This is a genomic window from Pseudomonas sp. IT-196MI5 (assembly GCF_949767415.1).
Classification (GTDB): domain Bacteria; phylum Pseudomonadota; class Gammaproteobacteria; order Pseudomonadales; family Pseudomonadaceae; genus Aquipseudomonas.
Map to the genome: position 1 here is coordinate 115,344 of NZ_CATKPZ010000001.1, position 57,671 is coordinate 173,014.

At 59.5% G+C, this 57,671-nt stretch carries 46 protein-coding genes and 6 pseudogenes (1 of these 52 only partly in view); 26 read left to right on the forward strand and 26 right to left on the reverse strand.

Features of this window, described 5'->3' with window-relative positions; genetic code table 11:
* The 4 genes from ACM6IK_RS00420 to ACM6IK_RS00435 all read right to left on the reverse strand — a co-directional run.
* On the reverse strand, positions 1 to 2,110 hold the 5' portion of the coding sequence (locus ACM6IK_RS00420) for an Orn/Lys/Arg decarboxylase N-terminal domain-containing protein (protein WP_414872667.1). 146 nt of this gene lie to the left of the window's left edge; 2,110 of the gene's 2,256 nt are visible here — the first part of the coding sequence; it begins with the start codon at positions 2,108 to 2,110; its stop codon lies off the left edge, out of view.
* 290 nt (positions 2,111 to 2,400) lie between these two features.
* Positions 2,401 to 3,159 (reverse strand): DNA polymerase III subunit epsilon, encoded by a 759-nt coding sequence (gene dnaQ / locus ACM6IK_RS00425; RefSeq protein WP_046037200.1) that lies wholly within the window; start codon positions 3,157 to 3,159, stop codon positions 2,401 to 2,403.
* 228 nt (positions 3,160 to 3,387) lie between these two features.
* On the reverse strand, positions 3,388 to 3,840 hold the full coding sequence (gene rnhA / locus ACM6IK_RS00430) for a ribonuclease HI (protein ID WP_414872668.1): 453 nt from the start codon (positions 3,838 to 3,840) through the stop codon (positions 3,388 to 3,390).
* Between the two features lie 92 nt (positions 3,841 to 3,932).
* Positions 3,933 to 4,691: a class I SAM-dependent methyltransferase gene (locus ACM6IK_RS00435; protein WP_414872669.1), complete on the reverse strand. Its 759-nt coding sequence runs from the start codon at positions 4,689 to 4,691 to the stop codon at positions 3,933 to 3,935.
* 65 nt (positions 4,692 to 4,756) lie between these two features.
* Between ACM6IK_RS00435 and gloB the strand changes: the two genes are divergently transcribed.
* The 8 genes from gloB (at position 4,757) to fabI (ending at position 15,516) form a co-directional block, all read left to right on the forward strand.
* Positions 4,757 to 5,524: a hydroxyacylglutathione hydrolase gene (gene gloB / locus ACM6IK_RS00440; protein ID WP_414872670.1), complete on the forward strand. Its 768-nt coding sequence runs from the start codon at positions 4,757 to 4,759 to the stop codon at positions 5,522 to 5,524.
* A 99-nt stretch (positions 5,525 to 5,623) separates the two neighbouring features.
* Positions 5,624 to 7,054 carry a transglycosylase SLT domain-containing protein gene (locus tag ACM6IK_RS00445; RefSeq protein ID WP_414872671.1) on the forward strand — a complete coding sequence of 477 codons (1,431 nt, stop codon included), beginning with the start codon at positions 5,624 to 5,626 and terminating at the stop codon, positions 7,052 to 7,054.
* A 277-nt stretch (positions 7,055 to 7,331) separates the two neighbouring features.
* Positions 7,332 to 9,152 (forward strand): extracellular solute-binding protein, encoded by a 1,821-nt coding sequence (locus ACM6IK_RS00450; protein WP_414872725.1) that lies wholly within the window; start codon positions 7,332 to 7,334, stop codon positions 9,150 to 9,152.
* Entirely contained in the window at positions 9,149 to 10,990 is a 1,842-nt protein-coding gene (locus tag ACM6IK_RS00455; protein ID WP_414872672.1) for an extracellular solute-binding protein, read from the forward strand. Before ACM6IK_RS00450 ends, ACM6IK_RS00455 begins: the two co-directional genes overlap by 4 nt.
* Positions 10,991 to 10,994: 4 nt before the next feature.
* On the forward strand, positions 10,995 to 12,068 hold the full coding sequence (locus ACM6IK_RS00460) for a microcin C ABC transporter permease YejB (RefSeq protein ID WP_223547164.1): 1,074 nt from the start codon (positions 10,995 to 10,997) through the stop codon (positions 12,066 to 12,068).
* Between the two features lies 1 nt (position 12,069).
* Positions 12,070 to 13,089 carry an ABC transporter permease gene (locus ACM6IK_RS00465; RefSeq protein WP_414872673.1) on the forward strand — a complete coding sequence of 340 codons (1,020 nt, stop codon included), beginning with the start codon at positions 12,070 to 12,072 and terminating at the stop codon, positions 13,087 to 13,089.
* A gap of 1 nt (position 13,090) precedes the next feature.
* Positions 13,091 to 14,701 carry an ABC transporter ATP-binding protein gene (locus tag ACM6IK_RS00470; protein ID WP_414872674.1) on the forward strand — a complete coding sequence of 537 codons (1,611 nt, stop codon included), beginning with the start codon at positions 13,091 to 13,093 and terminating at the stop codon, positions 14,699 to 14,701.
* Positions 14,702 to 14,721: 20 nt separating this feature from the next.
* A complete protein-coding gene (fabI, locus tag ACM6IK_RS00475; RefSeq protein WP_150754704.1) occupies positions 14,722 to 15,516 on the forward strand; it encodes an enoyl-ACP reductase FabI in 795 nt (264 codons plus the stop codon).
* Positions 15,517 to 15,686: 170 nt separating this feature from the next.
* On the opposite strand, the gene ACM6IK_RS00480 is transcribed toward fabI, so the two are convergent.
* Positions 15,687 to 16,547, reverse strand: a complete 861-nt coding sequence (locus ACM6IK_RS00480; RefSeq protein ID WP_414872675.1) for a LysR family transcriptional regulator — start codon at positions 16,545 to 16,547, stop codon at positions 15,687 to 15,689.
* Between the two features lie 112 nt (positions 16,548 to 16,659).
* Here ACM6IK_RS00480 and ACM6IK_RS00485 point away from each other — a divergent pair, with 112 nt between their 5' ends.
* On the forward strand, positions 16,660 to 17,085 hold the full coding sequence (locus ACM6IK_RS00485; RefSeq protein WP_414872676.1) for a VOC family protein: 426 nt from the start codon (positions 16,660 to 16,662) through the stop codon (positions 17,083 to 17,085).
* Positions 17,086 to 17,203: 118 nt separating this feature from the next.
* Here the strand turns inward: ACM6IK_RS00485 and ACM6IK_RS00490 are convergent, their stop codons facing one another.
* The 5 genes from ACM6IK_RS00490 to ACM6IK_RS00510 all read right to left on the reverse strand — a co-directional run bounded on the left by ACM6IK_RS00490 (position 17,204) and on the right by ACM6IK_RS00510 (position 22,400).
* The gene (locus tag ACM6IK_RS00490) at positions 17,204 to 17,785 is read right to left on the reverse strand and encodes a GGDEF domain-containing protein (RefSeq protein ID WP_414872677.1); all 582 of its coding nucleotides are present in this window, start codon (positions 17,783 to 17,785) and stop codon (positions 17,204 to 17,206) included.
* 73 nt (positions 17,786 to 17,858) lie between these two features.
* Entirely contained in the window at positions 17,859 to 18,440 is a 582-nt protein-coding gene (locus ACM6IK_RS00495) for a hypothetical protein (RefSeq protein WP_414872678.1), read from the reverse strand.
* 1 nt (position 18,441) lies between these two features.
* On the reverse strand, positions 18,442 to 20,610 hold the full coding sequence (locus ACM6IK_RS00500) for a molybdopterin cofactor-binding domain-containing protein (RefSeq protein ID WP_414872679.1): 2,169 nt from the start codon (positions 20,608 to 20,610) through the stop codon (positions 18,442 to 18,444).
* Positions 20,611 to 20,617: 7 nt separating this feature from the next.
* Complete coding sequence (locus ACM6IK_RS00505; RefSeq protein ID WP_150754700.1) at positions 20,618 to 21,073, reverse strand: (2Fe-2S)-binding protein; 456 nt, start codon at positions 21,071 to 21,073, stop codon at positions 20,618 to 20,620.
* Between the two features lie 172 nt (positions 21,074 to 21,245).
* A complete protein-coding gene (locus ACM6IK_RS00510; protein WP_414872680.1) occupies positions 21,246 to 22,400 on the reverse strand; it encodes an NnrS family protein in 1,155 nt (384 codons plus the stop codon).
* Positions 22,401 to 22,740: 340 nt separating this feature from the next.
* Between ACM6IK_RS00510 and ACM6IK_RS00515 the strand changes: the two genes are divergently transcribed.
* The gene (locus tag ACM6IK_RS00515) at positions 22,741 to 23,244 is read left to right on the forward strand and encodes a VOC family protein (protein WP_218428627.1); all 504 of its coding nucleotides are present in this window, start codon (positions 22,741 to 22,743) and stop codon (positions 23,242 to 23,244) included.
* Between the two features lie 33 nt (positions 23,245 to 23,277).
* Positions 23,278 to 24,111, forward strand: a complete 834-nt coding sequence (locus ACM6IK_RS00520) for a helix-turn-helix domain-containing protein (RefSeq protein WP_414872681.1) — start codon at positions 23,278 to 23,280, stop codon at positions 24,109 to 24,111.
* Positions 24,112 to 24,361: 250 nt separating this feature from the next.
* Here ACM6IK_RS00520 and ACM6IK_RS00525 read toward each other — a convergent pair whose 3' ends face one another.
* Complete coding sequence (locus tag ACM6IK_RS00525) at positions 24,362 to 24,949, reverse strand: LysE family translocator (RefSeq protein ID WP_218428629.1); 588 nt, start codon at positions 24,947 to 24,949, stop codon at positions 24,362 to 24,364.
* Between the two features lie 102 nt (positions 24,950 to 25,051).
* Entirely contained in the window at positions 25,052 to 26,383 is a 1,332-nt protein-coding gene (locus ACM6IK_RS00530; RefSeq protein WP_414872682.1) for a PLP-dependent aminotransferase family protein, read from the reverse strand.
* 89 nt (positions 26,384 to 26,472) lie between these two features.
* Here ACM6IK_RS00530 and ACM6IK_RS00535 point away from each other — a divergent pair, with 89 nt between their 5' ends.
* Positions 26,473 to 27,369: a DMT family transporter gene (locus ACM6IK_RS00535; protein ID WP_414872683.1), complete on the forward strand. Its 897-nt coding sequence runs from the start codon at positions 26,473 to 26,475 to the stop codon at positions 27,367 to 27,369.
* 116 nt (positions 27,370 to 27,485) lie between these two features.
* Here the strand turns inward: ACM6IK_RS00535 and merR are convergent, their stop codons facing one another.
* Entirely contained in the window at positions 27,486 to 27,875 is a 390-nt protein-coding gene (gene merR / locus ACM6IK_RS00540; protein WP_371920728.1) for an Hg(II)-responsive transcriptional regulator, read from the reverse strand.
* Between the two features lie 149 nt (positions 27,876 to 28,024).
* Here merR and ACM6IK_RS00545 point away from each other — a divergent pair.
* The 5 genes and pseudogenes from ACM6IK_RS00545 to ACM6IK_RS00565 form a co-directional block, all read left to right on the forward strand.
* Positions 28,025 to 28,231, forward strand: a pseudogene (locus ACM6IK_RS00545) (GDCCVxC domain-containing (seleno)protein); the annotation flags it as partial.
* Positions 28,232 to 29,243: 1,012 nt separating this feature from the next.
* Positions 29,244 to 30,326: a bifunctional transcriptional activator/DNA repair enzyme AdaA gene (locus tag ACM6IK_RS00550; protein ID WP_414872684.1), complete on the forward strand. Its 1,083-nt coding sequence runs from the start codon at positions 29,244 to 29,246 to the stop codon at positions 30,324 to 30,326.
* Positions 30,327 to 30,360: 34 nt separating this feature from the next.
* Complete coding sequence (locus ACM6IK_RS00555) at positions 30,361 to 31,173, forward strand: isocitrate lyase/PEP mutase family protein (protein ID WP_414872685.1); 813 nt, start codon at positions 30,361 to 30,363, stop codon at positions 31,171 to 31,173.
* A 4-nt stretch (positions 31,174 to 31,177) separates the two neighbouring features.
* A complete protein-coding gene (locus ACM6IK_RS00560) occupies positions 31,178 to 31,795 on the forward strand; it encodes a DNA-3-methyladenine glycosylase family protein (RefSeq protein WP_414872686.1) in 618 nt (205 codons plus the stop codon).
* A gap of 156 nt (positions 31,796 to 31,951) precedes the next feature.
* Complete coding sequence (locus tag ACM6IK_RS00565) at positions 31,952 to 32,440, forward strand: GFA family protein (protein WP_414872687.1); 489 nt, start codon at positions 31,952 to 31,954, stop codon at positions 32,438 to 32,440.
* 17 nt (positions 32,441 to 32,457) lie between these two features.
* Here ACM6IK_RS00565 and ACM6IK_RS00570 read toward each other — a convergent pair whose 3' ends face one another.
* Both ACM6IK_RS00570 and ACM6IK_RS00575 read right to left on the reverse strand, forming a co-directional pair.
* On the reverse strand, positions 32,458 to 34,161 hold the full coding sequence (locus ACM6IK_RS00570) for an alpha/beta fold hydrolase (protein WP_414872688.1): 1,704 nt from the start codon (positions 34,159 to 34,161) through the stop codon (positions 32,458 to 32,460).
* 144 nt (positions 34,162 to 34,305) lie between these two features.
* On the reverse strand, positions 34,306 to 34,914 hold the full coding sequence (locus ACM6IK_RS00575; protein WP_414872689.1) for a tRNA-(ms[2]io[6]A)-hydroxylase: 609 nt from the start codon (positions 34,912 to 34,914) through the stop codon (positions 34,306 to 34,308).
* Positions 34,915 to 35,077: 163 nt separating this feature from the next.
* Between ACM6IK_RS00575 and ACM6IK_RS00580 the strand changes: the two genes are divergently transcribed.
* The gene (locus tag ACM6IK_RS00580) at positions 35,078 to 35,941 is read left to right on the forward strand and encodes a universal stress protein (RefSeq protein WP_414872690.1); all 864 of its coding nucleotides are present in this window, start codon (positions 35,078 to 35,080) and stop codon (positions 35,939 to 35,941) included.
* A gap of 25 nt (positions 35,942 to 35,966) precedes the next feature.
* Here ACM6IK_RS00580 and ACM6IK_RS00585 read toward each other — a convergent pair whose 3' ends face one another.
* Positions 35,967 to 36,437 (reverse strand): DUF1289 domain-containing protein, encoded by a 471-nt coding sequence (locus ACM6IK_RS00585; RefSeq protein ID WP_160389784.1) that lies wholly within the window; start codon positions 36,435 to 36,437, stop codon positions 35,967 to 35,969.
* 457 nt (positions 36,438 to 36,894) lie between these two features.
* Here ACM6IK_RS00585 and acnB point away from each other — a divergent pair, with 457 nt between their 5' ends.
* Positions 36,895 to 39,495 carry a bifunctional aconitate hydratase 2/2-methylisocitrate dehydratase gene (gene acnB, locus ACM6IK_RS00590; protein ID WP_414872726.1) on the forward strand — a complete coding sequence of 867 codons (2,601 nt, stop codon included), beginning with the start codon at positions 36,895 to 36,897 and terminating at the stop codon, positions 39,493 to 39,495.
* Positions 39,496 to 39,664: 169 nt separating this feature from the next.
* Here the strand turns inward: acnB and ACM6IK_RS00595 are convergent, their stop codons facing one another.
* The gene (locus ACM6IK_RS00595; RefSeq protein ID WP_414872691.1) at positions 39,665 to 41,317 is read right to left on the reverse strand and encodes a SulP family inorganic anion transporter; all 1,653 of its coding nucleotides are present in this window, start codon (positions 41,315 to 41,317) and stop codon (positions 39,665 to 39,667) included.
* A gap of 173 nt (positions 41,318 to 41,490) precedes the next feature.
* On the reverse strand, positions 41,491 to 42,771 hold the full coding sequence (locus ACM6IK_RS00600; protein ID WP_108215914.1) for a serine/threonine transporter: 1,281 nt from the start codon (positions 42,769 to 42,771) through the stop codon (positions 41,491 to 41,493).
* Positions 42,772 to 43,151: 380 nt separating this feature from the next.
* Between ACM6IK_RS00600 and ACM6IK_RS00605 the strand changes: the two genes are divergently transcribed.
* The 4 genes from ACM6IK_RS00605 (at position 43,152) to ACM6IK_RS00620 (ending at position 46,681) form a co-directional block, all read left to right on the forward strand.
* Positions 43,152 to 43,535: a tautomerase family protein gene (locus tag ACM6IK_RS00605; protein ID WP_414872692.1), complete on the forward strand. Its 384-nt coding sequence runs from the start codon at positions 43,152 to 43,154 to the stop codon at positions 43,533 to 43,535.
* Between the two features lie 29 nt (positions 43,536 to 43,564).
* Positions 43,565 to 44,530 (forward strand): 2-hydroxyacid dehydrogenase, encoded by a 966-nt coding sequence (locus tag ACM6IK_RS00610; RefSeq protein ID WP_414872693.1) that lies wholly within the window; start codon positions 43,565 to 43,567, stop codon positions 44,528 to 44,530.
* Between the two features lie 144 nt (positions 44,531 to 44,674).
* On the forward strand, positions 44,675 to 45,742 hold the full coding sequence (locus ACM6IK_RS00615; RefSeq protein ID WP_414872694.1) for a phosphotransferase family protein: 1,068 nt from the start codon (positions 44,675 to 44,677) through the stop codon (positions 45,740 to 45,742).
* A gap of 171 nt (positions 45,743 to 45,913) precedes the next feature.
* Positions 45,914 to 46,681: an SDR family oxidoreductase gene (locus ACM6IK_RS00620; protein ID WP_414872695.1), complete on the forward strand. Its 768-nt coding sequence runs from the start codon at positions 45,914 to 45,916 to the stop codon at positions 46,679 to 46,681.
* A gap of 93 nt (positions 46,682 to 46,774) precedes the next feature.
* Here the strand turns inward: ACM6IK_RS00620 and ACM6IK_RS00625 are convergent, their stop codons facing one another.
* Positions 46,775 to 47,557 (reverse strand): hypothetical protein, encoded by a 783-nt coding sequence (locus ACM6IK_RS00625; protein WP_414872696.1) that lies wholly within the window; start codon positions 47,555 to 47,557, stop codon positions 46,775 to 46,777.
* A 90-nt stretch (positions 47,558 to 47,647) separates the two neighbouring features.
* Entirely contained in the window at positions 47,648 to 47,785 is a 138-nt protein-coding gene (locus ACM6IK_RS00630; protein ID WP_414872697.1) for a hypothetical protein, read from the reverse strand.
* A 195-nt stretch (positions 47,786 to 47,980) separates the two neighbouring features.
* Between ACM6IK_RS00630 and ACM6IK_RS00635 the strand changes: the two are divergent.
* Positions 47,981 to 48,554: pseudogene (locus ACM6IK_RS00635) on the forward strand (SDR family oxidoreductase); the annotation flags it as partial.
* 221 nt (positions 48,555 to 48,775) lie between these two features.
* Here ACM6IK_RS00635 and ACM6IK_RS00640 read toward each other — a convergent pair.
* Positions 48,776 to 49,094: pseudogene (locus ACM6IK_RS00640) on the reverse strand (IS5 family transposase); the annotation flags it as partial.
* Positions 49,093 to 50,349, reverse strand: a complete 1,257-nt coding sequence (locus tag ACM6IK_RS00645) for a hypothetical protein (RefSeq protein ID WP_414872698.1) — start codon at positions 50,347 to 50,349, stop codon at positions 49,093 to 49,095. The pseudogene ACM6IK_RS00640 and the gene ACM6IK_RS00645, both read right to left, overlap by 2 nt.
* A 210-nt stretch (positions 50,350 to 50,559) precedes the next feature.
* On the opposite strand from ACM6IK_RS00645, the pseudogene ACM6IK_RS00650 reads away from it, so the two are divergent.
* Positions 50,560 to 51,033: pseudogene (locus ACM6IK_RS00650) on the forward strand (SDR family oxidoreductase); the annotation flags it as partial.
* Between the two features lie 92 nt (positions 51,034 to 51,125).
* Here ACM6IK_RS00650 and ACM6IK_RS00655 read toward each other — a convergent pair.
* Positions 51,126 to 52,709: a hypothetical protein gene (locus ACM6IK_RS00655; RefSeq protein WP_414872699.1), complete on the reverse strand. Its 1,584-nt coding sequence runs from the start codon at positions 52,707 to 52,709 to the stop codon at positions 51,126 to 51,128.
* Positions 52,710 to 52,919: 210 nt separating this feature from the next.
* On the opposite strand from ACM6IK_RS00655, the pseudogene ACM6IK_RS00660 reads away from it, so the two are divergent.
* Positions 52,920 to 53,192, forward strand: a pseudogene (locus ACM6IK_RS00660) (SDR family oxidoreductase); the annotation flags it as partial.
* Between the two features lie 177 nt (positions 53,193 to 53,369).
* Here ACM6IK_RS00660 and ACM6IK_RS00665 read toward each other — a convergent pair.
* The 3 genes and pseudogenes from ACM6IK_RS00665 to ACM6IK_RS00675 all read right to left on the reverse strand — a co-directional run bounded on the left by ACM6IK_RS00665 (position 53,370) and on the right by ACM6IK_RS00675 (position 57,670).
* Positions 53,370 to 55,610, reverse strand: coding sequence for a hypothetical protein (locus ACM6IK_RS00665; RefSeq protein ID WP_414872700.1), 2,241 nt, complete (start codon positions 55,608 to 55,610; stop codon positions 53,370 to 53,372).
* 544 nt (positions 55,611 to 56,154) lie between these two features.
* A pseudogene (locus tag ACM6IK_RS00670) lies at positions 56,155 to 56,445 on the reverse strand (LuxR C-terminal-related transcriptional regulator); the annotation flags it as partial.
* 175 nt (positions 56,446 to 56,620) lie between these two features.
* Positions 56,621 to 57,670 carry a hypothetical protein gene (locus tag ACM6IK_RS00675; protein WP_414872701.1) on the reverse strand — a complete coding sequence of 350 codons (1,050 nt, stop codon included), beginning with the start codon at positions 57,668 to 57,670 and terminating at the stop codon, positions 56,621 to 56,623.
* Position 57,671: the final 1 nt, after the last annotated feature.

The following is a 57,671-nucleotide window of genomic DNA, read 5'->3' on the forward strand; positions in this document are numbered from 1 at the left end:
CGGTAAAGCGCTCGCCCGGCATGATCAGCGGAATGCCGGGCGGGTACGGCACCAGCATGACGGCGGCAATCCGCCCGTCCAGCGCATCGATCGACACCGCTTCGACTTCACCCCGCACCAATTGATCATAGGCGTCCGCCGGCTTCATCGCGACCTCCGGCAGTACGGTGTACATCCGTTTGAGGTGCCTGGCGGTGGCGTTGCTGCGATAACAGGCATGTAACTGATCGCACAGATCACGCAAGCCCATGCCCTGATAGCGCGCGACATTCTCTTGCGCCACGCAGGGCAGGCAACTGGCCAGACTGACGTTGGCGTCGTAGCTGCGCTTGAACTCCAGCAGTTCGGTGAGCAGCGTGCTCCACTTGCCCTTGGTGATGCCCATGGAGAACAACACCAGGAACGAATACAGCCCGGTCTTCTCGACCACCAGACCGCGCTCCCAAAGAAACTTGCTGACCACCGCCGCCGGAATCCCGCGTTCGCTGAGGGCACCACCGGCCGTCAGCCCCGGCATCACCAGCGTGACCTTGATCGGGTCGAGCAGCACATAATCGTCGGTCACGCCGCCAAAGCCATGCCAGTCGGCATCGGGCTGCAACAACCAGTCTTCGGTGACGACCCGCTCGATGCCTTGCGCCGACGGCGGTTGCCAGATCGAAAACCACCAGTCATCCGCGGCAATGTGCTGGCGCAAGTTAGCCAGCGCCCGGCGAAAACTCAGGGCTTCGTCGAACATTTCCTGCAACAGCGAACGCCCGGCCGGCCCTTCCATCATCGCCGAAGCCACATCCAGAGAAGCGATGATGCCGTACTGCGGCGAAGTCGAGATGTGCATCATGAATGCTTCGTTGAAGCGATCCCGGTCCAGTTGCCGCGCGCCGCCATCGCGCACGTGAATCATCGACGCCTGACTGAAAGCCGCCAGCAACTTGTGGGTCGAATGGGTGGTAAACACCAACGGGCTGTCTTCATCACGGGACGTGCCCATGCCATAGCGCCCGGCAAAAAACTCGTGAAACGCCGCATAGGCGTACCAGGCCTCGTCGAAGTGCAGCACCTCAACACTGTTGCCCAGTTGCTGCCTGATCAGCTCTGCGTTGTAACAGAGGCCGTCATAGGTCGAATTGGTCACCACCGCGAGCTTGACCTTCGGTGAACGCCCCTTGGTCAGCGGACTGGCGTCGATCTTGGCCTGGATCGATTCGCGGCTGAACTCACTCAAGGGAATCGGGCCTATGATCCCCAGTTCATTACGCTCCGGACACAAGTACAGCGGGATCGCGCCGGTCATGATGATCGAGTGCAGCACCGACTTGTGGCAATTGCGATCCACCAGCACCAGGTCATCGCGGGCGACCACCGAGTGCCAGACAATCTTGTTGGCCGTGGACGTGCCATTGATCACGAAAAAGGTGTGATCGGCGCCGAAATTGCGTGCCGCGCGGGCCTCCGCTTCAGCCAGGGGACCGGTGTGATCGAGTAAAGAGCCGAGCTCCGGCACCGACACCGAAAGGTCCGAGCGCAGGGTGTTTTCCCCGAAAAACTGGTGAAACGCCTGCCCGACCGGGCTCTTGTGATACGCCACGCCACCGCCGTGACCGGGGGTGTGCCACGAATAGTTGGAATCCGCCGTGTGTTGCACCAATGCCTTGAAAAACGGCGGCAACAGGCCATCGAGGTATTTGCGCGCGGCGCGGGCCACCTGTCGGGCGAGAAAGGGCACCGTGTCTTCAAACAGGTAAAGAATGCCGCGTAACTGATTGAGCTCGGCCATGGCGTCGGCAGGCGCGTTTTCCAGGGTCACTGTTTCGCCCAGGGCGAAGATCGGCAGATCCGGTGCGCGCACTCGCGCCAGACCAATCAATTCGGCCATGTTTTGCAACAAATGGGAATGGGTGCTGGCGTCCTCAGAGGCAATCAACATGCAGGACAGACCATGGTAAGTCGACGCCACCAATCGTCCTTCGGTGTAGTCCACCGCCGAAACGACGCTGAACCCTTCCTGCTCCAGTTCCCGGGCAATTCCCCGCACACGGTCGCCGGCAACGCTGTCGGACTTGATGTCGCGATGGACAATCAGGACCGGGAATTTCAAATCTTTATACATGAGGCTCAGTGTCCTGAGGCGGCAGACCAGAGCCTGCCAATCACCTCAGGGTAGAGTGTTGCAGAGGATGTGGCGAGCGGGATGCACCAACTTGTGGCGACGACGGAATTTCCCTGTGGCGAGGGGCTTGTGTGGCGAGGGGGCTTGCCCCCGTTGGAGCGCGAAGCGGTCCCGTGTTTATTCAGGCAAATCACGCTAGCAACAATGACGACTGCTTCGCAGCCGAACGGGGCGGTGCGGCGCTCCGACAAGCCCCCTCGCCACAAAAGCCATTCACCAAAAGACTGAGGTCAAGCCTGCGCTTCAGCCTCGGCCAATTGCACCCACAACGCCGGCGCACCCGCGGATTTGCCGATGATTTCCAGACGCGCCGCGTGGCGGGCCAGGTCGTCTTCGCTGGCGCGGATGATGCGCGTCGGCTGGCGATCGGCTGGTAAACGGCGAATTTCGGTGGCCGAATTGTCCGCCCCTTCACCGGAGCCATTGCCATCGGAGGCGTTACCGGCCAGGGACAGGCTGGTCTGCCCCCCGGTCATGGTCAGGTAGACGTCGGCGAGAATCTCGGAGTCGAGCAAGGCGCCGTGCAGTTCACGGCCGGAGTTGTCGACGCCATAGCGCTTGCACAAGGCGTCGAGGCTGTTGCGCTGCCCCGGGTGACGTTCCCGGGCCATCATCAGGGTATCGAGGATCGAGCAGTGCTGCGTGATGTCAGCGCGGTCCTGCTGCCCCATCAGGGCGAATTCGTTGTTGATGAAGCCAACGTCGAACGCCGCGTTATGGATGATCAGCTGCGCGCCCTTGATGAACTCGAAGAACTCTTCGGCCACCTCGGCAAAACGCGGCTTGCCCACGAGGAACTCGTTGGTGATGCCGTGGACGCCAATGGCGCCCTCGTCACTTTCGCGATCGGGTTGCAAGTACACATGAAAGTGCCGGCCCGTCAGGCGTCGGCCGATCAACTCGACACAACCGATTTCGATAATCCGGTGGCCGTCGGTCACCGGCATGCCGGTGGTTTCGGTGTCGAGTACTACGGATCTGGTGGCCATCAGCGCTCAGCTCTCAATCGGTCAATCGTGTAAAAGGGGCGATGTTAACACGCTCGCCGGGGTCTTTCAGATACACCGTGTTGCCCCCATCGCGAGCAAGCTCGCTCCCACATTTTGATCGGCGTCGAGCACAAACTTTGTGTGCGCTGGCGATCCACTGTGGGAGCGAGCTTGCTCCGGGCGGCGCTCCGACGATGGCCACAACTCGGTGTATCGGTTGAACTCAATTCAGTTTTGCTTGTACCCGCGCACTTCATCCACGCCACGGTTGGCCAACTGGTCGGCCCGTTCGTTGCCGTGATGGCCAATGTGTCCGCGCACCCATTTCCAGGTGACCTTGTGGCGGTTGACCTGCTCGTCGAGCAACTTCCACAGGTCAGCATTCTTCACCGGCTCCTTCGCCGCGGTTTTCCAGCCGCGCTTCTTCCAGTTGTCCATCCACTCGTTGATGCCTTTCATCACGTATTGGGAGTCGGTCACCAGCAGCACCTCGCAAGGACGCTTGAGTTCTTCCAGGCCGCGGATCGCGCCCATCAGTTCCATGCGGTTGTTGGTGGTATTGGCTTCGCCGCCCCAGAGTTCCTTTTCGACGCCCTTGCACACCAGCAGCGCGCCCCAGCCGCCAGGGCCAGGGTTGCCCTTGCAGGCGCCGTCGGTGAACAGTTCTACGCTATCGCTCATGCCAACCTATCCAGAAAATGCGCTGGCCCGCCGATCGCTGATCGACAACGGCCAAAGCCGGGACAGGCCCGGCCGCAAATAAAAAGTATGTATTACGGTTCGATGTTGCGCCGGTTGACCTTGGCCATCGGCAAAGGAATCAGCTTGCCCATCGGCTCGCGCCGCTCCTGACGGACCGGTCGCAGGCCCACCACGATCTTGCGCGCCACCAACAGATAGAAGCCGCCGCCCGACAGTTGCCAGTCACCGGCCTTGCGCTCCCAACCGGCCAGGCGGGTCTGCCACGCCGGTGACGCAAGGGGCGGACGATAGCACCCGAAGCGGCGTTTCTCCAGCGCGAAGCCCAGCAGGTTCAGCCAGTCCGCGACCCGCGACGGCGAAATGCAGCGCGCCTTGCGCAGCGCATCCTGGGCAAACACATGCCGCAGCCCCCAAGTGCTCCAGGGATTGATGCCGACGATCAGCAAATGCCCCCCAGGCCGCACGCTGCTTGCCGCCTCGCGAAGCAGACCGTGGGGCGACAGGCAAAAATCCAGGCCATGCTGCAGCACTACCACATCGGCAGCATGTTCGCTCAACGGCCAGGCCTGTTCCTCACAGACGATCTCGACCCCCGGCAACGGCGCGCCAAGGCGCACATTACGCTGCACCTGCGGGGCTGACGGCGGGGTCTGGGCCGAGGGACCGTAATGCACCAGATAACCACCAAAGAACCGCCCGAGCTCGTCTTCGAGCATGCGCCGCTCTTCGTCCAGCAGAAATTGCCCGATGGGACCGGCCAGCCACTCGCGGGCGGCGCCGATCAACGCCAGCCAGTCAGGATCGGCTTGTGCGAACGCTTTATCAGTCATTGCATTCTCCAACGCGCCAGGAAGTTCTAAGATGCGCCAATGTTTTCCGCTTGGCGAATCCGACGATGATACAGATCACTGCCCTGCCCGCCTTCACCGACAACTACATCTGGTTGTTACAAGACCATGCCAGCAAGCGCTGCGCGGTCGTCGATCCGGGTGATGCCGCCCCCGTGCAGGCCTGGCTCGGTGCCAATCCGGGCTGGGTACTGAGTGATATTTTGATCACTCATCACCATCATGACCACGTCGGCGGCGTCGAGTTGCTGAAAAAAGCGACGGACGCGAAAGTCTATGGTCCGGCCAGCGAAACGATCCCGGCGCGGGACGTTGCGCTCAAGGACAACGACAAGGTCAGTGTGCTCGGCCTGGACTTCAATATCTTCACGGTCCCTGGCCACACCCTGGGGCATATCGCCTATTACCATCACGGCTTGCTGTTCTGCGGCGACACCTTGTTTGCCGCCGGCTGCGGGCGGTTGTTCGAAGGCACGCCACAGCAAATGTACAGTTCGCTGACACGCCTCGCTGCGTTGCCGGAAGACACACTGGTCTACTGCACCCACGAATACACCCTCGGCAATCTGAAGTTTGCGGCGGCCGTCGAACCGAACAATCAGGACACCGCCGAGCGCCTGGCCAAAGTTACCCGCCAACGGGAATCCGGGATCATGACGCTGCCGTCGACACTGGCACTGGAAAAGCTCACAAACCCGTTTTTGCGCTCCGGTGAAACATCCGTTAAAGAAAAAGCGGACGAACGGACCGGCACCGATAACTCGGCGCCCGATATGGTTTTTGCTGCTATTCGAGCGTGGAAAGACACGTTCTAAAGGGATCTCGCAAGGTTGCAACAATTCTGAAAGGTTGACCGCGCAGGGTGCCCTTTCTAGAATCGCCCGACATTTTTGCCCGGAACTTACTTCCAGCCAATGTCGTCACCTATCCGCAAAGCCATCAGTTCAGACGCATTGACCCGCTTGGCTCAAGCCATTGCGGTGGCTGTGTCCGCCACCCTGGCGGGCTGTTCCAGCCATGCGCCGCAGACCGATGCGGCGCATACGACGAACATCGCCGCGCGCGCCAAGCAGAAGCCGATCTGGCTCAGCGAAAAACCCAGCCCGCAAATTCCGCAGGACGTCTGGGAGCGTATGCGCCAGGGCTTCCAGTTGCAGGACGGGCTGGGCGTCAACCCGCGCATCGAGCAACAGCGCCTTTGGTTCGCCAGCAATCCATCTTTCCTCGAAAACGCCGGCGAACGTGGCAGCCTCTACATTCATTACATCGTCGAACGCCTTGAAGAGCGCAACATGCCGCTGGAACTGGCACTGCTGCCAGTGATTGAAAGTGCCTATAACCCGATGGCCTATTCCCGGGCCGACGCGGTGGGTCTTTGGCAATTCATCCCCTCCACCGGGCGTTACTTCAACCTGCGTCAAACCCGTTTCTATGATGGCCGTCGCGACATCACCGCCTCGACCACCGCCGCGATGGATTACCTGAGCCGCCTGCACGACATGTTCAATGGCGACTGGTTGCTGGCCCTGGCGGCCTACAACGCCGGCGAAGGCACCGTCAGCCGGGCGATCGAGCGCAACGAGCGTCTCGGCCTGCCGACCGACTACTGGAACCTGCCGCTGCCCGCCGAAACCCAGGCCTACGTGCCAAAGCTGCTGGCACTCTCGCAAGTGGTGATGGCGCCGGAAGCCTACGGCGTGAACCTCAACCCGATCGCCAACGAACCCTACTTCCAGGTCGTCGAAATCAACCAGCGCATGGACCTGTCCAAAGTTGCTGAAGTCGCCAACATCGATGAAGACGAACTGTTCCAGCTCAACCCGGCCTTCAAGCAGCGCACCACCATCGACGGCCCGCAGCACCTGCTGGTGCCGACGTCCAAGGCGCAACTGCTGACCAGCAGCCTGCAGACCATGCGTCCTGAAGAGTTGATCAGCAAGAAATCGCTCAAGCCGGTCTTCGAAGGTGCCGACGACACTCAGGTCGCCAGCGTCAAGCGCTCCTACCGGGTCAAGCGGGGTGACAACCTCGGCTCCATTGCCAAGGCCAACGACGTTGACGTGAAGGACCTGCAACGCTGGAACAAACTGACTGGCAAGAACCTCAAGCCCGGTCAGACCCTGGTCATGCAGGACAACAGCAAACGCAGCTCCGGGCGCGTCAACACCGTGGTTGCAGCCAATACCAAAAAACAGCAGACCACGTACAAGGTCCAGCAAGGCGACTCGCTGTACATCGTGGCCAAGCGCTTCAACGTGGAGATGCAGCACCTCAAGCGCTGGAACCCGCGTGTCGGCCAGGCGCTGAAGCCTGGCCAGATGTTGACGGTGGCCAATCCGCACTAAAAAACAGCCCCTGAATCCAGGGGCTTTTTTGTGTCTGCGCAGTTTCTGTGGCGAGCACAAAAACCTGTGGGAGCGAGCTTGCTCGCGATGAGGGCGTATCAGTTTGCATTGATGGTGACTGACACGCCCTCATCGCGAGCAAGCTCGCTCCCACAAGGATATGGGCCCGGCCGATATTACGCATTCACTCCCGTCTTTTTCCTGTCCATACAAGCTGTTACTGTACGATCCACAAAGCCCAAGCCGCCTGGATCGGATCTCCTATTTGAAGCGTCCCCTGCCCCTGCTCCTGATCAGCCTGGCGTTGAGTTCTACCGCAAGCGCGACGATCAGCGAAAGCCATGGTTATGCGCAGTTCGGCACGCTCAAGTACCCGGCCCGATTTACCCACTTCGACTGGGTCAACCCGCAAGCGCCCAAGGGCGGTACGTTGCGGGTCATGGCGTTTGGCACCTTCGATACGCTCAACCCCTACACCTTCAAGGGCACCAGCCCGGTCACCACAGCGAATTTCCTGCAATACGGCATCAACGAGCTCAACGAGCCGCTGATGGTCGGCACCGGACAGTACGCGCCGTCAGGTGATGAGCCCGCGTCCAGCTATGGCCTGATTGCCCAGTCCGTGGAGTACAGCGAGGACCGCAGCTGGGTGGTGTTCAACCTGCGCCCCGAAGCACGCTTCCATGACGGTACGCCGATCACTGCCTACGACGTCGCGTTCTCCTATCGTGTGCTGCTCAAGGAAGGCCATCCGCTGTACCGCACCAGCCTTCAGGAAGTGCTGCGGGTCGACATCCTCAACCCGCAACGGATCCGTTTCGTATTCAAGCGTGCCGGCAATCCGCTGCTGATCCTGCGCCTGGGTGAAATGCCAGTGCTGGCGCAGCACTACTGGGAAGGTCGCGACTTCAAGGCCACTACGTTCGAGCCGCCGCTGGGCAGCGGGCCATATCGCATCACGTCGGTCACGCCAGGACGACAGATCGTCTTCGAACGGGTCAAGGATTACTGGGGCAAGGACCTGCCGGTCAATCGCGGCAAGTACAACTTCGACCGCATGGAAGTCGAGTTCTACCGCGACAGCGACGTAGCGTTCGAGGCGTTCAAGGCCGGTGAATTCGACATCTACATCGAGCATCAGGCGAAGAACTGGGACACCGGCTACAACTTCCCGGCCATACGCCGCGGTGAGGTGATCAAGGCGCAGATCCCCCACCAGATCCCGACCCAGACCCAGGGCCTGTTCATGAACAGCCGTCGCCCGGCATTCTCGGACGCCAAGGTCCGTGAAGCGCTGGGGCTGATGTTCAACTTTGAATGGACCAACCGCACGCTGTTCAGCGGCGCCTACCATCGCGCCATGAGCTACTACCCCAACAGCGAATTCTCGGCCAGCGGTTTGCCGGTCGGGCACGAATGGCTGTTGCTCAAGTCCTATCGTGAACAGCTGCCGGCCAGGCTCTTTACCGAGCCGTTCAGCCTGCCGCAGACCGACGGACACGGCATCCCCCGGGAGACCTTGCGCAAAGCCCTTGGCCTGCTCGCCGAAGCCGGCTGGAAGCTCAATGGCCAGCGTATGCAAAACGCCACCGGGCAACCCTTGCGGCTGGAGTTGCTGCTGGTCAACCCGAATCTGGAACGCATCCTCCAGCCTTACGTCGAGAACCTGGCCAGCATCGGCATCGATGCGCAGTTGCGCACGGTCGATCGCGCGCAATACAAGCAACGCCTGGACCAATTCGATTTCGACATGATTCTGATGACCCTCAACCAGACGCTCAGCCCGGGCCTGGAACAATGGCAGTATTTTCACTCCAGCCAGGCCCGGGTCAAGGGCAGCAAAAACTACGCAGGCATTGCCAGCCCGGTGGTCGACCATCTGCTCGATCAGTTGCTGGCCGCCCGGACCCGCGATGAACAGGTCGCCGCCGGCAAGGCCCTCGACCGCGTGCTGTTGTGGCAGCACTACATCGTTCCCAACTGGTACCTCAATTATCACCGCCTGGCGTACCGCAACCGGCTCGCCTTCGTCACCACGCCGCCCTACACCCTGGGCCTGAACGCGTGGTGGCTGAAATCTTCGGAGAAAGATCAATGAAACCCATCCGCACCCTGCTCTTGCAGGCCAGCGGCCTGTTGTTCGCCGGGCTGGCCTGCGCCGCCCCGCAACATGCCGTGACCCTGTACAACGAGCCGCCGAAATACCCGGCCGACTTCAAACACTTCGATTACGTCAATCCCGACGCGCCCAAGGGCGGGATTTTCCGTCAGGCCGGTTTCGGCGGTTTCGACAGTCTCAACCCGTTCATCAGCAAAGGCGTGCCGGCGGAAGATATCGGCATGATCTACGACACCCTGGCCAAGCAAGGGCTGGACGAGCCGTTCACCGAGTACGGCCTGATCGCCCGCCTGATCGAGAAAGCTCCGGACAACGCTTGGGTGCGCTTTTACCTGCGCCCCGAAGCACGCTTCCATGACGGCCATCCGGTACGCGCCGAGGACGTGGTGTTCAGCTTCCAGATGCTGACCAAGGACGGCGCGCCGATGTACCGCGGTTACTACAACGACGTGGCCGAAGTGGTCGCCGAAGACCCGCTCACCGTATTGTTCAAGTTCAAGCACAACAACAACCGCGAGCTGCCGCTGATCCTTGGCCAGTTGCCGGTGCTGCCCAAGCATTGGTGGGCCGACCGCGACTTCAACAAAGGCAACCTGGAAATTCCGCTGGGCAGCGGCCCGTACAAGGTCGCCGAAGTCAAGGCCGGACGCTCGGTGCGCTATGAGCGCGTCAAGGATTACTGGGGCAAGGACCTGCCGGTCAATCGGGGTTTCTATAACTTCGACGTGATGACCACCGACTATTACCGCGACAACACCGTGGCCCTGGAAGCGCTCAAGGCCGGGCAGTTCGATTACTGGCTGGAAATGACCGCGAAAAACTGGGCCAACGCCTACAACACCCCAGCGGTCACCGAAGGTCGACTGGTCAAGGAACAGATTCCCAACGGCAATCCGACCGGCATGCAAGGTTTCGTCTTCAACCTGCGCCGCCCGGTGTTCCAGGATGTGCGCGTGCGTCAGGCCTTGTCGCTGTTGCTGGACTTCGAATGGACCAACAAGCAACTGTTCAACGGTGCCTATGTGCGTACCCGCAGTTACTTCGAGAACTCGGAAATGGCCGCCACCGGCCTGCCTGATGCCGAACAGGTGGCGATCCTCGAGCCGTTGCGCAGCAAGCTGGCGCCGCAAGTGTTCAGCGAAGCGTTCCAGAACCCGATCACCGACGGCAGCGGCATGATCCGCGCCCAGCAACGGCAAGCCTATCAACTGCTGCAAGAGGCCGGCTGGCGCATCGTCGATGACAAAATGGTCGATGCCACCGGCAAACCGGTGGTCATCGAATTCCTGTTGGCCCAGACCGAATTCGAACGGGTGCTGCTGCCGTTCAAGCGCAACCTGAGTGACCTGGGCATCGATCTGGTGATCCGCCGGGTCGACGTCTCGCAATACATCAACCGCGTGCGTTCCCGGGACTTCGACATGATCGTCGGCAGCTTCCCGCAATCCAACTCGCCGGGTAACGAACAACGGGAATTCTGGATGTCGGCCGCTGCCGACAAACCCGGCAGCCGCAATTCCATGGGCCTGAAAGATCCGGTGGTCGACCAACTGGTCGAGCAACTGATCAACGCCGATTCGCGTAACAGCCTGGTGGCCCACGCCCGCGCACTGGACCGCGTTCTGCAATGGGGCTATTACGTAATACCCAACTGGCACATCAAGACCTGGCGCGTGGCGTACTGGAACCACATCGGCCATCCAAAGGTCTCGCCTAAATACGACATCGGCACCGCCACCTGGTGGGTCAAGCCCGACATCAAGCCGGCAATAGAAGTCGAAACCACACTGCAGGCCGATCCTGCAGGCACGGAGTAATCAGATGCTGGCGTATATTTTTCGGCGACTGCTGCTGATCATTCCGACCCTGTTCGGCATTCTGCTGATCAACTTCGTGATCATCCAGGCCGCCCCGGGCGGGCCTGTGGAGCAGATGATCGCCAAGCTCGAAGGCTTCGAAGGCGCCACCAGCCGCATCGCCGGCGGCGGTGCGGAAGTCTCGGTGGCAGGCTCGGCCTATCGCGGCGCCCAAGGCCTGGACCCGGCGCTGATCAAGGAAATCGAGCACATGTACGGCTTCGACAAATCGGCGCCGGAACGCTTGTGGATCATGGTCAAGAACTATGCGTCCCTGGATTTCGGCGACAGCTTCTTCCGCGACGCCAAGGTCATCGACCTGATCAAGGAAAAGATGCCGGTCTCGATCTCCCTGGGGCTGTGGAGCACGCTGATCATGTACCTGGTGTCGATCCCGCTGGGGATCGCCAAGGCCAAGCGGCACGGCAGCCACTTCGACGTCTGGACCAGTTCGGCGATCATCGTCGGCTACGCGATCCCGGCGTTCCTGTTCGCCATCCTGTTGATCGTGGTGTTCGCCGGCGGCAGTTACCTGGACTGGTTCCCGTTGCGCGGGCTGACCTCGAACAACTTCGATGAACTGAGCATGGGCGGCAAGATCCTCGACTACTTCTGGCACCTGGCGCTGCCGGTGACTGCGCTGGTGATCGGCAACTTCGCAACCATGACCCTGCTGACCAAGAACAGCTTCCTCGACGAAATCAACAAGCAGTACGTGATCACCGCCAGGGCCAAGGGCCTGACCAACCACCGCGTGCTTTATGGCCACGTGTTCCGCAACGCCATGCTGCTGGTGATCGCCGGTTTCCCCTCGGCCCTGATCGGCATCTTCTTCACCGGCTCGTTGCTGGTGGAGGTGATCTTCTCCCTCGACGGCCTCGGCCTGATGAGTTTCGAAGCGGCGATCAACCGTGATTACCCGGTGGTGTTCGGCACGCTGTTCATCTTCACTTTGCTGGGGCTGGTGGTGAAACTGATCGGCGACCTCACCTACACCCTTGTCGATCCGCGCATCGACTTCGAAAGCCGGGAGCATTGAGATGAACCTGTCCCCTCTCAATCGCCGACGCTTCGAACTGTTCAAGGCCAACAAGCGTGGCTGGTGGTCGCTGTGGCTGTTCCTGATCCTGTTTGGCGCCAGCCTGGGCGCCGAGCTGATCGCCAACGACAAGCCGCTGGCGGTGCATTACGACAACAACTGGTACTTCCCGGCGCTCAAGCGCTACCCGGAAACCACCTTCGGCGGAGAATTCCCGCTGGAAGCCAATTACAAGAGCCCGTACATCCGCGAACTGCTCAAGGCCAAGGACGCCTGGGTGCTGTGGGCGCCGATTCCCTACAGCTACCAGAGCATCAACTACGACCTGAAATTCCCGGCCCCGGCCCCGCCCTCGACGGACAACCTGCTGGGCACCGACGATCAGGGCCGCGATGTGCTGGCCCGGGTGATCTACGGTTTCCGCATTTCGGTGCTGTTCGCCCTGACCCTGACCGTGCTCAGTTCGATCATCGGCGTGTTCGCCGGGGCCTTGCAGGGTTTCTACGGTGGCTGGGTGGATCTGGCCGGGCAGCGCTTCCTGGAGATCTGGTCCGGGCTGCCGGTGTTGTACCTGCTGATCATCCTCGCCAGCTTCGTGCAACCCAATTTCTGGTGGCTGCTGGGGATCATGCTGCTGTTCTCGTGGATGAGCCTGGTGGACGTGGTACGCGCCGAATTCCTGCGCGGGCGTAACCTGGAATACGTACGCGCCGCCCGCGCCCTGGGCATGCAGAACGGTGCGATCATGTTCCGCCACATTTTGCCCAACGCGATGGTCTCGACCATGACCTTCATGCCGTTCATCCTCACCGGCGCCATCGGCACATTGACCGCCCTGGACTTCCTCGGTTTCGGCCTGCCGGCGGGCAGCCCGTCCCTGGGTGAACTGGTGGCCCAGGGTAAATCCAACCTGCAAGCGCCGTGGCTGGGCATCAGCGCCTTTGCGGTACTGGCCTTGATGTTGAGTTTGCTGGTGTTCATCGGCGAGTCAGCTCGCGATGCCTTCGACCCGAGGAAGTGAAATGAATCAGCACAATCTGATCGAAGTGCGCGACCTGGCCGTAGACTTTGTCGTCGGCAATCGCTGCCAGCGGGCGGTCGAAGGCGTCAGCTTCGACATCAAGCGCGGTGAAACCCTGGCCTTGGTCGGCGAGAGCGGCTCCGGTAAATCGGTCACCGCACATTCGATCCTGCGCCTGCTGCCCTACCCGCTCGCCCGGCACCCGTCCGGCACCATCGAATATTCCGGGCAGAACCTGCTGGACCTGAAAGAAAAAACCATCCGTCACATTCGCGGCAACCGCATTGCGATGATCTTCCAGGAGCCGATGACCTCGCTCAATCCCCTGCACTCGATCGAAAAGCAGATCAACGAGGTGCTGGGCATCCACAAGGGCCTGACCGGCAAGGTCGCGACCAAGCGCACCCTGGAGCTGCTGGAGATGGTCGGCATTCCCGAGCCGCACATGCGCCTCAAGGCCCTGCCCCACGAGCTGTCCGGCGGCCAGCGTCAGCGGGTGATGATCGCCATGGCCCTGGCCAACGAGCCGGAACTGCTGATCGCCGATGAGCCGACCACCGCGCTGGACGTGACCGTACAGCTGAAAATCCTCGAATTGCTCAAGGAACTGCAGGCCCGATCAGGCATGGCGCTGCTGCTGATCAGCCACGATTTGAACCTTGTGCGAAGAATTGCGCATCGCGTATGTGTCATGCAGCAAGGTTGCATCGTCGAACAGGCATCGTGCGAAGAGCTGTTCCGCGCGCCGCAGCATCCGTACACTCGGGAACTGCTGGCAGCGGAGCCCGGCGGCAAGCCTGCTAGCAACGTGATCGGCCCGCCCTTGCTGGCGGTCGAGGACTTGAAAGTCTGGTTTCCGATCAAGAAAGGCCTGCTCAAACGCACGGTGGATTACGTCAAGGCGGTCGACGGCATCAATTTCAACCTGCTCCAGGGCCAGACCCTGGGGATCGTGGGCGAAAGCGGTTCCGGCAAATCGACCCTGGGCCTGGCGATTTTGCGCTTGATCGCCAGTAAGGGCACGATTCGTTTTGAAGGCCAGCCGCTGGACTGCCTGACGCAGCAACAGGTCCGGCCGCTGCGGCGGGAGATGCAAGTGGTGTTTCAGGATCCGTTCGGCAGCCTGAGCCCGCGGATGTGCGTGAATGACATCGTTGGCGAAGGCCTGCGGATCCACAAGATGGGCACCGGGGCGGAACAGGAACAAGCGATCATTGCAGCACTCAAGGAGGTAGGCCTGGATCCGGAAACCCGGCACCGCTACCCCCACGAATTTTCCGGCGGGCAACGGCAGAGAATCGCCATTGCCCGGGCATTGGTGTTAAAACCGGCGTTGATTTTGCTGGACGAGCCGACTTCGGCCCTCGACCGCACGGTACAACGCCAGGTAGTGGAGCTTTTGCGTTCGCTGCAAACCAAGTACAACCTGACGTATCTGTTTATCAGCCATGACCTGGCTGTGGTGAAAGCGCTGAGCCACCAGTTGATGGTGGTCAAGCATGGCCAAGTGGTCGAACAGGGAGACGCGCAAAGCATTTTTGCCGCCCCCCGACATCCGTATACACAGCAGTTGCTGGAAGCCGCTTTTCTGGCTCCGGCCACTGCGCAATAACCTGAAAAGAGGAGCAACACATGGGTTTTCTCGCCGGTAAGCGCGTCCTGATCGTCGGTGTCGCCAGCAAGCTGTCCATCGCATCCGGCATCGCTGCCGCCATGCATCGCGAGGGCGCTGAGCTTGCCTTCACTTATCAGAACGACAAACTCAAGGGTCGTGTCGAAGAGTTCGCACAAGGCTGGGGGTCGAGCCCTGAGCTGTGCTTCCCGTGCGACGTGGCCAGCGATGAAGAAATTGCCAAGGTCTTCGAAGCACTGAGCAAGAAGTGGGACGGCCTGGACTGCATCGTGCACTCCGTAGGCTTCGCACCGGGCGACCAACTGGACGGCGACTTCACCGAAGCCACCACCCGTGAAGGTTTCCGCATCGCTCACGACATCAGCGCCTACAGCTTCGTGGCCCTGGCCAAGGCTGGCCGCGAAATGATGAAAGGCCGCAACGGCAGCCTGCTGACCCTGTCGTACCTGGGTGCCGAGCGCACCATGCCGAACTACAACGTCATGGGCATGGCCAAGGCTTCCCTGGAAGCCGGCGTACGTTACCTGGCCGGCTCCCTGGGCCCGGACGGTACTCGCGTCAACTGTGTATCGGCAGGCCCGATCCGCACCCTCGCCGCTTCCGGCATCAAGAATTTCCGCAAGATGCTGGCCGCCAACGAAGCGCAAACCCCGCTGCGTCGCAACGTCACCATCGAAGAAGTCGGCAACGCCGGCGCCTTCCTGTGCTCGGACCTGGCGTCCGGCATCAGCGGTGAAATCATGTACGTGGACGGTGGCTTCAACACCACGGCCATGGGCAGCCTCGAAGAGTAATCTTCGGTCAGCCAAAAAACCCGCCTCTTTTGGCGGGTTTTTTATGCCTGCGATGTCTTGAAGTCAGCGCAAGACCCTGTGGGAGCGAGCTTGCTCGCTATAGCGATCTGTCAGTCGACATCAATGGTGAATGTCAGTCCGCTATCGCGAGCAAGCTCGCTCCCACAGGGTCAGTGTTGAGTCAGACAGCTGGCAAACAACCGCTGAATTGGCTGATTTCGCTGGCTGTAACGCTGCAACAAGACAATCTCTCGATAGAAGGTCAGCTCGCCTAAGCGGATTACCCTGACCTTCGCCCCATGCTCCAGCCAAAGCCCCGCCTCGGGCAGCAGCGAAACCCCCAAGCCACACTCGACCATTTTCACAATCGCCTCCAGTTCATCCAGCTCCAGAGCCACCTGCACCTCGATCTTTTGTTCGCGCAGAAACCGCGTCACCAGCCGCCCGCCGAAGGAATTGCGGTCATAGCGCACATGCGGGTGCCGGGCGAGCAGTTGCAACGGATCATCACCGTCCAGGTCCGCCGGTACGATAAGCACGAACGGTTCCCGGCGAATCACCTGCGCGGACAACTCCTTGGGCAACTCGAACGGCGGCTTGATCAGGATCGCCAGGTCCACTTCTCCGGTGTCCACCTGACTCAGCAGGTTCAGTGACACACCAGGCACCAGCTTGGCTTCCAGCACGGGCGCCTGTTGGCGCAAGCGTACCAGCGCCTGGGGCAGCAGCCCGGTCTGCGCCGTCGCCACCGCGCCGATTTTCAGTTCGCCACGGTACTCACTGACATCGTCACTGACGGCCATGCGGCTGAAGGTCTCGAGCATTTCCCTGGCCATCGGCAACGCACGCTGCCCCGCCGCGTTGAGCAGCGCCTGACGCCCGGTGCGGTCGAACAGACGGATGCCAAGGGCCTGTTCCAGGTTGCGAATCTGCGCGCTGACCGCCGATTGCGTCAGGCCGATGTGCATGCCCGCGGCGGCAAACGTGCCGTAACGGGCCACCGCGATAAAGGTTTTCAGTTCTCGCAGCATGGCGGTCTCGATTGATCGAAATTATTTGATCTCGACGCTAAAATTATCGTCTTTCAATCAAAAATCACAGAGCTAGACTCGACACATTCCCACCCACACCGAGGTTCGCCTGATGCAACTGTCCCCTTTTCACTTGGCCATCCCGGTCTACGACTTGCCGGCCGCTCGACATTTCTACGGTTCAGTGTTTGGCCTGGAAGAAGGTCGCTCCAGCGACCATTGGGTGGACTTCAATTTCTTCGGCCATCAACTGGTGATTCACCTGGCACCGAAAAACCCTTCGCAGGAAGCCGCGCACACCAATGCCGTCGATGGTCACGATGTGCCGGTGCCGCATTTTGGCGTGGTGCTCGGGATGGCGGAATGGGAGGCGCTGGCGGAACGTTTGAAGTCGCTGGGGACTCGCTTCGTGATCGAGCCAGGGATTCGTTTTCAGGGGCTGGTGGGTGAACAGGCGACGATGTTTCTGTTTGATCCTTGCGGTAATGCGCTGGAGTTCAAGGCGTTCAAGGATATTGGGCAGTTGTTTGCCAAATAGGTGGTGCCTGTCAGGACGCCATCGCGAGCAAGCTCGCTCCCACAGAGTTTTGTGAACGCCACAAATCCACTGTGGGAGCGAGCTTGCTCGCGATGAGGCCCGCCGACACAACTCCGACCTAACGGCTCATCACCCGCTCGGCCTCACCCAGCAGTTCCTCGATTGAGTCATGAACAACGGGGTCATATTCGACCTGGGTAACACTGAACCGAATGTCATAACTGCGATGCGCCGTGGCGTTGCGCTCATCGAGAATCTCATTGAGCCGGGCCTTGATCGCCTCAATCTCCACGACGCTGGAACCGGTCAGCAACGCCACGAACCTATCGCCTTCGAGTCGGCCAACCACATCGCTTTCACGAAAACCGATACGCAGGACATCAGCGAATGTCTTGAGCGCATCGTCACCTTTGGCCCGGCCATACAGATAGCAGATGTGTTTGAATTCATCGAGGGTGAAGAACAGCAGCGTCGCCGGCGTTTCCAGTTCCCGGCAGGCGTCCAGCCCAAGTTGGGCCAGTGCGGTGAAGCCATGGCGATTGGAGAGCAGCGTCAGCTCGTCCATGCTCACCATTTGCACGCCCGCCAGCTCTTGCTCGGCCTGACGCGCCAGATCCCGCAGCCGTTCACGTTCTTGCTGTGGCGTGAGCAACGGGTTTGCGGATCGACCCGATTTGCCCGCTTTACCTGAAATCAACATCGTTCACTCCTTGGCGGGTATGCACATTAGAGTCGCCCATACCCGCATTGACTCCCTGTTAGCGTGCCGCTGGTCAGCTACCCGCCGCAGGGCACGGCCCTCCTGCATCGGCCCAGCGCTTGAACCGGGTGACGAAGATATCGTGTGGTACCGACACCGGCGCGCGATTGCCGCCCGGATTCCAGCCCCACAGCACCAGTTTGTCGTCGCTGACGTGTTTGATCAGCGCGGCGAAGTCCCGATCGCCGTTGCTGGAGCGATCCTTGATCATCGCGCACAGCCGGTCGGCCGGCAGGCCAATCCAGGCCATTCGCTGTGCTGCCGGCGGCAGGCTCCAGTGTGGCGCCCCGGGCGGCGCGTGCGGACCGTAACTGCCCGGCGGATTGCTTTGGGCATGGCACGTTGCACAGGGCAACCCGGCCGAGCCCTTGCCGTCCATGCCGCGCACGACATTCATCGCATGGGGCACGCCGGCATCGAATTGCAGCGGCGAATCACCGGGAATGTGGCAGTTCTGACAACGCGGGCTCTGGAAGACTTTCTGCACGGTGTCGAACGCCTGCAAGGCCTCGCGGTCTTCGGCGAACACGTGCGATGCGTAGGCGATGAGACAGATCAGGATCACCGTCCCAAGCAACCAATGATGTCGTTTCATCTCACACCCCCGACAGCTGCAACGGCAGCTCCCGCAGGCGCTGCCCGGTCAGGGCAAACACCGCGTTGGCCACCGCCGGTGCCGTGGGTGGCACACCGGCTTCGCCGATACCGCCGGGTTTGTCGCTGCTGGGTACGATATGCACTTCGACCACCGGCATTTCGTTGAGCCGCAGCACCTGATAGTCGTGATAGTTGGACTGCACCACCTGCCCGTCCTTGAGCGTCAGCTTGCTGTGCAAGGCGAAGCCGAGGCCAAAGGTGATACACGACTCCATCTGCGCGGCGATGCTCTGCGGGTTGACCGCAATGCCGCAGTCCACCGCACACACCACCCGGTGCACGCGGATGGCGAGGTTGTCCTGGGACACCTCGGCCACCTGGGCCACGTAACTGCCGAACGATTCATGCACCGCCAAGCCCAGTGCATGGCCGTCCGGCAGTGGCGCCGTCCAGTTGGCCTTCTCCACCGCGAGGTTCAGCACACCGAGGTGACGCGGATGGTCCTTGAGCAATGTGCGTCGATATTCGACCGGGTCCTTGCCGGCCGCCGTGGCCAGCTCATCGATCAGCGATTCCATGACAAACGCAGTGTGAGTGTGCCCCACCGAACGCAGCCACAACACGCTGATCCCGGTTTTCGGTGAGTGCAGTTCGATCTGGTGATTGGCCAGTCCTTCAAAGTAAGGGCTGTCGGCCACGCCTTCGACGGAGGTCTTGTCGATCCCATCCTTGACCATGCTCGCTTCAAGCGAGGTCCCGGCCATGATCGACTGCCCGACCAGCACATGTTTCCAGGCCAGCGGCAGGCCGTCGGCACCCAGCCCGATGCGCGCATGGTGCAGGAACGCCGAGCGGTAATAGCCACCGCGGATGTCATCCTCCCGCGCCCACACGGTTTTCACCGGTGCACCGGCGGCCTTGGCGACGTACACCGCTTCGCTGACGAAGTCCGAGGTTGGATTGGCCCGACGCCCGAAGCCGCCACCGAGAAACTCGGTATGGATTTCGACCTGCTCGGGTTTGAGCCCGGTGATTTTCCCGGCGACCATTTGGTCCAGGGTCTGGAACTGGGTGCCGGTCCAGATTTCGCACTTGTCCTTGGTGATGCTCACCGTGCAGTTCAGTGGCTCCATCGGCGCGTGCGCCAGATAAGGCACGCTGTATTCAGCGTCGATGGTCTTGGTCGCTTTCGCCAGCGCAGCCTGGGTATCGCCGGCCTGACCGGCATTCAGGCCGGAGGTGGCAGCAAGTTTGCGAAAGCTTTCAAGCAGCGCCTGGCTATTGAGCCCGGCATTCGGCCCCGGGTTCCACTCGATTTTCAGCGCATCGCGCCCCAGCTTCGCCGCCCAGAAATGATCGGCGATCACCGCGATGCCCGTCGGTACTTGCACCACTTTGTGCACCCCCGGAATCGCCAGCGCTTCAGCGCCTTCGAAGGATTTGACGCTACCGCCGAAGGTGGGTGAACGGGCGACCATGGCGGTCATCAGCCCGTCGAACTGCACGTCCATGCCGAATTTCGCCCGGCCAGTGATTTTCTCCGGCGTGTCCAGACGCTGGGTGGGTTTGCCGATCAGCCGCCAGTCTTTGGCGTCCTTGAGTTTGATCGAGGCCGGGTCCGGCCGTGGCAATTGCCCGGCGTCATCGGCCAACTCGCCATAAGTTGCACGATGCTCACCGGCAACGACTACGCCCGATTCGGTATGAATCTCGGATGGAGCGACGTTGAAACGCTTGGCCGCCGCGTCGATCAGCATCAAACGCGCCGCCGCGCCGGCCTGGCGATAACGGTCGAACTCCATCCAGGTCGAGGTCGAACCACCGGTGATCTGCATCCCGCCAAACCCGGGCATGCCGTATTCGGCGGCCGATGCCGGGGAATGCTCGACGCGGATTTTCGACCAGTCGGCGTCGAGTTCTTCGGCGACCAGCATGGTCAGGCCGGTCCAGATGCCCTGGCCCATTTCCGAATGGCCGAGCAACACGGTGACGCTGTTGTCATTGCCAATGCGCAGGAAGGCATTGGGCGCAAACACATTGCCCTGGTTCTCTGCGCCCATGGCGAACCGATGAGCACCAGGAATGACAAAGGCGACCACCAGTCCACTGCCCAGCAACGCACTGCCCTTGAGAAAACCACGGCGCGATAACGTTTTGATGCTGTTCATGGCCACCTCAACCCAGCTCGGCGGCGCGCTTGACCGCCGCGCGAATCCGCGGGTAAGTGCCGCAGCGGCAGATGTTGCCGGACAGTGCCTGATCGATGTCGCTGTCGGTCGGTTGCGGAATTTTCGCCAACAACGCCGCCGCCGACATGATCTGCCCGGACTGGCAGTAACCACACTGGACCACGTCCAGTTCTGCCCAGGCCTGTTGCACCGGGTGCGAACCGTCCGCGGACAGGCCTTCGATGGTGAGAATCTTCTGTCCATGGGCCACGGCGGTGGCCGGTGTGATGCAGGAGCGTAGCGGCGCGCCATCGACGTGCACGGTGCAGGCTCCGCATTGGGCTATGCCACAGCCGAATTTAGTGCCGGTGAGGTGGGCGACATCGCGCAAGACCCAGAGCAGCGGCATGTCGGCGGGGACATCCAGCTCCTGATCCTGGCCATTGATGTTCAGGGTCAGCATGGCGCAATTCCTCAGACTCACGGTGATCTGAAGGGGCGTCACTGCAGCCTTGTACAACCTGCGCGCGCCTCGGGTTATCCCTTCAGCTAAGCGCAGATTTGCCGGCAGACCGTCGCGCATCGACCACCGGTCATCAAAAGGCCGCCTCGATGGGCGGCCAGGGAAGCGTTCGCTAGAGCCTTGGCCCCATTAAAATGCCGGTGTAGCGCCAGACAAAAACCGCAAAAGCGCTACACCACAACAGTGCCGACAGCGCCAATCCGAAACCGGAAAAAGGCACCAGCCATACCCGACACGCACTCGCCAGCAACAACAGGACAAACCCCGCAACGATCGCCCTGGACGGCTGCAACATTCGCCCGGTATGCCCCAGGCTGACCCGCGCGATCATCGCCAGAATCAACCCGCCGATACCGCCGACGGCCAGCGAATGGGTGGCCAGGCTTTGCTGCGGCATCCAGCCCAGGTGCCACAGCGCCATCGCCAGCGTCGCCACCGCGAGCCAGGCGTAAGCCAGGTACAGCGACCACAGCAGCGGCACGCGCCACAGGCCACAATCATGCCAGCGCCACAATCGCAGCAGATGCAAACCGCTGATCAATGCAAACAACAGCGCCAGCCACACACGGGGGACGTCGTTCAATCCCGCGGCAAAGGACACCGCCGCCAACATGGCGCTGACCAGCAACACCTTGCCCGGCAACGGATGAGCCGCCGGCGTTGCCGAACGGCTCAAGCCGCGCTGAATGAAGAACGGGATCACCCGCCCGCCAATCACGCTCATCAGCGCGCCCACCAGCCACAAGGCGGCCAGCACGCCACGGCGTTGCAGATTGGCGTCATCAACGGCGAACCCCGACAACGTCAACGCCTGACATCCGGCCAGCAACGACACCATCAACAGAATCGGATAATTCTCGCGCTTGCCCGCGGCCAGCAGATCGCGCCCCAACACCCACCCCAACAGCGGCAGAAACGGAACTTGCAAGGCCAGCAGCAAGGCCGCCGGCATCGGCAACCACCAGGCCAGCCGCGCCAGCAGCCACACCAGCACCAGGCCGATCAGCGGCCAGCCCTTGAGCCCCGGCCGGCCGGTCCAGTTGGGCACCGCGGTCAGGAGGAACCCGGCAATGATGGCCGAGGCAAACCCGAAAGGCATCTCATGTCGATGCCAGGCGAGCATGCCGCCCAACGGTTGCGCACCGGGCAAGCGGCCGTACAACCACAAGGCCCAGATCGCCACGGCGATGCCGGCGAAACCGGCCCCGACCAGAAAGAACGGTCGAAAGCCCAGACTGAAAACCGGTGCAACGGCAAACCGGCGCATCAAGCCACCACTCGGGCCGGGACTCGGCTCGACAGATGAAGAACGTTCTGAGGGTTGCTGAAGAAGTTGAACATTTTGCGTACTCCTGTAGGCGTTCAGTTGTGCGTTTATCTGTTCAAGTCCCGTGCCAGCTCTTTACCCCTTCAGATCCAGGCATTTGCGCTCATACGAGTCATAAAGACTCGACACGCAAATAGTCTGTTTGACTCAGCACAAAGTCATTTCGACTACACCTTCGCGACCCTGCGGCAATTTTCTCGATCTACGGTACGGCCGAGCGACCAGAGGCTGACTACGCTGAAAGTCCGGGACATGCGCAACCTGCAGAGGAGTTGGCACCATGCAACGCGTACAAAAACTCACACCCTGCCTGTGGTTCGACGATCAGGCCGAAGAGGCCGCGAAATTCTATTGTTCGATCTTCGACCATTCGAAAATCACTGCCGTCACCTACTACGGCCACGCCGGTTTCGAGCTCCATGGCCGGCCGGAAGGTTCGGTCATGACCGTCAGCTTCGAACTCGACGGGCAGAGTTTCACCGGTCTCAACGGCGGGCCGTTATTCAAGTTCAGTGAGGCGGTGTCGTTTCAGGTCAATTGCCTGACCCAGGAAGAAGTCGACCATTACTGGGGCAACCTGTCGGCCGGTGGCGCGCCCGAGGCCCAGCAATGCGGTTGGCTCAAGGACAAGTTCGGGTTGTCGTGGCAGATCGTGCCCGTGGCGATGATGGACATGATCAAAGACCCCGACACGAAAAAATCCCAACGGGCCATGCAGGCGATGATGCAGATGAAAAAACTCGATATTGCGGCATTGCAGCGCGCCTTTGACGGCGAGAGCTAATACACTCGGGCGCTGACCTGCCGAGGAATGAGCATGAAGCACGCCGTTGCCAAGAACGCCGACCAGGCCCCGCGCTTCTGGCGCGATGACGCCCTGCCCTTCATCGAAGCCCGCTCCATCGCCGACGGGCGCGAAGTCTGCTACACCCGGCACGCCCATGAGCACTTTTCCATCGGGGCGATCACCGCCGGGCGCAGCACCTATCTCCATGAGCAGTCGGCCTTCGAGATCAGCGTCGGCACGGTCGTGCTGATGAACCCCGGCGACGTCCACGCCTGCAACCCGATCGAAGACCAACCCTGGTCATACCTGATGCTGTACGTCGACACGCCCTGGCTGACCGATTTGCAGCATCAGCTCGGGTTCGGCGATGACGCAGCGTTTCGTCGGTTCTCAGTGACCCACACGCGGGAAGCCGCTCTGTTTCAAGGCCTCGCGAGCTTGTATGAGGTGCTGGTCGATCCACAGCAAGACGTGCTGCGCAAACACAGCGTGGCCGTGGAGTTCTTTACCGATGTGCAGCTACGACTCAACCCGGCCGACCCGCCGCTGCGAGAACCCAATTTCAAGCTGGAGCGTGCTGCCGATTACCTCCGCGACCACTGCACACAAACCCTCAAGCTCGAAGACATCTGCGAGGCGGCGCAACTGTCACCGTCCTACCTGATCCGCGCCTTCAAACAGCACTACGGCATGACGCCCCACGCGTTCCTGGTAAACCGGCGCATCCAGTTCGCCCAGGATCAATTGCGCAGCGGCAAGCTGATCGCGGACGTGGCACTGGAAGCGGGGTTCGCCGATCAGGCGCACTTTCAACGGGCGTTTAAACAGCATCTGGCGGCGACACCGGGGCAGTATCGGGGCTGAATCCGAGGCTTTGGTTGGCTCCGCGGCTTTGGCCGGACCTGTGGCTTGGTTGAGTCTGTGGCTTGGTTGAATCTGTGGCTTGGTTGAATCTGTGGCGAGGGAGCTTGCTCCCGCTCGGCGGCGAAGCCGTCGCAAAACCTGCATGCAAGATTTATCTGAAGGAAAGCGGGGGCCGCTTCGCAGCCCAGCGGGAGCAAGCTCCCTCGCCACAAAAGCTGTAACTTCGCCACAGAATTTGTAGTGACCGCCGTTACGGCAGCAACAGATACACCGCACTCACCACCAGCAACAACGCCATCAGCCGATTGAACAGACGCATCCCCGCCGCATTATTCAGAAACCCACGCAAAAACGTCCCGGCATACGCCCAGCAACCGACCGACACATAGCAGATCACCAGATAAATCGCCGCGAACTGCCACACCAGCCGCGCCTCGCCATCGGCGACAAACGCGCCCATGCCGGCCACGCAGGCCAGCCAGGCCTTCGGGTTGAGCCATTGCATGATGGCGCCATACAGCATCGACGGGGCCTGCGCCGCCTCCCTGGCTTGCACCTGCCCGTTGTCAGCCGCCAGCCTGAAGGCCATGTACAGCAGAAAGGCCACGCCCGCCCATTGCACCCCCTGCGTCAGCGCCGGCCAGCGTTGCAACAACTCATGCAGGCCCAACCCCATCAGCACCAACAGCAAGACAAACCCCAGCGTGGCCCCGGCCACATGGCGCTGGCTGGCCCGAAAGCCAAAGCGCGCGCCGGAGCTCAACGCCACAATATTGACCGGCCCCGGCGTGATCGAGGCGACCAGCGCAAACGCCGCCATGGACATCATCAGACTCATTGCACACCTTCTTCCATCGAGTTGAACAAGGTCCTCAAGGTAAAGAGCCGAGCGGCTCGCGTATTGAAGAAAACTGCCCTGTATCGTTATGACCCTGTATCTCTATGAGAAGTAACCCACGACGCTTTTCACTTTGGTCAATGCAATACGCAGCGAGTCCATGTCCACGGAGCCCAATGCCAGGCGTATCGCGTGGGGCACATGAGCTGATATCGCAAAGGGTTCGGCCGGCGACACCGACACCTGCTCGCGCATCAGCGCCATGGCGATCTGGTCGGCCCGGGCGTCATCAGCCAACGGCAGCCAGATGAAGTAGGAATTCGGGTGACCGATGGTCCTGAGCCCCGCCAACACCTCGCGGGCCAGGGCTTGCCTGGCCTGGGCATCCGCCCGTTTTTGTGATTCCAGTTGGCTGACAGTGCCATCGTCGAGCCAGGCCGTGGCGATGGCGGTCATCACGCCGGGAGTGTTCCAGGTGGTCGCCATGACGGTGCGCTCGAAGGCGGCGATCCATTGCGCGGGTGCGGCAATGAACCCGACGCGCAGCCCGGTGGCGACGTTTTTCGACAGTCCCGACACGTACACCGTCCGCTCAGGCGCCAGCTCGGCCAGCGGTGGCGGTACGTTTTCGGCCAGAAACGCGTAGGCGGCATCCTCGATGATCGTCAGGTCATGCCGGCGCGCGATCGCCACCAACTGCTCGCGCTGATCGAGGTCCATCACCCAGCCCAAAGGGTTATGCATGGTCGGCATCGAGTAGACGGCTCGCACCGATCGGCTGCGGCAGAGTTTTTCCAGGCCGGGAAGATCAGGCCCGGTATCGGTGACCGGAATCGGCAAGATTTCCAGATGCAGTGTTTCGGCCAGCGTCTTGAAACCGGGATAGGTCAGCGCATCGGCGGCGATCACATCGCCGGGCTTGAGCAGCGTCATCATCGCCACCGCCAGGCCATGCTGGGCGCCGCTGACGATCAACACCTGCTCGGCCGGCACGCTCAGCCCGCGGCCAAGCAGATGACGCGCAACCGAAACCCGCTCATGCAGGCGCCCCGCGTGGGGCTGATAGCGCAAGAGGGATTCCAGGTCACCGGACAACGCCAACTGACGCAAGGCATTGCGCAACAGGTCGGCCTGACCGGGCAAGGACGGGTAGTTGAAATTCAGGTCGATCATCCCCGCCGCCACCACGTGCTGCGAGATGCCCTGCCCCGGCGGCAACGAGGTTTCCCTGACAAAGGTCCCGCGTCCGGTTTCACCGCTGACCAGGCCCATGCCCTCCAGCTCGGCATACACCCGGCTGGCGGTGACCAGCGCCAAACCGTGCTCGGTGGCCAGTTGCCGGTGAGTCGGCAGGCGCGTGCCGGGCGGCAGACGCCCGGAACGGATGTCGGCGGCAAAGGCATCCACCAGGGTTTTGTAGCGGGATCGAGGCATGCCGAGATGTATCCATGACAATTTTTTGATTGTATCGATAGTCGCTCATACGATGAGTTTCGTGCAATCAGACAATGAGCGTGAGCCAAATGGAACGGACCTCGAACCTGCAACACCAGACGCTGGAAAACAGCACCGGCGGCTGGATCAACGGCCTGATCGGCGTGGTGATTTTCAGCGGCTCGCTGCCGGCGACACGGGTGGCGGTGCTGGAGTTCGATCCGCTGTTCCTGACGGTCGCGCGCGCGACCATCGCCGCGGTCCTGGCGCTGTGCCTGCTGGGGTTATTCAAGGAAAAACGGCCGGCGCGCCAGCAACTCATACCGCTGTTCATCGTTGCCATGGGCGTGGTCATCGGTTTCCCACTGCTGACAGCGCTGGCACTGCAATACGTGACGTCCGCACACTCCATCGTCTTCGTCGGCCTGCTGCCCCTGGCGACGGCGGTGTTCGGCGTCCTGCGCGGCGGCGAGCGGCCACGGGCGGCGTTCTGGATTTTCTCGGTGCTGGGCAGTTTGCTGGTGGTCGGGTTTGCCCTGTCGCAAGGGCTGACCGCTTCCCCGCAAGGCGACATTCTGATGCTGCTGGCCATCCTCGCCTGCGGCCTGGGTTATGCCGAAGGCGCGAAGCTGTCGCGCACGCTGGGTGGCTGGCAGGTGATTTCCTGGGCGCTGGTGCTGTCGCTGCCGGTCGTGGCGGCACTGAGCTGGATGCGCATGCCGGCTTCGTTCACCGGCATCAGCACGCCGGCCTGGTTCAGCCTGGCTTACGTCTCGCTGTTCAGCATGCTGATCGGTTTCGTGTTCTGGTATCGCGGCCTGGCCCAGGGGGGCATCGCCGCCGTTGGGCAATTGCAGCTGCTTCAGCCGTTTTTCGGGCTTTCCCTGGCCGCCACCCTGCTGCATGAGCATGTCAGCCTCGGCATGCTGGGTGTCACCGTTGCCGTGATCCTTTGCGTCGTCGGGGCGAAAAAATTCGCCAAATAGCCCGGGGTACGGTGGTTTACGCCGATGACTGTGCGGGACTGACCACCGCTGAACCGTGACAACAACGGCATGGATTGCTGGCCTGACGCCTGTGCATGATGCCCTGCTACCAGGCATCACTCCCTGTTCAGCGCATCGATGATAGGGCAGGCGGCTCCACCGCCTGCATCGCATTGGCGCACCAGTTCGCCCAGCACCTGCTGCATGGCTGCAAGGTTGGCCATCTTTTTCTCGATCATGGCCAGCTTTCGCACGGCCAGCGCCCGAGTCTCGCTACAAGCGCAGGCCGCATCCAGTGTCAGCAGTGCACCCACCTCATCCAGTGTGAATCCCAGCGCCTGTGCCCGCTTGATAAAGCGCAACCGTTTGACCTGCTCCGGTAGATAGTACCGATAACCCGCGAGCGGCTTTGGCGGCTCATCCAGCAAGCCGCGTCGCTGGTAATAGCGAATAGTCTCGATGTTCACTCCGGCAGCTTCCGCCAATTTGCCGATACTCATACCCATCGCTATCACACGCCCCTTGATTCTGTACCCAGGTACGGAGTGTAAAGTGACTTTAGATTAGACCGATTCAATGGAGATGACGACGGTTCAACAAATCGGCAAGGGGACGAATGCTGGCGATCCCTCCACCGCGCACAAATGAGGCCGCCATGAGAGCCATCATCCTCGAATCCGTGTTGACCTGCCCGCATTGCAATTTCGCCAAACAGGAAGCCATGCCCACAGATGCCTGTCAGTTTTTCTATGAATGTGGCAATTGCAGGACTCTGCTACGCCCAAATCCCGGTGACTGCTGTGTGTTCTGCTCGTTTGGCTCGATGAAGTGCCCGCCGATCCAGGAGCGGCGCGGATGTTGTGACATCGGGACGAATGCTCCCCCACATCTGGGAAAGCCCATTTTGGGGGGAGATTCAGGGTCAGCTTTCGTCTGGAGGAAGTAGCGTGGAACGCAGCGCCAAAGGCCCAGGGCTTGCGGCCAGCGTCTTTCACTCAAATGGCGTGATTATTGCTCTATTGCTCATACGAGCTCCCAATTTACCCGGCACCCATGTAAACACAGCGGTTATGGGAGGTGTGTCATGTGGAATCAACCTCTGATGCTTATGGCGATCTACCTTACGATCACCCTCAGCATCGGCTGGTTGTGGTCCATTGCTATCCTGTATTGGCTTTGATCCAGGGGAAAAGTGAATCACTACCTGATTTTATAAACACAAATGACTGGCAGCTTCACGTGCTGAGGACGTCAGTCAACCAAAATCGAGGTACTTGAGGAGCGATGAACCACGCTTGCTCAAGGCATTCAAATAGGTGGTTTCATCGCAGAGCGTCCTGGTCTGCCGCCCATCCAAGGGATGATGGGTGTAGACATAAACAGCAAGATTTTTACTGTATGGATAAACAGATTGCATGACCTAATAGTTTGATGTAAGTAAAAAGTGCCTTGGCGGGACTTGCAGGGAGCATCTGCAGGGACCGCGACCGGGCTGGATGATGATGCATCAGCCCGGTCGCTCTTTTCACTTCGGTGCCGAGACTGCTTTGGCGCAGGCTCCACAGGCCGCCAGAACATTCAGTCCTTGGTCGGCGCCATTGGCGACGATGCGAAACCTGGGGGGCATGGAATTTTCCCCAAAAAAAACCCGCACAAGGCGGGTATGAAAGTAAGGAGCTTGAGTTATCAAGCGGCACGAGTGTAGACCATCAATCCCATAGCGTGACCTGTTCTTGTGCAGCAGCGGCTTCGGTGCTGCCGATGGCTCGTCGTGCCTGAGGGATTGTTTTTTTTGTGGTCGATTGCTTTGCGGTCTGAAATTCGCTGTCGATTTTCCGGTGGAGGCCACCCGTGACGCGATCTATGCTGCGCCCATGAACCTACAAAAAACGCTGCTTCCACCCCGTGCCGAGATGGTTCGCGCCATGCTCGAGCGTGACACCTCCTACGAGGGCGTGTTCTTCACGGCGGTCAAGACCACAGGCATCTTCTGCCGCCCCGGTTGCACCGCCCGCAGCCCGAAACCTGCGAACGTCGAGTTCTTTGCCAGCGCCGAACAGTGCCTGACGGCGGGTTACCGCGCCTGCCTGCGCTGCAAGCCGCTGGACACCGCCGCCAGCGCGCCGGACTGGGTGCAGAAACTGTTCAAATCGGTAGACACCGACCCGGAGCAGCGCTGGACCGACGCCCATCTGCGGGCCGAAGGCATCGAACCGCTGAAACTGCGCCGCTGGTTCAAGCAGCATTTCGGCATGACCTTCCACGCCTGGCTGCGCGCCCGGCGCCTGGGCATGGCGTTGGGCGGGATCAAACAGGGCGACTCCATCGACGACGTGGCTTTCGATTCCGGCTACGAGTCCCTGAGCGGTTTTCGCGATGCCTTCCAGAAGTCCTTTCACATCACCCCGGGCCGCGCTGCCAACAGCGAGCCGCTGCTGTTCACGCGCCTGACCACACCGCTGGGGCCGATGATCGCCATGGCCGAACGGCGCGGACTGGTGCTGTTGGAGTTCCTCGATCAGGCATCGCTGAACCCTTCGGTCGAAGCGCTGCAAAACCGTTTCGGCTATGCCGTGGCGCCGGGACACAACATGCATTTGCAGCAGATCGAAGCGCAATTGTCCGCATATTTCGCCGGCACACTCACTGAGTTCAGCGTTGCTCTGCACATGCCCGGCAGCGAATTCTCCCGCCGGGTCTGGGCCGAGCTGGCGAAGATCCCTTACGGCCGGACCACCACCTACGGCGCCATTGCGGCGAGCCTCGGCAAGCCCGGGGCCAGCCGCGCAGTGGGCCTGGCCAACGGGCATAACCGCTTATCGATTGTCGTGCCGTGCCACCGTGTGATCGGCGCCGACGGCTCGTTGACCGGCTACGCTGGAGGCCAGCCGCGCAAGGCGTTTTTGCTCAGGCTGGAGAACGCGGCGGTGCAGCTCACGGAGCAACTGGCGTTCTGATCCCCCACGTCTTTTTCATAAGGAAGGAAGCTCGATGGACAAGCTCGACAATCAACTGCACCAACTGCATCACGAGGGTTTGCTGATCCTCACCAACGTCGCCGATGCCGCCGGAGCACGGCTGGTGGAGCAACTGGGCAACAAGGCCGTGGCCACCAGCAGCGCGGCGGTGGCCTGGGCGCATGGCTATCCGGACGGCAACACCCTGCCCCTTGAGCGCCTGGTTTCGACCGTCGAGTCGATTGCCCGGGTCATTTCGGTGCCACTGACCGTGGACATCGAAGCCGGCTATTCCGATGACCTGGAACGGGTGGCGCAGGTGGTTGACGCAATGATCGCCGCCGGTGCGGTCGGGATCAACATCGAGGACGGTTCCTCGCCGCCGGAGTTGCTGGTACGCAAGATTGAAATCGCCCGCCAGGTGGCCGATCGCCGTAACGTGAACCTGTTTATCAATGCGCGCACCGATGTTTACCTTCGAGGCCTGGTGCCTGCCGAAGATCGCGTCGCCGAAACCCTCAGGCGCGCTACGCTGTATCAGGCGGCCGGGGCCAATGGCCTGTTTGCCGCCGGCGTTACCTCCGAGTACGAGATCAAGGCCCTGTGCCAAGGCACCTCGCTGCCACTGAATGTGTTGGGGTTCCCGGGCCTGCCGTCCCCCGAAGTGCTCGAGGCACTGGGCGTACGCCGTCTGACCGCCGGCTCAGGCATCGCCGAATTCCTCTACGGAGCCATGGCCGGCATCGCCAAAAGCTTTATGCAAACCGGCAAGTTCGATAGCCACGACCTGAAGGCTTTGACCTATGGCGAAGTGAACGCCCTGTTGAAACCGTCCGGGAAAGCCTGAGCCCATGGCCGACGGCTATCAGGCGGCCAGTGCGTTCCTGGCGGCCATCGATGACGACTGGCGCCGCCACATCGACGCCATCGGTCCGTGCCTGCACCAACCGCATGCGGCGCGTGATCCGTATGAGTCGCTGGTGCGGGCGATTGCCTATCAGCAACTGCATGCCAAGGCCGGTGATGCGATTGTCGGCCGACTGCTGGCGTTGTTCGGTGCGGATTCGTTTCCCAGGCCTGAACAGATCGCCGCGACCGATTTCGAGCAACTGCGCAGTTGCGGCTTTTCCGCGAGCAAGATCGCGACCATTCGGGGCATCGCCCAGGCGTCGCTGGACGGCGTGGTACCGGATTACGCCACGGCGCTGGCCATGGACGATGAAGCGCTGATCGAACGCCTGATCACTCTGCGCGGCGTGGGCCGCTGGACCGTGGAGATGCTGCTGATCTACAGCCTGGAGCGGCCGGATATCCTGCCGGCCGATGACTTTGGCGTGCGTGAGGGTTATCGCCGGCTCAAGGGCCTGGAGGTGCAGCCGACGCGCAAGCAGATGATCGAGATCGGCTCGGCGTGGAGCCCCTACCGGACGGTGGCCTCCTGGTATTTGTGGCGGGTGCCTGCCCGTTAGACCGCGTTATCGTTCTTCGCGAGCAGGCTCGCTCCCACAAGGGATTTTTGATCGCCAAAGATCCAGTGTGGGAGCGAGCCTGCTCGCGAAGGCGTCGGCACTGTTGACGCAAATGTTCCAGGCTGAACGGGATCACTTCAGCCCAAGGAGACCAGCATGCAACTCGAAGGTTCCTGCCATTGCGGCGCGGTGTCGTTCAGTTTGACCAGCGCCCACCCCTACCCCTACCAGCGCTGCTACTGCTCGATCTGCCGCAAGTCCCAGGGCGGTGGCGGTTATGCGATCAACCTCGGGGGCGATGCCGCCAGCCTCAAGGTTCGCGGGCGCAAGCACATAGCGATCTACCATGCTCGGCTCAAGGAAGAAGGCGACAAACGCGCCCACAGCAGCACCGCCGAGCGGCATTTCTGCTCAGTCTGCGGCTCTGGCTTGTGGCTGTTCAGCCCGGAGTGGCCGCAATTGATCCATCCGTTCGCCTCGGCCATCGACACCCCGCTGCCGGTGCCGCCGGAGCACACGCATCTGATGCTGGGTTCAAAGGCACCTTGGGTTGAGGTCCAGGTGCAACCTGGCGACAAACAGTTCGACGTCTACCCCGAGGAATCCATCGCCCAGTGGCATGAACGCCTCGGAGTGGTCCGCTGAGTGGGTGAATTGCGGCCCTAATCTGACGCGAAACAGGTCGAGAAACGTTCTGGTTTGCGCCCATATGCCAGGTACTCGCCGACATTGCGATTCACGCATGCATTGTTGGCTGCGAAAGAAACGCCGTGCAGGTAGGCATCCCTGACCAGTGTCATATGGGTGTTGGGCAAGCTGGCGAAAGCATTGAGGGCACCCGCTCTCGGTGTTTGATCGTCGTACTGCGCCTGCACCATCACGATGCTGTGGACCTGCGCCAGCTTTGCCAGGGGCACGCCGGCATATTGTTTCCCGCTCCAGCCAGCGCAGTGCCTCGCAGGAAAGAAGCTACCGCCGACCGGATACTGGCTGGCGTACCGGTTTTCCTTTTCAGTCCAGAATGTGTCGCCCGAGGATGCCGTGTCGTTGCACAAGACGGTGCTGCGCACAGAGTCGTCCGGGGTCATTTTCAATGGACCGGGCACCAGGCCATTCCATGGGGCAGGCTGACGGACGACGGCCAACAGGCTCGCAAACGCTTGCCTCGCGCCTTGATCGACCTCTGTGTCAGGGCTGAACCGATGGGTTTGCGCTCTCGCCAGCAGCACAGTGTCATCCAGGTCGGGCGAGTCATGTAGCCAGTCGCTGAGCGCCCGTGCCGCCATCAAGTGATGGGCAGAGCTGTAAAAATCGTTGTCAGAGCGCAGGGCCACTCGAACAGGGGGCAACAGCCGCAGAAAAATCTCACGTATGGCCATCGGATCATTACCCATCTGGTAAGCCTGCGGGTTGCTGGCGGCCAACTGTGCAACGAAGTCGGCAAAGATTCGCTCCTTCTCCGGCGCCACACTCAAACTGGCGTTCTGGAATGTTGATGTCCAGTCCACGTTCGAGTCCAGAACCATGCGGCCGACGTGCTTCGGATAAAGGCCCGCGTACCAGGCGCCCAACCATGTGCCGTAAGAGTTGCCAAAATAGTTGAGTTTGTTTTCGTTGAGTAGAACGCGGACGAGCTCCATGTCTCGCGCCGTTTGATCGGTATTGATGAAAGGCGCCAACCGTTGGTTGGCACAACCCCGGGCCAGTACGCCAGCGTTATGCTCGATAGCCATGAGATTGGCAGGGCTACGGTCTTCAGTAATGTCGTTTTGCGCGACAATCAATTCATCGGATTGGCATACCAGTTGTGAGTCGGCCGTACTGCCTCCTCCTCGTGGCGTGATGCCGATCACGTCATAAGCATCGGTCAGATGCCGATAAGGATCACCTTCAAGCCCATCACTGTAACCCTTCCATATTGAAGCCAGTAATACCGTGAACGTGCTGTTACCGCTCGAACCCGGCCCCCCGGGATTGGTAAATATAGCGCCCTCTCGCAGGTGTGGCTGCCTGGCTGCAACGCGAGTGATATCCAGGCTGAGGGTGCCAACCCTCGGATTCAAGTGGTCCAGTGGCACGGTGACGATGCCACACTCAGTCCTGGCGAATACTTCGGGATCCAGCACATCACCTGGAATGTCCTCACACGCCGGCAACCACTCGATGCCCGATTCAGGATGCGGCTTCGTCGCACATCCGCCGATTGCCAATAAGCTGGCCACACAAACGCTGCGCCACATGGCCCGTTGCGTTTTCAGTTTGCAGATCACCATTTTCGACTTCCAGAGACTGTCCTTTGAGGCTCCGGATTGTTGCAACAGCGCGTGGGCCGGGATGTAGGAAGCGTACGGTTTTTCACTCGACATTTCCGACGCTAAAGCGAGTCGACGAGGCAGGTCTTCGAGCCAGACAGCAAAAACCGGCCACTTGGGCCGGTTTTCGGTGCTGTTTCATCCGCCTGAAACGTGACAAAGCCGACCAGTTGCCAGCGGCGGCAGCGCTTGCGAGGATCACGCGGCCGTCGGGATACCACTATGAAAGCGGAACTCCACGTCCGGCGATTCGATCAGTTCCTGCTCGGTGGCGCGGACCTTGTCGATCACCTGGGCGATGTCCTTGGCGTCGCCGTACTGACAGGCCAGTTTCAGGTAACCCTGGAAATGCCGGGCCTCGCTCTTGAGCAGGCCGAAATAGAACTTGCCCAGCTCTTCGTCCAGATGCGGCACCAGCGCTTCGAAACGTTCGCAACTGCGGGCCTCGATGAACGCCCCCACCACCAATGTGTCCACCAGTTTCACCGGCTCGTGACTGCGTACCACCTTGCGCAGCCCCGACGCATAGCGCCCGGCGGACAGCTGGCGCAGTTCGATCTTGCGGCGTTTCATCAGGCGCATGACCTGTTCGTGGTGCACCAGCTCTTCCCGGGCCAGGCGCGACATCATGTTGATCAGGTCGACATGGGAGTGATACTTGGCGATCAGGCTCAACGCGGTGCTGGCGGCCTTGAATTCGCAGTTCTTGTGGTCGATCAGCAGGGTTTCCTGATCGGCCAGCGCGGCCTGGATCCAGCCGTCGGGGGTGCGGCAGCCAAGGAACTCGTGAATTTCGGGAAGGATCATGGGGCTCACGGACAAATAGGTTCAAACGAAGGGCGCCGATTATACCGGCCTGCCCGCAGACCACCAGTCTGCCAACCGTTGATATGCATCAAGTCCCCGAATCGCAGACAGCAACTATAGTTGTGCAACGCCGTGCTTTTTTTATTTTCAGGAGATCGCGCTCATGCAAGCCGTACGCAGCATTCTGGTGGTCATCGCCCCCGAACACTCCGAAAGCCTGGCGCTCAAACGGGCGAAGCTGATCGCCGGTGTGACCCAGGCGCAGTTGCATCTGCTGGTGTGCGACCCCAAGCATGATCACAGCGGCATGCTTGGCGTGCTCAAGGCCGCGTTAGTGGAGGACGGTTACAACGTCACCACCGAGCAGGCCTGGAACAAGAGCCTGCACGAAACCATCATCGATGTGCAGCAGGCGGAAGGTTGCGGCCTGGTGATCAAGCAACACTTTCCCGACAGCGCACTGAAAAAGGCCCTGCTGACACCCGAGGACTGGAAATTGCTGCGCCAATGCCCTTCCCCGGTACTGCTGGTAAAAACCGCTGGCTCATGGAAAGACAAAGTGATCCTGGCAGCCGTCGACGTCGGCAACACCGACCTCGAACACCGCCACCTGCACGACACCATCATCGATCATGGCTTTGACATCGCAACCCTGGCCAAGGCCCACTTGCACGTGGTCAGCGCCCACCCGTCGCCGATGCTGTCGTCGGCCGACCCGACGTTTCAACTCAGCGAAACCATCCAGGCGCGCTACCGCGAGCAATGCAAGTCGTTCCAGGCTGAATTCGACATTGACGATGAACACCTGCACATCGAGGAAGGCCCGCCGGATGTGCTGATTCCGTTCATGGCGCACAAGCTGCAGGCGGCAGTGACGGTGATCGGTACCGTGGCGCGTAGCGGGTTGTCAGGGGTGTTGATCGGTAATACGGCGGAAGTGGTGCTCGATGCGGTCGAGAGCGATGTGCTGGTGCTCAAGCCACAGGAGATCGAGGATCATCTGGAAGAGATTGCCGACAAGCATTGAAGCCGAACATGTTTTTGTGGCGAGGTCAGCCGCCAAAAACATCCTTGAGGAACCCCGGCGCAATGTAGCGCTGGTAATGGGCCTCGGAGAGCAGGAAAAATTCCCGATCGATGGCATCGCGCAATTCCGGCAGGTTCCACTCGCGAAATTCCGGCAGCAATACCATCCCGTAGGCTTCCAGGTTGTTGATCACCCGCGCGCCCCGGGCGATCAACTGGTAGGCCCAGCAATATTCCGACTGATGGGGCACGAAGCGGATCTTGCGCTGCTCCAGCTGCATTCGGAGCAGTGCCGGATCGAAAATTTCCACCTTGGCGGCCATCACCTGGGACAGCAACTGCTCAAGGCGCAGCCATACCGCGCGCTTTTCCTCCTCGTTGTAACCGTTCCAGTGGATCACTTCGTGGTGGAAACGCTTGCAGCCACGGCACACCAGGTCACCGTAAACAGTGGAGCAGAGGCCGACGCAGGGTGTCTTGATGGTCTGATTGGGCATAGATAGGCAAAACGCGAAAAAGCAGAACAGGCCGGCATGTTAGCCCTTTGTCGGCCATTGATCACCCCTCAACGTTCAGGGCCTTGGGTGAATAGGGGTTTGCCGGCTGCCTCCACCAAAGTCCAATAAAACCTGACTTACCTTTAATTTTTTTTTGCCGTAGAATCAGCCTGCCTTTTTAGGCGCCAATGTCCGTTAGAAGCTGTTTTCAAAGCGTCACGAGCACAGTCGTTCCTTCAGAGCGGTGTTGGCGAGGGGTTTTTCCAGCGGGGAAAAGCCCAACGCCAACCCTCATCAGCTCCCGTTCTGCAGGCGTAAAACTTTGAAAGCAGCTTCTGTAAGGAATTGTCGGTAATTCTGGCTAAGTGGCTCACAACGCCATGCAGCGCATGAGTGCGACAATTTCGGGATGAGCGTCCCGGACACCCATTTGGGACCACTGATGAGGGTAATAACTGTGCTTGAAGCCTACCGCAAACATATCGAAGAGCGCGCAGCACTGGGTATCGTTCCCCAGCCGCTAAACGCCGAACAAACTGCAGGCCTGGTCGAGCTGCTGAAAAATCCCCCGGCTGGCGAAGAAGCATTCCTCGTTGACCTGATCACCAATCGCGTTCCACCAGGCGTGGACGAAGCTGCCTATGTCAAGGCCGGCTTCCTGTCCGCCATCGCCAAAGGCGAAGCCAAATCCCCCCTGATCGACAAGAAGCGCGCTGTTGAACTGCTCGGCACCATGCAGGGCGGCTACAACATCGTGACTCTGGTAAACCTGCTGGACGACGCCGAACTGGCGCCAGTAGCTGCCAAAGAACTCAAGCACACCCTGCTGATGTTCGACGCCTTCCACGACGTCGCTGAAAAAGCCAGGAACGGTAACGTTCACGCCCAAGGCGTGCTGCAATCCTGGGCTGACGGCGAGTGGTTCGTGAAGCGCCCGACCCTGGCCGACAAGATCAGCCTGCGCGTGTTCAAGGTGACTGGCGAGACCAACACCGACGACCTGTCCCCTGCACCTGATGCCTGGTCCCGTCCAGACATCCCGCTGCACGCCCTGGCCATGCTGAAAATGGCTCGCGACGGCATCGTGCCTGACGCACAAGGCGTCACCGGTCCGATGAAGCAGATCGAAGAAATGCGCGGTCAAGGTTTCCCTATCGCCTACGTCGGCGACGTGGTCGGTACCGGTTCTTCGCGTAAATCGGCGACCAACTCCGTACTGTGGTTCTTCGGCGACGACGTTCCTTACGTGCCGAACAAGCGTGCCGGCGGTTTCTGCTTCGGCAGCAAGATCGCTCCGATCTTCTACAACACCATGGAAGATGCCGGCGCACTGCCAATCGAATTCGACGTATCCAACATGCACATGGGCGACGTGATCGACCTGTACCCGCATGCTGGCAAAGTCTGCAAGCACGGCACCGACGAAGTCCTGACCACCTTCGAAATGAAGACCCCGGTCCTGTTGGACGAAGTGCGTGCCGGCGGCCGTATTCCGCTGATCATCGGCCGCGGCCTGACCGAGAAGGCTCGCACCGAGCTGGGTCTGCCACCTTCGACCCTGTTCAAGAAGCCTGAAGCACCGGCTCAAAGCACCAAGGGTTTCACCCTGGCGCAGAAAATGGTCGGCAAGGCTTGCGGCGTGACCGGCGTTCGTCCGGGCACCTACTGCGAACCGAAGATGACCACCGTGGGTTCCCAGGACACCACAGGTCCCATGACCCGTGACGAACTGAAAGACCTGGCGTGCCTGGGCTTCTCGACCGACCTGGTGATGCAGTCCTTCTGCCACACCGCGGCCTATCCAAAGCCGATCGACGTGACCACCCACCACACCCTGCCTGACTTCATCATGACCCGCGGCGGCGTTTCCCTGCGTCCGGGCGACGGCATCATCCACTCGTGGCTGAACCGCATGCTGCTGCCAGACACCGTCGGTACCGGTGGTGACTCCCACACCCGTTTCCCGATCGGCATTTCGTTCCCGGCCGGTTCCGGTCTGGTCGCGTTCGCCGCAGCCACCGGCGTCATGCCGCTGGACATGCCTGAGTCGATCCTGGTTCGCTTCAAAGGTGAACTGCAGCCAGGCGTCACCCTGCGTGACCTGGTTCACGCCATTCCTTACTACGCGATCCAGGCTGGCCTGCTGACCGTAGAGAAGAAAGGCAAGAAGAACGCCTTCTCCGGTCGCATCCTGGAGATCGAAGGTCTGCCTAAACTGACCGTCGAGCAAGCGTTCGAACTGTCTGACGCCTCGGCTGAACGTTCGGCCGCCGGTTGCACCATCCAGCTGTCCAAAGAGTCGATTGCCGAATACCTGCAGTCCAACATCACCCTGCTGCGCTGGATGATCGGCGAAGGCTACGGCGATGCACGTACTCTGGAACGTCGCGCTCAAGCGATGGAAGCCTGGCTGGCCAACCCTGAGCTGCTGCAAGCGGACAAGGACGCCGAATACGCTGAAATCATCGAGATCGACCTGGCCGACATCAAGGAGCCTGTGCTCTGCGCGCCGAACGACCCGGACGACGCCCGCCTGCTCTCCAGCGTTGCCGGCGAGAAGATCGACGAAGTGTTCATCGGTTCGTGCATGACCAACATCGGTCACTTCCGCGCTGCCGGTAAACTGCTGGAACAGGTCAAGGGTCAGCTGCCAACCCGTCTGTGGCTGTCGCCGCCGACCAAGATGGACGCACACCAGCTGACCGAAGAAGGCTACTACGGCATCTACGGCAAGGCCGGCGCGCGCATGGAAATGCCAGGCTGCTCGCTGTGCATGGGTAACCAGGCACGTGTAGAGCCGAACTCGACTGTCGTGTCGACTTCGACCCGTAACTTCCCGAACCGTCTGGGTGACGGCGCGAACGTCTACCTGGCTTCGGCTGAGCTTGCGTCCGTGGCTTCCATCCTGGGTCGCCTGCCGACCGTCGAGGAGTACATGGAATACGCTGGCAAGATCGACAGCATGGCGGCCGATGTCTACCGCTACCTGTCCTTCGACCAGATCGCCGAGTTCCGTGAAGCTGCTGCGAACGCCAACATCCCGGTCGTTCAAGCCTAACGTTGCAACGCAATGAAAAACGCCGCCCATCGTGAGATGAGCGGCGTTTTTTTATGCCTTCTGCCACAGCCCCTACCCTGTGGGAGCGAGCTTGCTCGCGATAGCGGCGGGTCAGTCGACATGGATTTAACAGACGGACCGCCATCGCGAGCAAGCTCGCTCCCACAGGTTATGCGCCAGCCTTCAGGGCCTGCTGCACCGCCCCATCTACACTCAAACCACTCAGAATCACACCGCTGGATTGCGCCTGCGGCAACACCGCCAACGCCGTTTGTGCGTCGTCCTTCAGACGCGCCAGAATCAGCCGTATGCCCTCCTGATGCACCCGCACGAAAAACGCCTGCAACGCCTCGATGCTGGTGCCATCCAGATCTGGCGATTCTTCAAGGCTTAGAATCACCGTATGAATCGGCGTTTGCGAATGCCGGATCAGACGCAAGGCCCCAGCCAGAATCCGCTCGACGTTGGCAAAGAACAACGCTTCACCCGGTCGCACAATCAATACGCCAGGCACTGTTTGCGCCGTTGGATGACGTTGCAGGTCGACAAAGTCGTGACCGCCATCGATGCGCCCCAGGATCTGGATATCCGCCGCCGACATCTGCTTGAGCATCAGCAACACACTGATCGCCACCGACACCAGCAAGCCATCCAGCACCCCCAGCACCAACACCGCACCCACGGCGCAGATCACCAGCAAGCGGTCCCGGCGCCAGATGAAATAGCGTCCCAGCGGCTGCAGGCTCAAGCCTCGCCCCAGGGCATGGATGACGATGGCGGCGAGGATCGGTTCCGGGGTCAGGGCGATGTAAGGCAGTACCATCAGCACGATGACCAGCACCACCAGCGCCGCCACGATACCGGCCAGTCGCGAAGTGGCACCCGCCGCCTCATTGGCCGACGTTGCCGAATACCCCGCTCCCGCTGGCATGCCGTGGAACAGACCGGACAACAGGTTGGTAGCCCCCAGCGCCAGCAGGTCGCGGTTCGATGTAACCCGGTCACCATGCTTGAGTGCATAGGCACTGATCGAGCCGTAGGACTCCGCATACAGAATCATCACCATGGCGAACGCCAATTCACCCAGACGCAGCCAGTCGGCAAACGGCAGTACCGGCAGCTCAGGCACCTCCAGGCTCAGGTCGATCACGCCGATCAGCTTCACGCCATAGGCCGGCAGGTCCAGCCACTGCCCCGCCGCAATGCCGATCACCACCACCAACAAACCTCCCGGCAAGCGCCGAAACCGCGCAAATAGCCATAACAAGGCCAATGCCACGGCGCCGACGCCAGCCGCCACCCAGTTCCATTGCGGCAGTTGCTCCAGCAATTGCGGCAGGAAGCGCACCAGGTTGGCATCGGTCAAATGCACACCGACCACACTGGCAACCTGTTTGAGGATGATGGTCAGCGCCAGGCCAAAGGCAAAGCCGCGCAACACCGGCTTGGCGATGAAGGAGGTCACGCTGCCGAGCTTGAACAGCCCCGCCAGCAAGAAAAACGCTCCGGTCACCAGCACCAGGCCAATGGCCAGGGTCGAGCGCAGCCCGGGGTCGCCATGGGCCAGGGTGGCGGTCGCGGCGGCCAGCACGGCGGCAGACGATGAAGTGGCCGAGACAATCGCAAAGCGGCTGGTGCCGAACAGGCCATAACACAGCAACCCGGCAAACAAGGCGATCACCCCGGCCTGGGGCGCCAGTGCGGCGATGCTGGAATAGGCGACCGCTTCGGGCAGCAGCAGGCCGGCAATCGACAAACCTGCCAACAAGTCCTGCCAGCGGTTGGGTTGCTCGGTGGGATCAGCGTTTGGAGCGCTCGACAATCCAGTGTCTCCAGGCGAAAAAAAACCGCTGCACGTATCACGTGCAGCGGCTACTGTAGCTGAAAATCAAAAGATCGCAGCCTTCGGCAGCGCCTACGCTGGCCGAGTACATCCGCGGGTGCCCCCGATCCCTGTAGGAGCTGCCGCAGGCTGCGATCTCTTGATCTTTAACCTCAGGCAGTCAGCGAGTAGATCAACGCCGTGATCGCCACCAGGCCCACCGCCGTCACGAAGACGTTGGAGGCCTGACCGCGATAGCGCGCCATCGCCGGCACCTTGCGGATGGCGTACATCGGCATCAGGAACAGGATCGCCGCGATCACCGGGCCACCCAGGGTTTCAATCATGCCGAGAATGCTCGGGTTGAGCGTGGCGACGATCCAGCACACCACCAGCATGAACGCGGCGGTCATGCGATCCAGGGCCTTGGCGGATGGACGCTTGCCGCTCTTGACGATCAGGCCCTTGAGACCTTCGCTGGCGCCGATGTAGTGGCCCAGGAACGACTTGGAAATGGCCACGAAGGCAATCAACGGCGCCGCGAAGGCGATGGTCGGATTGCTGAAGTGATTGGCCAGGTACGACAGGATCGACAGGTTCTGCGCCTTGGCTTCAGCCAGTTGCGCTGGCGACAGGGTCAGCACGCAACTGAAGACGAAGAACAGCACCATCACCACCATCAGCAGGTGGGCGCGGGACAGGATCTGCGAGCTGCGCGCCTCGGCGTGCTCGCCATAACGACGCTTCTGGTCCACGGCGAACGCCGAGATGATCGGCGAGTGGTTGAACGAGAACACCATCACCGGAATCGCCAGCCACATCGTGTGCAGCAACGCCGAAGGCGCCGGCACGCTGCTGGCGGTGGCCAGGATCCCGCCGTTCCAGTGCGGAACCAGGTACACCGCCAGAAACAGCAGGGCGACGATGAACGGGTAGACCATCAGGCTCATGGCCTTGACGATCAATTGCTCACCGCAACGTACCACTGCCAGCAGGCCGAGGATCAGCACCAGCGACAGCACGGCGCGCGGTGGCGGCATGATGTGCAGTTGATGCTCGAGGAAACTGCCCACGGTGTTGGTCAGGGCCACGCTGTAGATCAGCAGGATCGGGAAAATCGCGAAGAAATAAAGCAAGGTGATCAGCGCGCCGGCCTTGATGCCGAAATGCTCTTCCACCACTTCGGTGATGTCGGCGCCTTCGCGACCGGACAGCACGAAGCGGGTCAGCCCGCGGTGTGCGTAGAACGTCATCGGGAACGCCAGCAACGCCAGGATCAGCAGCGGCCAGAAACCACCCAGGCCTGCGTTGATCGGCAAAAACAGGGTTCCCGCACCAATCGCCGTGCCAAACAGGCCCAGCATCCAGGTGGTGTCTTGGCGATTCCAGCTCGACAGTGTCGCTGGTGTCGCGTCTACATAGCGTTCGTTAACGCTATTGGCCTGATCATTCATCCGGTGGGATCTCCACATTCCGGTCACTTGCCACCCGGCCAGGACGCGTCGGAATACCCGACAGGCGGCGCCCTGGCCGGAACAGGGGCGCGATTCTGGAGGATTCGTGAACAGAAGCAAAGACTTAGGTGAGGAACGGTGGTGCCAGATAGACGAAAATCCCCTGTAGGAGATCCCCTGTGGGAGCGAGCTTGCTCGCGATGGCTTTGGCACATCCAACATCTACTTGCCAGACACACCGCCATCGCGAGCAAGCTCGCTCCCACAAGGAATTGCAGTGTTTTTGAGGCTACGTTTCATCGCCAGATGGCATCCGTCACTTGATAAAGGTCTATCGCCATGTATTTTTAATTGACCCGCATTCCCTCCGGAGTCTTCCCATGCCACTGGTTCGCGTCGACATCAAAAAACATCAGGACCCCACCCACGCCAAGCGCATCGGCCAACTGATCTACGCCGCCATGCACAGCACCATCGGCGTGCCGGAGAACGATAATTTTCAGATACTCGCCGAACACGATGCGCAGCATTTCATCTTTGATCCCGGCTATCTGGGCATCAACCGCACTGACCAGTTGGTGGTGATCCAGATCACCATGAGCGAAGGCCGGACCGTCGAGCAGAAAAGACGCCTCTACAAAACCATTGCCGAGAGCCTTCACACAGAGCTGGCCGTGCGTCTGGAGGACGTTTTCATTAATCTGGTGGAAGTGAAAAAAGAGAACTGGTCGTTCGGCAACGGGATTGCCCAGTACGCCCTCTGAAGTTCAACCTGCAGACCCGAGAGAGCCCCATGCCCGTAACCGTTCTGGTACTGGTTGAAACCATCAATGATTACCTGCCTATCCTCGAACATCAGGGCTTCCACCTGATTCTGGCCCCGACGCCCGCCGAGCGCACCGAGGCCATCGCCCGCCACGCCGGGCAGATCGATGCCGTCCTCACTCGCGGCCCATTGGGGCTGTATGCCGATGAAATCGCCGCGCTGCCCCACCTCAAGATCATCTGCGTGATCGGCGCCGGCTATGAACACGTCGACCTGCAGGCCGCCGCCGACCGGGGCATTACCGTCACCAATGGCGCCGGGGTCAACGCCTCGTCCGTCGCCGACCATGCCATGGCGCTGCTGCTGTCGCTGGTGCGCGACATCCCCCGCTGTGATGCGGCCGTACGACGCGGCGAGTGGCCGAAGATCATGCGCCCTTCCCTCGCCGGCAAACGCCTGGGCATCCTTGGCCTCGGCGCGGTCGGCATGGCCATCGCCAAACGCGCCGGCGCCGGTTTCGACATGAGCATTGGTTACCACAATCGCCAGCTGCGCAGCGATGTGCCCTACACCTTCTGCTCGACCCCGACCGAACTTGCGCACACCTCGGACTTCCTGATCGTCGCCACGCCCGGCGGCCCGGCCACCAGGCACCTGGTCAATCGCCAGGTGCTCGACGCGTTGGGCCCCAAGGGGTTTATCGTCAACATCGCCCGGGCCAGCGTGATTGCCACCGCTGACCTGATCAGCGCCCTGGAGCAACGCCGGATCGCCGGTGCCGCGCTGGATGTGTTCGACGCCGAACCGAAGGTGCCGGATGTGCTCAAGACCCTGAGCAACGTGATCCTCACGCCCCATGTCGCCGGGCTCTCCCCGGAAGCCACCCAAGGCACCGTCGAACTGGTGGGCAAGAACCTCGTGGCGTTTTTCTCCAGCCAACCGGTGCTGACGCCGATCGACTTGCCACCCGCCAAGAGCCATGTCGCCCAGTGACGGCGATTCAAACAGCTGTATCAAAAGCAATGATTGGCCGGCAACACGCTCGCCTATAAGAGCCATTCGCGGTTGTGGGTGCGCCGTGCGGGCATTAAATTAGCCAATAGTTTAAGGCCTCCAGAATAAGCAGAAGGGATAAGCATGGCGCTTAATGACCAGTCCACCCGTATCCGCACCGGCGAAGAACTCGATGCCAGCCTGATCGATCCGTACCTCAAGGCCCATATTCCGGGGCTCAGCGGTTTGCCACGGATCAGCCAGTTTCCGGGCGGCGCCTCCAACCTCACCTACCTGCTGGAATACCCCGAACAGGAATTCGTCCTGCGTCGCCCGCCCTTCGGCCACAAGGCCAAGTCGGCCCACGACATGGGCCGTGAATTCCGCATCCTCAATCAACTGCGCGACGGTTTTCCGTACTGCCCGAAAGCCTACGTGCACTGCACCGACGAATCGGTGATCGGTGCCGAGTTCTATGTCATGGAACGGGTCAACGGCGTCATCCTGCGCTCGGACCTGCCGCCGGAACTGGGCCTGGATCCGGCGAAAACCGAAGCCTTGTGCAAGAGCTTCATCGACAAGTTCGTGGAATTGCATCGAGTCGACTACAACGCCTACGGCCTGGGCGACCTGGGCAAACCCGAAGGTTATGTGGCGCGGCAAATCAAAGGCTGGAGCGATCGCTACGAAAAAGCCCTGACCCCCGATGCGCCACAATGGCAAACGGTCAAAGCCTGGCTCAACGACAAGATGCCGGCCGACCATCCGGCCTCCAGCATCGTGCACAACGACTACCGCTTCGACAACGTGATCCTCGACCCGAACAACCCGATGCAGATCATCGGCGTGCTCGACTGGGAATTGACCACCCTGGGCGATCCGCTGATGGACCTGGGCAACACCCTCGCCTACTGGATCGAAGCCGATGATCCGGCGCCGGTGCAGATGATGCGCCGCCAGCCGAGCCACGCGCCGGGCATGTTGACCCGCCGCGAGTTCGTCGACTACTACGCCGAACGCTCGGGCATCCGCATCGACAACTTCGACTTCTACTACACCTATGGCCTGTTCCGCCTGGCCGGTATCGTGCAGCAGATCTACTACCGCTTCTACCACGGCCAGACCCAGGACAAACGCTTCGCGCAGTTCATCCACATGAACAAACTGCTGGAGCAAATGAGCTTGCAGGTCATCAACAAATCCAGCCTCTGAGCCCGATCCTGTTCGATTACACACAACCCCCTGTGGGAGCGAGCCTGCTCGCGAAGGTCTTTAACGATAACGCATGTTCACTGACCAAACGCAGCAAGCCGCCCCTACCAAACAGCATCGGCGACACCCCAGCCGTTGACTCGATAACAAGACTTTTCATAAGGGAATCCCATGTCCAAGACCCAGTTGTTCGACCTCGACGGCAAGATCGCTTTCGTCTCCGGCGCCAGCCGTGGCATCGGTGAAGCCATCGCCAAACTGCTGGCCCAGCAAGGCGCCCACGTGATCGTCTCCAGCCGCAAACTCGAAGGCTGCCAACACGTGGCCGACGCGATCATCGCCGCCGGCGGCAAGGCCACCGCCATCGCCTGCCACATCGGCGAAATGGAACAGATCAGCCAGGTCTTCGCCGGCATCAAGCAACAGTTCGGCCGCCTCGACATCCTGGTCAACAACGCCGCGACCAACCCACAGTTCTGCAACGTACTGGACACCGACCTCAGCGCCTTCCAGAAAACCGTCGACGTGAACATCCGCGGCTACTTCTTCATGTCGGTCGAAGCCGGCAAGCTGATGCGCGAAAACGGTGGCGGCAGCATCATCAACGTCGCCTCGATCAACGGCGTTTCGCCGGGCATCTTCCAGGGCATCTACTCGGTGACCAAGGCCGCGGTGATCAACATGACCAAGGTGTTTGCCAAGGAATGTGCGCAGTTCGGGATTCGGTGCAATGCGTTGTTGCCGGGGTTGACCGATACCAAGTTTGCTTCGGCGCTGGTGAAAAACGAAGCCATTCTGAACACCGCGTTGCAGCAGATTCCGCTGAAACGGGTGGCGGATCCGAGCGAAATGGCGGGGGCGGTGCTTTATCTGGCCAGCGATGCTTCGAGTTATACGACTGGGGTTTCGCTGAATGTGGATGGGGGTTTCCTGTCCTGATACGGTTCACCGGATCAACAAAAAAACGATAGCGTTCGTGGGAACGCTATCGGTGCCAATCAGGGTCCACTGCTCAACCTGCCAGCCGACAGGTCAAGACTGAACGTTAATCAGGTAGGTTGCCCGTGCAACCTCCCCGCTTGGTGACGTCGCTACTGCCTCGAATGTACGCGCGCTAGGAGTGGTGTACTGGAAAGCGGGAAAACCTAACATTATCCCGTCCACATTAGTACGTCCGCTGACAGGCTCTTTTTCCGGCCTGTAAATCGTCGCGGTCGCACCATCTATGGGGGAGCCATCTGCATGCATGAGCTTCAAATCAACTCCATACCAAGCATTGACACGTAGATTAACGACTTCCGGAGGCAGAGGTGCATATTGACCTGCATTTGCGTAGTAAAACCTTAAAGAAGGCCGCTCCGATCGCAACCTGCAATTCGGCGCGTCCAACTCAGAGCTCATGCTCTCGCCCGCCAGGCTCAGTCGAAAGGTGCCGGCCCCGCTTACCCCGGTCACGGTCCAGCGGTGATCCGTCTGAAACCCGTCGAAAGGCGGCTCACTCCTTAAATCTTGAGGCCTGAGGCCCTCGATTATTAATCGTTTCAACGCCACAGGAAGTCCCGCCACAGGGCTGTTGTTTTTGGGGCGGAGTGAAACGATACGAGGTTCCCGATGGTAGAAATCGATACCAGTGGGCGGAACAGGCTTTTCATCAATCAAGAGGTCTGCCTCATCGGCCAGGCTGCTCGAAATCACCAGGCTTCGATGCTCCCACGGCACCGGCACTTCCCTGCTGAAAAACACCAGGGTGATACGACCGCTCTTGCCAGCGTCCGGCGCAATCCTCCACTGGAACTGGCCATCGACGGGAGCCACCCACTCGCCAAAATCCGGCGATGCGACGACGTTTAAATCGCCATTTTCTACCAGCCCCAGATTGATCGCCCTGGCGATCGCGGGTGGAGCCTACACCGTCACTTCGTTCGCCTGCCCACGGAGCAAAACGAGCTCCGCCCCCCATGCCACTTTGTTGCCGTTGATCGACAACGTGGCTTGTTCCCAAGGGCTTGCAGCAGCGGTTGCAGCGTTTAGTTCGGCGGTCATGACGACGATTCCTTTTCAGTGATGGACATGAAAACAGTCCGTTAACTATCAGGAAAAATCGGCACGCTGGTAACTGTCATAACTGACAGGTCAGCTAGAACATGGTGCGATAAGAACCCAAGCTCTCGTATCAAAAGTCATATAGAGAATGCAATCAGTGCTCGACTCGACAGCGGGCTCACTCCCGTTTTCGCTGCCTGCCACATCGGCGAAATGGAACAGATCAGCCAGGTCTTCGCCGGCATCAAGCAACAGTTCGGCCGCCTCGACATTCTCATCAACAACGCTGCGACCAACCCACAGTTCTGCAATGTGCTGGACACCGACCTCAGCGCCTTCCAGAAAACCGTCGACGTGAACATCCGCGGCTACTTCTTCATGTCGGTCGAAGCCGGCAAGTTGATGCGCGAAAACGGTGGCGGCAGCATCATCAACGTCGCCTCGATCAACGGCGTTTCGCCGGGCATCTTCCAGGGCATCTACTCGGTGACCAAGGCCGCGGTGATCAACATGACCAAGGTGTTTGCCAAGGAGTGTGTGCAGTTCGGGATTCGGTGTAATGCCCTGCTGCCGGGCTTGACCGACACCAAATTTGCCTCGGCGCTGGTGAAAAACGAAGCCATTCTGAACACCGCGTTGCAGCGGATCCCGCTCAAGCGCGTGGCGGATCCGAGTGAGATGGCGGGGGGCGGTGCTGTATTTGGCCAGCGATGCGTCGAGTTATACGACTGGGGTTTCGTTGAATGTGGATGGGGGGTTCCTGTCCTGATGCGGTTCACCGGACTAACAAAAAACGATAGCGTTCGTGGGAACGCTATCGGTGCCAATCGGGTTCCACTGGTCCAATTGTCAACCAACAGGTCAAGGCTTAACGTCAATCAGGTAGGTTGCCCGTAGCTCCCCGCTTGGCAACGTCGCTACAGCCTCGAACATACGCGCGCCAGGAGTGGTGTACTGGTAAGCGGGAAAACCTAACATTATCCCGTTCGGGTCACTGGCTTGTCCGCCCGACAATAGAAATGTCAGGGGTACACCGTTGGCATCGCACAGCATGTGAATCTTGGTGGTCAGGCCGCCCCGGCTGCGGCCGAGCGCATGATCTGCGGTTCTTCAGGCCCCCTTTTTTCCCAGCACCAGAAGAGGCCCGGGTTGCGCGTACTGCCGTGGAGTCAATCATCCAAGTCTCCAGATCAATTTACCCTTGCTCGCTCAGCTTGATGTGAAGCCGTCTGAGCATCTGGTCAAACGTCCCGCGATTGCGCCAGTCACGAAAACGTTGATAAACCGTTGACCAAGGGCCGAAACGCTCAGAACCGAATTTGCTGGACGGAGTGACGCTCCCCTTGAACATAGACCCAGGCACTAAATAGACCTGTCTGGGCATGGACTATCTCCGTCGTACATACACCATCCAACCCTGAAAAGGAATGCCAGATTTTTCCATTAAACTCCCAAGAAACCCTGACATTTCTGGGTAGTAGATAACCTCCAAGTACCGTTACCTTAATAATCCTCGTGCTGCCACCAGTAGTACTTGTAATACGCGTTAAACTAATATCTGAACTGTGATAGCCCGGATACATGTCCAATGCAATGGATTGCATTCCATCAAATTCAAGAATGAAGGGCCTGTCATGACCAGAAAAATTCACCCTCCAGGTATGTCCATCAACACCTACCGGCACAGACAACCCAAAAGCTGGGGTCGATTCGGCTATCCCTGAATAAGAAGGTCGCTTCAGTGAAAATACAGGATCATTCTTTGAACCGGACTCTGGCATCAATGTAATCAACATGTTCTTATCCCGGACCGGATAAACCACATCCACCCCAGGCTTGTGCTCCTGACCGTCGATCAGAACTTTATACGTTAAACGGTCAACCAGCCTGCAGGACTCAAGCGAAAGTGGCACAGGCAAATCCTTGGCGACAAACGCCATATTGAAGGTACCCGTATTAGTTGGCCGCCCTGTAATGGTCCATTTGTATTCTGTCTGTGGCTCCTCCAGTTCAGGGCTTACGTCAAGATCATCACGTGCGACCCCCATACCGCTAACCCAATTCAACGAAATGGGCAGGATCGCGACAGGACTATCAGGATCGACCTCCAAGGTCAGTTCGCGGGGTCTTCCCCAAAAAAAATCTGCCCCGTTCTCGGGAACTGGACGACCATCAATCAACACAGTTGCTTCATCCGCCAGGTTGCTCGAAATCACCAGACTTCGATGCTCCCACGGCACCTCCACTTCCCGGCTGAAAAACACCAGGGTGACACGACCGCTCTTGCCAGCGTCCGGCGTAATCTTCCAATTGAACTTACCACCTACGGGAGCCACCCAATCGCCAAAATCCGGCGATGCGCCGATGGTCAAACCGCCACCCTCCGCCAGCCCCAGATTGATCGCCCTGGCAATTCCCGGTGGAGCCTCCACCGTCACATCGTTCTCCTGCCCTCGGAGTAAAACGAGCTCCGCCCCCCATTCCACTTTGTTGTCGTTGATCGACAATGTGGCTTGTTCCCAAGGGCTTGCTGCAGCGGTTGCAGCGTTTAGTTTGGCGGTCATGACGACAATTCCTTTTCAGTGATGGACATGAAAACAGTCCGTTAACTATCAGGAAAAATCGGCACGCTGGTAACTGTCATAACTGGCAGGTCAGCTAGAACATGGTGCGATAAAAACCAAAACTTTCGTATCAAAAGTCATATAGAGAATGCATTCAATGTTCCACTCAACAGCGGGCTCACTCTCGTATTCGGTGCCTGGCATGGCGTCGACCCGCCGTTCTGCAACGTGCAGGACACCGACCTCAGCGCCTTCCAGAAAACCGTCGACGTGAACATCCGCGGCTACTTCTTCATGTCGGTCGAAGCCGGCAAACTGATGCGCGAAAACGGCGGCGGTAGCATCATCAACGTCGCCTCGATCAACGGTGTTTCGCCGGGCATCTTCCAGGGCATCTACTCGGTGACCAAGGCCGCGGTGATCAACATGACCAAGGTGTTTGCCAAGGAGTGTGCGCGGTTCGGGATTCGTTGCAATGCCTTGCTGCCGGGGCTGACGGACACCAAGTTTGCTTCGGCGCTGGTGAAGAACGAAGCCATTCTGAACACTGCGTTGCAGCAGATTCCGCTGAAGCGGGTGGCGGATCCGAGTGAGATGGCGGGGGCGGTGTTGTATCTGGCGAGTGATGCTTCGAGTTATACGACTGGGGTTTCGTTGAATGTGGATGGGGGTTTCCTGTCCTGATACGGTTCACCGGATCAACAAAAAACGATAGCGTTCGTAGGAACGCTATCGGTGCCGATCGGGTTTCACTGGTCCACCTGTCAACCAACAGGTCAAGGCTGAACGTCAATCAGGTAGGTTGCCCGTACCTCCCCGCTTGGCAACGTCACTACTGCCTCGAATGTACGCGGGCCAGTAGTGGTGTACTGGTAAGCGGAAAAGTCTATCAATTCCCCCTGCGAATTAGTTTTCCCGTAGAGAGGCTTATGTTCCGGCCTGTACATCGTTGCGATCACACCAGCTATGGGGGAACCATCTGCATGTATGAGCTTCAAATCAACGCTGCGCCACTGATTGACACGGTGATTAATGACTTCCGGAGGCAGAGGTGCATATTTATTTACACTTTTGTAGTAAAACCTTAAAGACGGCTGCCCCGATCGCACCCTGCAATTCGGCGCGTCCAACTCTTGGCTCATGCCCTCGCCCGCCAGGCTCAGTCGAAAGGTGCCGGCTCCGCTAACCCCGGTCACGGCCCAGCGGTGATCCGTCTGAAACCCGTCGAAAGGCGGCTCACTGTTCAAACTCAAGTCGCCGTCGATGATCGTGTACGTCAGTTTAACCGGATGTCCCGCCAGCGGACTGTTGGCCTTGAGCCCGAGCGTAACGACTTGGGGCGCCTCCAGGGTGAAAATGACACCCTCAGGAGGTACCACCTCACCGCCAATCAAGGCCTGCGCCTCATCCGCCAGGTTGCTCGAAATCACCAGGCTTCGGTGCTCCCACAGCACCTGCACTTCCTGGCTATGAAAACTCAGGGTGATACGACCGCTCTTGCCAGCGTCCGGCGTAATCGCCCAATGGAACTGGCCATCGACGGGCTCCACCCTCTCGCCAAAACTCGGCGATGCGACGATGTTTAAACCGCCATCTTCTACCAGTCCCAGATTGAGCTCCCTGGCGATCGCGGGTGGAGCCTCCACCGTCACCTCGTTCGTCTGCCCACGGAGCAAAACGAGCTCCGCCCCCCATTCCACTTTGTTGCCGTTGATCAACAACGTGGCCTGCTCCCAAGGGCTCTCCGCGTACACATTGATCGTAAATTTTTCCTCTGCCGTTGTGTCGTCATAAAGGCTATGAACCTTTGCAGTAATCGTATGCTCCCCCGCGGTGGTAAAGGCATGTTCGAACTTGCTCCACCCCAGACCGGTAGTCGGCACCTTCTGCACAATCTCCTCGTCGTCGTAGTAGTACCACTCGACCTCAACGCCCTCCAGTTCCTTGCCGGTATAAAATGACCCGATCTGAACCTCCGCGGCCACTTTGTCCCCCACCACTGGAGCGCTGATCGGGTTACGTTTACTGAGAATGGCTCGCCGATAGTCGCCCAATTTCAAGGCAACTTTACAAGGCGCGGCGGTAAATTCACTTTGCAGTTGAAGATCGAAATCGATGTCCGTTCCGTTCGCCGGGCAAGTCAACGTCCACTCAGTGCCCGCCGCCAGAAGCGTCTGATACGTACCCAATTCAGGCTCGGTGGTGATCGGAGAGGATTCCCCCGGAACCTGATTGAAACTCACACCGTGATTCACCCACGGGCTGTCCGCCCCGGCCGCAATCTTGAAGTCATGGTCAGCTCCGTGACAGATGTACACGGGGTCGATTCCTGTGGCTCCGGCTTTAAATTCGATGGTCATGGCGTGCTCTCGATGCTGGTAAGTGAATGATCAGGGAGGGTCATTCAACTATCGGGAAAAATGGGCACGCCAGAAACTGTCAGAGTTGACAGTTTTTCTAGAACCATTGGCGATAAAGAAGTGCTTCAAAAGAACGATGATTTTCGGCGACGGCCAGCCGAACGGCACCGACAGCACTCGCAATGCCCAACACCACGGCACGCACGACCGGCGGCGGTCATCAACATGACCAGGGTGTTTGCCAAGGAGTGTGCGCAGTTCGGGATTCGGTGCAATGCGTTACTGCCGGGTTTAACTGACACCAAATTCGCTTTGGCGCTGGTGAAGAACGAGGCTATTTTGAATACGGCTTTGCAGCAGATCCCGCTCAAGCGCGTGGCAGATCCGAGTGAGATGGCGGGGGCGGTGCTGTATTTGGCGAGTGATACATCCAGTTATACGACGGAGGTTTCGTTGAATGTGGATGATGGGTTCTTGCCCTAATCAATTTTCTGAATAATTAGAAGGCAGCCACCTGACTGCCTTACTTTGTTTCTATTGATCGATTAGCGGATAAATTGTGTGCATCAGTATCATTGAGACACGCGCCCTAATAACAGTATCAATGATGCATTACTCAACCATTTGATTCGCCTTGCAGAGTATTTACGCAGCGTTTTTTTAGCTCCCTCCACCACTAATTCTCACTAACGCCTCTATCGATTTATTCCCGGTTGGAAGCGTCGCTACCGCCACTATTTTACGTACACCTGGGGTGCTGTAGATGAAGAGACCTCTAAACACTTCTCCCCTAGGGTTAGTCTCGCCTATTTGGGGTTCGTAATCTGGAACAGTAAATGTTATTGGCACACCAACCATAGGGGTGCCGTCTGATTTTAGTAACATTACGCCGCAACTAAACAGGATATTAGGAGGACAATTAACCTCTTCCGGGGGTAATGGCATGTCCGCACCGATCAAATAAACGAATTTGAAAGTCTCGCCGCCATGCAACCGATTAGTTGGTGTTAGCAGCACCGTATTTTCACCTTGACTGAATACCTTCAACTTAAAGGTTCCTGACTTCAAATACGCCCCAGTGAGTTCCCATTCATGCTGCGTCGAGAATTGGCGAAAGGGTGGTTGAGCGGTAAGATCACCGGTTACAAGACCTGCATCAGGAATCCAGTCAAGGGCCAAGGGAAGGTCGAATAACAAATCTGCATTTTTGTATTCCAAACTCAGTGTTCTAACTTGCCCACCAATAAAGTCAGCCCCAGTTGGCGCTATCGCAATACCGTCCAATAACCCTGTCGCCTCATCATTAAGATTGTTCGAAATCAACTTGCTGATCGCCAAGGTAATCGGCGTGGTCATGCCCTTGCCCGCCAATGCCAGCTGGAACGTTCCGCTTTTGGTGTTCCCCGTCACCGCCCAGCTATACGCGGTTTGCTCACTGTCGAAGGCTGGCGCACTCACCACGTTGGCGGCATCCAGGCCGCTTTTGATGGTACAGCTCAGCGTGACCGGAAGACCGGCCAGTGGGCTGCCTGATTTGGGGATCAACGTAACCGTTTGCGCCTTACCGCGGTAAAACCAATTACCTCCGGCGGGCACGGCGGCGCCGCCAATTTTCACGTCGGCCTCATCGGCCAGGTTGCTCGATATAAGCTTGCTGATCGCCAAGGTAATCGGCGTGGTCATGCCCTTGGCTGTCAGCGCCAGCTGGAACGTTCCGCTTTTTGTGTTCCCCGTCACCGCCCAGCTATACGTGGTTTGCTCACTGTCGAAGGCTGGCGCACTCACCACGTTGGCGGCATCCAGGCCGCTTTTGATGGTACAGCTCAGCGTGACCGGAAGACCGGCCAGTGGGCTGCCCGATTTGGGGGTCAACGTAACCGTCTGCGCCTTATCCCGGATAAACCAATTCCCCCCGGCGGGTACTTCAACGCCGCCAATTTTCACGTCGGCCTCATCAGCCAGGTTGCTCGAAATCACCAGGCTTCGATGCTCCCACGGCACCAGCACTTCCCTGCTATAAAAAATCAGGGCGATACGACCGCTCTTTCCAGCGCCCGGCGTAATCTTCCAATTGAACCGGCCATCGACGGGCGCCACCCAATCGCCAAAATCCGGCGATGCTATGATGTTCAAACCGCCACCCTCAGTCAGCCCCAGATTGAGCTCCCTGGCAATTTCCGGTGGAACCTCCACCGTCACATCGTTCTCCTGCCCTCGGAGTAAAACGAGCTCCGCCCCCCATTCCACTTTGTTGTCGTTGATCAACAATGTGGCCTGCTCCCAAGGGCTCTCCGCGTACACATTGATCGTAAATTTCTCCTCTGCCGTTGTGTCGTCATAAGGGCTGTGAACCTTTGCAGTCATCGTATGCTCCCCCGCGGTGGTAAAGGTATGTTCGAACTTGCTCCACCCCAGACTGGTAGTCGGTACACTCTGCACAAATCCCTCGTCGTCGCACCACTCGACCTCAACGCCCTCCAGTTTCTTGTCTGTATAAAACGAACCGATTTGAACCTCCGCAGTCACTTTGTCCCCCACCACCGGAGCGCTGATCGGGTCACGTTTACTGAGAATGGCTCGCCGATAGTCGCCCAATTTCAATGCAACTTTACAAGGCACGGCGGTAAATTCACTTTGCAGTTGAAGATTGAAATCGATGTCCGTTCCATTCGCCGGGCAATTCAACTTCCACTCAGTGCCCGCCGCCAGAAACTTCTGATACGTGCCCAATTCAGGCTCGGTAGTGATCGGTGAGGATTCCCCGGGAACCTGATTGAAACTCACACCGTGATTCACCCACGGGCTGTCCGCCCCGGCCGCAATTTTGAAGTCATGGTCAGCTCCGTGACAGATGTACACGGGGTCGATTCCTGTGGCTCCGGCTTTAAATTCGATGGTCATGGCGTGCTCTCGATGCTGGTAAGTGAATGATCAGGGAGGGTCATTCAACTATCGGGAAAAATGAGCACGCCGGAAACTGTCAGAGTTGACAGTTTTTCTAGAACCATTTGCGATAAAGAAGAGCTAAAAAAACCGTTCGCGCGGTACGCGCCTTCGATTTCCTCAACACGGGCCGACTGAGGGCCGCTTTAGGGTTTACTGCGTCACGCAGCGAGTCGTGGTGGTGACTCGGGTGACCTGCCCGCCTTCGGCCCGTACATCACCGAGGACATCGGTTTTATCCATGGTCTGGCAGGTGCGTTCTGGAGGGGGTGGTGTGACTGCTGGAGGCGGTGGCGGACTGGCACAGCCGCCGAGGATCGCCACGCACAATGCCAGCGACAAAGGTGAGATAACGCGTTTCCCAAGAGTTTTCATCGATTGACCCGCGATAAGTGATCGACACATTTTTTGTGACAACAGAACCGGCGTGCAAAATCCATACACCTGTAACAAAAATAGAAACCTGCGAATCACTTATGGCCCGGCCGGTGGAATTTGCGCCTTACCGCCGCTCCTTTGGCCGCCACTCTTTCGAGAACAGTCCCCGCTCCCGCGCCCAGATAACCGCTTCACTGCGGCTGTGCACATTGAGTTTGGAATACGGCGCCAACACATGGTTACGCACTATATTCGGCGCGAGTTTCAGGCGCAGGGCGATTTCGGCTTTGTCCCGTAACTCAATGTCGACAAAGGAAAACAGCATGCAGGCTTCGTCGTTGAGCACCAGCGGCTGGCCGGTGACGATGACCTGCTTGCTGTCGCCATCGGCCAGGCGCAACTGGGCCTGCATCCTCGATCAACGGCGTCTCGTCGGGCATCTTCCAGGGCATCTACTCGGTAGATCATGGCTGCGTTGCAACATAACCAAGGTGTTTGTCAAGGAATGTGTGCCGTTCGGGACCCGTTGCAATGCCCTCTACCCGGGTTGACCTATACCAGGCTTGCCTCGGCGCTGGTGAAGAACGAGACTATTTTGAATACGGCGTTGCAGCAGATTCCGCTCCATCGGCGTTTTTCGCCAGAAAAAAACGAGTATATTCATCCAAACCCGTCTGTTCATTTCCTCCACCAAAAATAAACATAGCCGGGAGAGGGGCCGACTCGGAGTGGATAAATTTAACCTGCCATGTTGCACCATGAACTGGATCGATCACCTGTTGAACCCAGGCGTCTGGAGATGCTGTTGACGGCCCAAAATATAAGACCGTGGCTACACGGGGCTTCAATTTGCCATGTTTAATTGTGACAGTATGCTGACTGTTATCGGGAACCAAGAATATCTCATTGTAACGAACCTGCTTACCACCGACCAGGATGATCAACGGTTCATCTTCATAATCAGAAGTCAACCTGCAATCCGGCATATACAGCACTGAACTCATACCGTCAGCTTCAACTCCCAGTTTAAACATACCGTTCCCGGCCAGCCCCATGACATCCCACTTGTAATCTGTTTGCGCCACACCAAAATCAGGTTCACTTACAAGTTGGAGATCGTCTCCTTCAACAACCCGATAGGTCAGCTTCAACGGAACAGCCGCCAATGGACTGCCGTCCTTGACTCTCAGCGAAACCGGTTTTTTTTCACCCAATCTGAAAACAAAACCTTCAGGAAAGACTTCACCGTCAATCAGGGCATCAGCCTCGTCGACCAGGTTGTTCGAAATCACCAGGCTTTGGTGCTCCCACGGTGCCAGCACTTCCCGGCTGAAAAACACCAGGGTGATACGACCGCTCTTGCCAGCGTCCGGCGTAATCTTCCAATGGAACTGGCCATTGACGGGTACCACCCAATCGCCAAAATTCGGCGATGCTACGATGTTCAAACCGCCACCCTCAACCAGCCCCAGGTTGATCGCCCCGGCAATTTCGGGTGGGGCTGCCACTGTCACAACGTTCTCCTCCCCACGGATAAAAATAGGTCCCACACCCCATTCAACTTTTTTGCCGTTGATGAACAACGTGGCTTGTTCCCAAGAGTTTGATGCAGCGGTTGCAGCGTTTTGTTCGGTGGTCATG

What these genes read in the sequence shown, in the direction of transcription:
- dnaQ (WP_046037200.1), bottom strand. Translation starts at nt 3,159, where the DNA reads ATGGCCACCAGATCCGTAGTACTCGACACCGAAACCACCGGCATGCCG.
- rnhA (WP_414872668.1), bottom strand. Translation starts at nt 3,840, where the DNA reads ATGAGCGATAGCGTAGAACTGTTCACCGACGGCGCCTGCAAGGGCAAC.
- ACM6IK_RS00435 (WP_414872669.1), bottom strand. Translation starts at nt 4,691, where the DNA reads ATGACTGATAAAGCGTTCGCACAAGCCGATCCTGACTGGCTGGCGTTG.
- gloB (WP_414872670.1), top strand. Translation starts at nt 4,757, where the DNA reads ATGATACAGATCACTGCCCTGCCCGCCTTCACCGACAACTACATCTGG.
- ACM6IK_RS00445 (WP_414872671.1), top strand. Translation starts at nt 5,624, where the DNA reads ATGTCGTCACCTATCCGCAAAGCCATCAGTTCAGACGCATTGACCCGC.
- ACM6IK_RS00455 (WP_414872672.1), top strand. Translation starts at nt 9,149, where the DNA reads ATGAAACCCATCCGCACCCTGCTCTTGCAGGCCAGCGGCCTGTTGTTC.
- ACM6IK_RS00460 (WP_223547164.1), top strand. Translation starts at nt 10,995, where the DNA reads ATGCTGGCGTATATTTTTCGGCGACTGCTGCTGATCATTCCGACCCTG.
- ACM6IK_RS00465 (WP_414872673.1), top strand. Translation starts at nt 12,070, where the DNA reads ATGAACCTGTCCCCTCTCAATCGCCGACGCTTCGAACTGTTCAAGGCC.
- ACM6IK_RS00470 (WP_414872674.1), top strand. Translation starts at nt 13,091, where the DNA reads ATGAATCAGCACAATCTGATCGAAGTGCGCGACCTGGCCGTAGACTTT.
- fabI (WP_150754704.1), top strand. Translation starts at nt 14,722, where the DNA reads ATGGGTTTTCTCGCCGGTAAGCGCGTCCTGATCGTCGGTGTCGCCAGC.
- ACM6IK_RS00480 (WP_414872675.1), bottom strand. Translation starts at nt 16,547, where the DNA reads ATGCTGCGAGAACTGAAAACCTTTATCGCGGTGGCCCGTTACGGCACG.
- ACM6IK_RS00485 (WP_414872676.1), top strand. Translation starts at nt 16,660, where the DNA reads ATGCAACTGTCCCCTTTTCACTTGGCCATCCCGGTCTACGACTTGCCG.
- ACM6IK_RS00490 (WP_414872677.1), bottom strand. Translation starts at nt 17,785, where the DNA reads ATGTTGATTTCAGGTAAAGCGGGCAAATCGGGTCGATCCGCAAACCCG.
- ACM6IK_RS00495 (WP_414872678.1), bottom strand. Translation starts at nt 18,440, where the DNA reads ATGAAACGACATCATTGGTTGCTTGGGACGGTGATCCTGATCTGTCTC.
- ACM6IK_RS00500 (WP_414872679.1), bottom strand. Translation starts at nt 20,610, where the DNA reads ATGAACAGCATCAAAACGTTATCGCGCCGTGGTTTTCTCAAGGGCAGT.
- ACM6IK_RS00505 (WP_150754700.1), bottom strand. Translation starts at nt 21,073, where the DNA reads ATGCTGACCCTGAACATCAATGGCCAGGATCAGGAGCTGGATGTCCCC.
- ACM6IK_RS00510 (WP_414872680.1), bottom strand. Translation starts at nt 22,400, where the DNA reads ATGCGCCGGTTTGCCGTTGCACCGGTTTTCAGTCTGGGCTTTCGACCG.
- ACM6IK_RS00515 (WP_218428627.1), top strand. Translation starts at nt 22,741, where the DNA reads ATGCAACGCGTACAAAAACTCACACCCTGCCTGTGGTTCGACGATCAG.
- ACM6IK_RS00520 (WP_414872681.1), top strand. Translation starts at nt 23,278, where the DNA reads ATGAAGCACGCCGTTGCCAAGAACGCCGACCAGGCCCCGCGCTTCTGG.
- ACM6IK_RS00525 (WP_218428629.1), bottom strand. Translation starts at nt 24,949, where the DNA reads ATGAGTCTGATGATGTCCATGGCGGCGTTTGCGCTGGTCGCCTCGATC.
- ACM6IK_RS00530 (WP_414872682.1), bottom strand. Translation starts at nt 26,383, where the DNA reads ATGCCTCGATCCCGCTACAAAACCCTGGTGGATGCCTTTGCCGCCGAC.
- ACM6IK_RS00535 (WP_414872683.1), top strand. Translation starts at nt 26,473, where the DNA reads ATGGAACGGACCTCGAACCTGCAACACCAGACGCTGGAAAACAGCACC.
- merR (WP_371920728.1), bottom strand. Translation starts at nt 27,875, where the DNA reads ATGGGTATGAGTATCGGCAAATTGGCGGAAGCTGCCGGAGTGAACATC.
- ACM6IK_RS00550 (WP_414872684.1), top strand. Translation starts at nt 29,244, where the DNA reads ATGAACCTACAAAAAACGCTGCTTCCACCCCGTGCCGAGATGGTTCGC.
- ACM6IK_RS00555 (WP_414872685.1), top strand. Translation starts at nt 30,361, where the DNA reads ATGGACAAGCTCGACAATCAACTGCACCAACTGCATCACGAGGGTTTG.
- ACM6IK_RS00560 (WP_414872686.1), top strand. Translation starts at nt 31,178, where the DNA reads ATGGCCGACGGCTATCAGGCGGCCAGTGCGTTCCTGGCGGCCATCGAT.
- ACM6IK_RS00565 (WP_414872687.1), top strand. Translation starts at nt 31,952, where the DNA reads ATGCAACTCGAAGGTTCCTGCCATTGCGGCGCGGTGTCGTTCAGTTTG.
- ACM6IK_RS00570 (WP_414872688.1), bottom strand. Translation starts at nt 34,161, where the DNA reads ATGTCGAGTGAAAAACCGTACGCTTCCTACATCCCGGCCCACGCGCTG.
- ACM6IK_RS00575 (WP_414872689.1), bottom strand. Translation starts at nt 34,914, where the DNA reads ATGATCCTTCCCGAAATTCACGAGTTCCTTGGCTGCCGCACCCCCGAC.
- ACM6IK_RS00580 (WP_414872690.1), top strand. Translation starts at nt 35,078, where the DNA reads ATGCAAGCCGTACGCAGCATTCTGGTGGTCATCGCCCCCGAACACTCC.
- ACM6IK_RS00585 (WP_160389784.1), bottom strand. Translation starts at nt 36,437, where the DNA reads ATGCCCAATCAGACCATCAAGACACCCTGCGTCGGCCTCTGCTCCACT.
- ACM6IK_RS00600 (WP_108215914.1), bottom strand. Translation starts at nt 42,771, where the DNA reads ATGAATGATCAGGCCAATAGCGTTAACGAACGCTATGTAGACGCGACA.
- ACM6IK_RS00605 (WP_414872692.1), top strand. Translation starts at nt 43,152, where the DNA reads ATGCCACTGGTTCGCGTCGACATCAAAAAACATCAGGACCCCACCCAC.
- ACM6IK_RS00610 (WP_414872693.1), top strand. Translation starts at nt 43,565, where the DNA reads ATGCCCGTAACCGTTCTGGTACTGGTTGAAACCATCAATGATTACCTG.
- ACM6IK_RS00615 (WP_414872694.1), top strand. Translation starts at nt 44,675, where the DNA reads ATGGCGCTTAATGACCAGTCCACCCGTATCCGCACCGGCGAAGAACTC.
- ACM6IK_RS00620 (WP_414872695.1), top strand. Translation starts at nt 45,914, where the DNA reads ATGTCCAAGACCCAGTTGTTCGACCTCGACGGCAAGATCGCTTTCGTC.
- ACM6IK_RS00630 (WP_414872697.1), bottom strand. Translation starts at nt 47,785, where the DNA reads ATGACCGCCGAACTAAACGCTGCAACCGCTGCTGCAAGCCCTTGGGAA.
- ACM6IK_RS00645 (WP_414872698.1), bottom strand. Translation starts at nt 50,349, where the DNA reads ATGACCGCCAAACTAAACGCTGCAACCGCTGCAGCAAGCCCTTGGGAA.
- ACM6IK_RS00655 (WP_414872699.1), bottom strand. Translation starts at nt 52,709, where the DNA reads ATGACCATCGAATTTAAAGCCGGAGCCACAGGAATCGACCCCGTGTAC.
- ACM6IK_RS00665 (WP_414872700.1), bottom strand. Translation starts at nt 55,610, where the DNA reads ATGACCATCGAATTTAAAGCCGGAGCCACAGGAATCGACCCCGTGTAC.
- ACM6IK_RS00675 (WP_414872701.1), bottom strand. Translation starts at nt 57,670, where the DNA reads ATGACCACCGAACAAAACGCTGCAACCGCTGCATCAAACTCTTGGGAA.